Below are 57,078 nucleotides of genomic sequence, written 5' to 3' on the forward strand. Positions count from 1 at the left end.
GATAGCGCAGCCCCACCGGCGCCCACAGTTCGGGCAGCAGGCCCGGCGGCGGCACATTGACGCTGTCGAGGAACTGCGCGGTCACCGTCAGGACTTCGCCGTCATTCTCCCACAGATGCGCCACCAAAGTGCGAATCTGGTTGAGCACCAAGCTGGCGGCGGCAATCGCGCCAAAGATCAGCAGCGCGCGCAGCGGCACCCAGCCGAACACGCCCGAAGCGATCAGCAGCGTCGACCACGCCCATGCGCCACCTTCCTGCCACGCCCATTGACGGCGGAATTCGCCTTCGGGCGGGCGCCGGCGGAACATCGGATTGATGATCATCCCGGAATAACGCTCCATCACGATCCGGCGCAGCGGCGGAATCAGGAACGACAGCGGGGTCAGCACCGCATAGCGGAAGAGCAGCGCAAGCGGCGCAAACGCCGCAGCGACGACGAACAGCGGCACCGTCCACGGCTTCATCAGCGCGAGCGGCAGATATTCGGGATCGTCGACCGTGCCATATTTGGTGCGGTTATGGTGCAGGCTGTGGATGCCTTCATACATGAAGGACGGGATCAGCATCGGCACGCCGACGAGGATGTTCCACATCAGGCGGAAACCCGGCAGCGCATTTTTGCGGATATGGGTCAGTTCATGAATGAAGCTGCCCGCGCGATAGAGGGCCAGCACCGCGACGAATGCGGCGGCCAGCATCCATGCCGTCGAGGGCGCAACAATCGCCGCCGCGACCCCGGCATAGCCGAGGAAGGTCGAGGCGAGAAAATCGGTCCAATAGATACGCGCGCTGGGCGCGGTAAGGTCGCGCGTCAGTTCCGACGCGGCGCGGATCATCGCCATATCGTCGGCGATCGCGGATTTGGGCAGCGCCGCCCCGGACGGAGCCGACAGCCGGTCGACAAGGGTGTTCATCGCTAACATAGCTTCGCTCTTCATCATGATTTCGTGGCAGCAAAATGGCCAAAAGCGGGTCGCCACGGCGGCGGCGATGCCCTAATGCGTCGAGCCGAATATAGGACGCCCATTTCAGGAAACCAGCCATGACCGCGCATTCACAAGGCCCGATCACCATCCACCCTGTCAAAAACAAGGCGGATTTGCGCGAATTTGTCGAGCTGAGCTTCCGGCTCAACCGCGGCGACCCGGCGTGGGTACCGCCGCTGAAGGGCGAGGCTTTCGCCCTGCTCACCCCCGGAAAGAATCCCTGGTTCGAGCATGGCAAGGCGCAATATTTCCTCGCGCGCCGCGACGGCCGCACCGTCGGACGCATCTCGGCCCATATCGACGAACTCGCGCTCGCCCAGCCCGCCGAACAGGGCATGGGACCGGGCACTGGCAACTGGGGGCTGCTTGAGGCCGAGGATGGCGACACGGCGAAGGCGCTGCTGGCCGCCGCCGAAGACTGGCTGCGCACGCAGGGGATGCACCGCGCGCTGGGGCCGCTGTCAATTTCGATCTGGGACGAGCCCGGCCTGCTGATCGAGGGTTTCGACACGCCGCCGACGGTGATGCTCGGCCACAACAGCCCGCTCTATCGCGCCTGGATCGAGGATGCGGGCTATCAACCCGCCAAGCAGTTGCTGAATTATACGGTCGATATCGTCGACGGCTTTCCGCCGCTGATCGATCGCATCGTGGCTGCCGGTGAGAAGAACAGCCGGATCCGCATCCGCAAGGTCGACAAGAGCCGCTTTCATGACGAAGCGCGGCTGATCATGGGAATCCTCAACAACGCCTGGTCGGAAAATTGGGGCTTTGTCCCGCTGACCGACAGCGAGATCGCCCATGTCGGCAAAAAATTGAAAACATTGGTGTTCGAGGACCTGATTCGCGTTGCGGAGGTCGATGGCGAGCCGGTCGCCTTCATGATTGTGCTGCCCAACCTCAACGAGCAGCTCATCGACATGGACGGATCGCTCCTCCCCTTCAACTGGGCGCGCCTGCTGTGGTGGCTGCGCAAACCCCGCGCCATTACGATGCGCGTGCCGCTGATGGGCGTGGTCAAAAGCCTGCAGAACAGCCGCATGGCAAGCACGCTGGCGTTCATGATGATCGAATATATCCGCCGCGACGCGGTGCGCGATTATGGCGCGAAGCGCGGGGATATCGGCTGGGTGCTCGACGACAATCAGGGGATGAACGCGGTCGCGGGAGCGATCGAGGCGAAGGTCAACCGCGTCTATCAGATTTATGACAAGGCGCTGGATCCGGACGCCACCTGATGCTGAAGGTCATCGCAGAGGATTTCATCAAGCCCGAAGCGATCGAAATCGTCCTGCCGCTCTACCGCGAGCTGGTCGAAAAGACGCGGGCCGAGCCGCTGTGCATCGCCTATGACCTGTTTGCGGATCAAAAAGATCCCGGCCATTTCATCTTTATCGAGGAATGGCCCGACCGCGCGGCGCTCGACCATCACTGCCGGACCGGACATTTCACACGACTGGTTCCGCTGATCAACGCGCATCAACGGCAGGACGGCACCTTCATCCTGATGGATGCCGTCGCCTGATCGTCAACTGAGGACGGCCCAGGTCGGGGCGTGGTCGCTCGCCTTTTCGCGGCCGCGATGATCCTTGTCGACACCGGCGTCGACCAGCCGGTCGGCAAGCGCGGGGCTGAGCAGCAGATGATCGATTCGGAAGCCATGGTCGCGCTGCCAGCCGCCCGCCTGATAGTCCCAGAAGGTCCAGATGCCGCCCGCCGGATACCGGCTGCGGATCGCGTCGGTCCAGCCGTCGCCGAGCAGACGAAACCACGCGTCGCGCGATTCGGGCTGCATCAGCGCGTCGTTCGCCATGGGGCCGCGCGGGTCCCACACGTCATCGTCGTGCGGGATGACATTATAGTCGCCGGTCAGGATCGTCGGGATTTCGGACGCCAGCAGGGTTTTGGCGCGCTCGCGCAGCCGCGCCATCCAGCGCAGCTTGTAATCGAACTTCGGTCCCGGTTGCGGATTGCCGTTGGGCAGATAGATGGACGCAACGCGGATGCCGTGGACGTCGGCCTCCAGATAGCGCGACTGTTCGTCCTCATCCTCGCCCGCCAGCCCGCGCTGGGTCTCGACCGGGTGCGCGCCCTTCGCAAGGATTGCGACGCCGTTGAAGCCCTTTTGCCCATGATAGAGAAAGCCGTAACCCGCGGCCTCAATCTCTTTCGTCGGCATGGTTTCATCGCTCGACTTCAGTTCCTGAAGGCAAGCGATGTCGGGCTGGGTCTCTTCGAGCCATTCGACGAGCCGCGGCAAACGGGCCTTGATCCCGTTGATATTGAAGGTCGCGATTTTCATGCCGCACCTATGGCAGCAAGCACGCAGCTTAGAAAGGCGTCAGATCGAGAAGCTGGACCCGCAACCGCAGCCCGAGGCCGCGTTGGGGTTTTCGACCTTGAACGAAGATCCGCCGAGCGAATCGACGAAATCGACGATGCAGCCGCGAACCAGATCGATGCTGACCGAATCGACGACCAGCTTCACCCCGTCGGTTTCCGTGACGATATCGTCATCGTCGATGCTGTCGGCGAGGCCGAAGCGATAGGAAAAGCCCGAGCAGCCACCACCATCGACGGCCAGGCGCAGCATGGCGTCGCCCCCGCCCTTGCGTTCGGCGATCCAGCGGACGCGCGCCGCAGCGGCGGGCGACAGGGTGATTTCGGAAAGCTGCGTGGCCATGGCTGCAACATAGGGGCTTTGGCGCAAATAAAAAGGGCGCCCCGGCCTTTTGACCGGAAGGCGCCCCTCCCTCTCCGACCCAGGAAAGCTATATTATTCGGGACCGCCCATCGCGAGCTTGTTGCCCGTCAGTGCAGCGATCGCCATCTGGTCCGACCGGACGAAGGGCATCGGGTTGACCGGCGCGCCTTCGATGCGGACTTCATAATGGAGGTGGTTGCCCGTCGAGCGGCCGGTCGAACCGACATAGCCGACGATTTCGCCGCGCTTCACCTGTTGGCCAGGGCGGACGATATAGGAAGACATATGGCCGTAGCGCGTCTGGATCATGTTGCCATGTTCGATCTCGACATAATTGCCGTAACCGCCAAGACGCTGCGCGCGGCCAACGATACCGTCGGCGGTCGCGTAGATCGCGGTACCGTGCGGCGCGGGAATGTCGATGCCATTGTGACGCGCGACCTTGCCGGTGATCGGGTGGACGCGCATGCCATAGGATGAGGAAAGCGACATCGCGTCGATCGGGCGGCGCGAGGGCACCGCAACGCCGATTGAGGCGGTGAGCCCGGTGTCGAGACGCTTCCATGCCTGGAAGATCGCGCGGGCTTCGCTGTCTTCGCTGGCCGAAGGCACGCCAGCGGTGAAATTATCTTCATCGGGCTCGTCGGGAACGACGATAGCGGCCGCACTGCCGGCTTCGGCGGCGTGGACGGCTGGCGTGGCCAACCCGAAACATGCTGCCGCGCAAACTATTGCGGCTTGGTGCAACTTCTGCGCCAGAAGAGTGTTAATCAAAGCGACGACCCCGCATTTGCCATGTCGCCAAAGTCTCAAAGGGCCTTGGCGCCGGTGTTTTGTTGGTTTGGATGATTGCTCATCCCCCGCGGAGCCTGTTTGCTGTTCCAATCCTTACGAAGCAATAACGGCGTAGAATTCTTGCGTTAAACCGGCGTCGTGGCGCGCTGAGTCGTTGAACGGAGGTTTCAAAGCCCCCCGGAATCGCGATTTTACGAGGCTTTGCCAGGTTGCGGTCGGCTCGAATCCCCGTTGGTCGCACAGCCAGCCGAACCATGTTGTGCCCGCGCTCACATGCCGGATTTCGTCGGTATAGATGCGCTCCAATATCCGTGCCGACGCCTCGTCGCCGCCGCTGCGAAACCGCTCGATCGTCGCGGGAGTGACGTCGAGCCCGCGCGCCTCGAGCACCATCGGGACGATCGCGAGCCGCGCAAGCGCGTCATCGGCGGTCACTTGCGCCGCCTCCCATAATCCGGCGTGCGCGGGGAGCGCGCCATAATGGCTGCCGAGTGCGCGCAGGCGCCGGTCGAGCAACGCGAAATGCATCGCCTCGTCAGCGGCGACGCCGATCCATTCGTCGACGAAGGCGGGCGGAAACTCCCCGCCGAACCGGCCGATCAGATCGACGGCAAGATCGATCGCGACAAATTCGATATGTGCGAGCGCGTGGAGCAGCGCGATGCGGCCACGCTCGGAACCGCCCTTGCCGCGCTTGGGCATTTGATTCGGTGCGAGCAATTCGGGCGCGGCGGGCCATGCCGGCTGGTCGGGCATTGGGGCGTCGCAGCGGTGAGCGAGCGCCCCCTGTCGCCATGCGCGCGCGAAACGGCGCGCCGCTTTGCGCTTGCCCTGCGGATCGGAAGTCAAAAGGACCGCGCGCGCGGCTTCACCAAGAGTTGTCATTCAAGCCATGTCCAAATCAGAAACACCGTTCGCGTCGAGCCCTTCGACTGCCCGCAGGGCGGGCGCTCAGGATAAACTTCGACTTTTGGTCGAAGTCGAGACGCCGTGCAGGACTGATGGGCGTCTCGACTTCGCTCGACGCGAACGGATGAAGTTCACGGTAGCGTTTTAAAGCGCCTTTGCGGCCTCCAGCACCGCATCGGCATGGCCCTTCACGCGGACCTTGCGCCACTCTTTCGCCAGCTTGCCATCGGCGCCGAACAGGAAGGTCGAGCGTTCGATCCCCATATAGGTGCGGCCGTAATTCTGCTTTTCGACCCAGGTGCCAAAGGCTTCACAGACGGCGCCCTCCTCATCCGAAGCAAGGCGGATGGTCAGCCCGTATTTGTCGCGAAACTTGCAGAGCTTCGCGGGCGCATCGCGCGACACCGCCAGCACCTGCGCGTTCAGATGGGCGAATTCGGGTGCGAGGCGGGTGAAGTCCTGCGCCTCGGTCGTGCAGCCCGGGGTGTCGGCCTTGGGATAGAAATAGACGACCAGCGGCGCGCCCTTCATCGCGGCAAGTTCGATCGCCGCGCCGTCGGCATCGAGAAGTTTGACCACGGGAATCGCGTCTCCGATCGAAAGGCCGCTCATATTGCTGTCTCCTGCTGGGGGAATGCGGTGAGCCGAATCGATGCCCACCAGTTGGCGATCTCCTGCCGCGCCGCATCGTGCGCGGCAAGCAGTTGCAGCCAGCCGGGTTCGCCGCACGCGCTGGCGACAAGTTGCCGCGCCGCTGCCGTCGCGGGCTCACCCTCCGGCGCTGTCAGCCGCAGCATCACGAGCATCCGCGCGAGCAATCCATGGGCTTCACGCACCTCCACCGGGACAAGCCCCACCGCCTTCATGCACGCCAGCGCGGCGGCGATATTCGGATCATGACACCGGCCACTGGCAAGCTGGGTCACCTGCATCGCAAATTCCAAGTCGACGAGTCCGCCGGGACCGCCCTTGATGTCGAGCGCGCCATTGGCGGGCTTATGCGCGGCGATCTTGTCGCGCATCTCACCAGCATCGGCCGCGAGCTTCCCGGGATCGCGCGGGATCGCGAGCAGATCGGCGACGATCCGCTCGACCTCGGCGCGCGCGCCGTCCGATCCATAGACGGGCCGTGCGCGGAGCAGCGCCATATGCTCCCACGTCCAGGCCTCTTCGCGCTGATAGCGATCGAAGCTGTCGAGGGTGACGACGAGCGGCCCCTGCGCGCCCTGCGGGCGGAGCCGCGTATCGACGTCATAGAGCTTGCCCGCCGCAGTCGGCACCGACATCGCCGCGGTCACCCGCTGCGCGAGGCGGTTATAATAGGTCGTCGCGCCGAGCGGGCGCGGCCCGTCGGATTCGGCCAGATGATCGCCGGTGAACAGATAGATGAGATCAAGGTCCGACGCATGCGTCAGCGCGCGCCCACCGAGCCGACCGAGCGCCAGCACGACGAGTTCGCTGTCAGGGATCCGCCCGTGCGCCGCGACAAATTCGGCGATGGTCGCATCGGCAAGCACGCCCAGCGCGGCCTCGGCGAGTTCGGAATAGCCGCAGGCGATGACCAGCGGATCCGTAGCCCCTGCGATCAGCTGCACGCCATAGGCGAAGCGCCGCTCGCCAACCCGGTCGCGCACGCGGTCGAGCAGGCGCTCATAGTCGAGCCCGGCGAGCCCCGGCGCCCATTCGGCGCGCAATTGCTCCTTCGTCGCCGGGGCATCGAAGGCGCGCTGGTCGATCAGTCCCTCGATCAGCTCGACCCGCGCGCCGAGCGCGTCGGCAAGCGTCGGCGCGATCGACAATATGCGCGTCGCGATCTTCGCAAGCGCGGGCTGCGCGGCGAGCAGATGGAAGAAGTTGATCGCGCTGGGAAGCCCCGCGACCAGCTTGTCGAAACGCAGCAACGCGCCCTGCGGATCGGGCGCCGCACCGAGCGCCTTCACCAGTTCGGGCAGCGCGGTTTCGAGCGCATCGAGCGCCGCCGGACTCCGCAGTGCGCGCACTTTGCCGCCGCGCCATTCGGCGATGCTGCGCAGCGCGGTGTCGGGCGGGTCGAACCCCGCCGCGCCGAGCTGGACCGCCAGTTCGCCCTCGTCGCGCGGCAGGCCGGTCGTCGCCGCGCGCTCGACGACGAGCCGGTCGTAACAGGCGCCGACATCGGTAACGACGGGCAGGAGCGCCGCGAGCAGGCCGGCGCCGTCGGCGTGTCCGTCGAGCCGCGCGACGCAATCGAGCGCCGCGGGCTGGGTCGGCAGGCTGTGCGTCTGTTGATCCTCGATCATCTGCAGCCGGTGTTCGATCCGGCGCAGCGTCGCATAATGGCCCGTCAGCCGGTCGGCGACCTCGGCCTCGATACGCCCCGCAGCCGCAAGCGCCGCGAGCGCATCGACCGTCGCCGGCGGCCGCAGCGACGGGTCGCGGCCGCCGTAGATCAGCTGATGCACCTGCGCGAAAAATTCGATCTCGCGAATACCGCCACGCCCGCGTTTCAGGTCATAGCCGGGGCCGAAGGCCTGACCCTGCGCAAAATGGTCGCGGATGCGGTCGCTCATCGCGCCGATTTCCTTGAGCTGCCGGAAATCGAGGCTGCGGCGCCAGATGAAGGGTTGAATCGCCGACAGGAAACGCTCGCCCAACAGGCGGTCCCCCGCCGAGGCGCGCGACCGGATGAACGCCGCCTGCTCCCACGCGAGCGCTTCGGACTCATAATAGGAGATGGCGGCATTCACCGGCAGCACGATCGGCGTCACTTCGGGATGCGGGCGGAGGCGCAGATCGACGCGCAGCACATGGCCGTCGCCGGTGCGCGCCGACAGAATCTCGACCATCCGCCGCGCGATCCGCACCGCCGCCTCACCCGGATCGTCGCGCGAGCGGCGCGGCAATGTTTCGGGATCGAAGATCAAAATCGGGTCGATGTCGGACGAATAGTTGAGTTCGTGACTGCCGAGCTTGCCGAGCGCGATCACCGCCAGCCCCTGCGGCACTTCGCCCGGCACGCGTTCGGCGAAAGCCGCAGCCAGCGCCGCATCGCAGGCGGCATCCGCAAATACCGTCAAGTGGCGCGTCGTCGCCGCGACATCATGTTCGCCCGACAGGTCGCCGAGCGCGAGCAGCAACGCGATCCGTCCGCGCCAGCGGCGCAGGCGAGCCATGATGTCGTCATCGACCGGTGGCGGGGTCACCGCCGCAAGCGCGGCGTCGGCGCCCTCGGCCAGAAAGCGCGTCACATCGTCTGGGTTAAGCTCGGCCAGCCGCGCGAGGAAGGGCGCGTTGGCACAGAGCCGGTCGAGCGCCGACTGGCGGCTGGGAACATCCGGTGCGGTCATCACCCTGCCCTATCACCCGCGCTGCCGCGCGTGACAAGGGTCAGTGTGACCGGAAGGCGGATCAGGCGGGAACCGTCGATTCGTCGAAGAACAGAACCTGCGAAATCGCCGCGCGCAGCGTCGCGGGCTGATAGGGCTTGGTGAGCAGGAAGGCCGGTTCGGGCCGGTCGCCGGTCAGCAACCGCTCGGGGAAAGCGGTGATGAAGATGACGGGGACGGCGAGGTCGGTCAGGATTTCCTGCACCGCCTCGATCCCCGAGCTGTTGTCGGCGAGCTGGATGTCGGCGAGTACGAGCCCCGGCTTGTGGGTCTTTGCCTCGTCAACCGCCTCGCGGTGCGTGGTCGCGACGCCGACGACGTCATGGCCGAGGTCGCGGACGATCATTTCGATATCCATCGCGATGATCGGCTCGTCTTCGATGATCAGGATGCGCGCGCGCGTCTGACGGTCGATCTCGTCGGTGGCCTCGGCGATAAGGCCGCGCACGGCATCGGCATCGCGGCCGATGATGCGGCCGGTGTCTTCGGCGCTGAAACCCTCGACCGCGGTCAACAGCAGCGCCTGCCGCGCGAGCGACGGGATGCGGCGCAAGCGGGCATCGGCGATCGCGATGTCGGCGCCGCCGGGCTCGTCACCCGCCGCCTGTTCAGAGACGAGGCCGAAATTGTCATGGACCATACGATAGAGCTGGATTCGCAGGTCGTGACCAATGTCGACCGCGTCGGGATGCGCCACCAGCGTCTCGAGCAGGCGCGCAACCAGCGCATCACCGCTCTGCTGACTCCCCGAAATCGCCCGGCCATAACGACGCAGATAGGGAAGATGCGGCGCGATCGCCTGACCCAATGACATATAATTCCTCCTCAAACAGGACCAAGCCCGCCTCGAAACCCGCAGAAAAGCGGGACAATAGCGCGTGCACATCGCCCGCGCCCGACATAATTATGCCATAGCGGAACGATTTAGCCGCAAAATAGTTTCATACCGAACGAACGAAGGCGCATTGCAGTTTGGTGTATGCGCGGTTAGCAACAGGCCATATGTCCAACGGATGCTTTGATAATGTCGTCTGAATCTGGCCCGTCGCCCAAAAAGCCGGCCGGAAACGACGCGGAAAAGAAAATCCCCAGCAAGTCGCAGGACGTGAATAGCGCCCTGCGTCGCGCTTATGAGTCTGCGGTCGACGAAGTGATCCCGCAGTCGATGCTCGACCTGCTCAACAAACTCGACTGATTAGCGTCGAGACCAGTCAGCGCTTGTAACGCGCGTCGAAATCGCTCTGGAAAGCCGCGAAGCGCCCGGCGGCGATCGCATCGCGCATTCCCTGCATCAGATCCTGATAGAAATGCAGATTATGCTGCGTCATCAGCATCGCGCCGAGCATCTCCCCCGAGCGGACGAGATGATGGAGATAGGCGCGCGACCAGGTGGTGCACACCGGGCAGGCGCATGACGCGTCGAGCGGCCCCATATCTTCGGCATGCTTCGCGTTGCGGATGTTGAGCGGGCCGTCCCAGGTAAAGGCCTGGCCGTTGCGCCCCGACCGCGTCGGCAACACGCAATCGAACATATCGACCCCGCGCGCAACCGCGCCGACCAGATCGTCGGGCTTGCCGACCCCCATCAGATAGCGCGGCTTGTCGGCAGGAAGCTGCGCGGGTGCGAAATCGAGGACGCCGAACATGGCCTCTTGCCCCTCGCCCACCGCGAGCCCGCCTATCGCATAGCCGTCGAAGCCGATATCGGTCAGCGCCGCGGCCGAACGCGCGCGCAATGTCTCGTCGAGCGATCCCTGCTGAATTCCGAACAGCGCCGACCGCTCGGCATGCTCACCGCCGGCGTCGAAACCCGCACGGCTGCGCGCCGCCCAGCGCATCGAGCGATCCATGCTCGCCTCGGCGCGCTTGGCATCGACTCCGTTCGGCGGGCATTCGTCGAACGCCATCACAATGTCGCTGCCGAGCAGCCGCTGGATTTCCATCGAGCGTTCGGGCGTGAGCATGTGGCGCGAGCCGTCGAGGTGGCTTTTGAAAGCGACGCCTTCCTCGCTCTGTTTGGTCAGCGCCGACAGGCTCATCACCTGATAACCACCGCTGTCGGTCAGGATTGGCCGGTCCCAGCCCATGAAATTGTGCAGGCCGCCCAGCCGCGCCATCCGCTCGGCGGTCGGGCGCAACATCAGATGATAGGTGTTGCCAAGGATGATGTCTGCACCGGTCGCGCGAACCTCGGCGGGCCGCATCGCCTTCACCGTCGCCGCCGTGCCGACCGGCATGAAGGCCGGGGTCCGAATCTCGCCGCGCCTCATGGTGATGGTGCCGGTGCGCGCGGCGCCATCGGTCGCAGCGATCGAGAAAGCGAATCTGTCAGTCATGGCGCGCGCCTATGGCGAGGAAAGCGCCAAAAGTCGAGGTTCAGACCGATCCTCCCTGTGGCGCAGCCATGGGGAGGTGGCAGCGCGAAGCGCTGACGGAGGGGCTTTGGCGCTCGCGTCGCCGCCCCTCCACCACGCCCTCCGGGCGCGGTCCCCCTCCCCATCGCTGCGCGACAGGGAGGATTTAATAGCTATTCCTTCGCCTCCTCGCTCGACGGCTCCTCGGCAGCGGCCTTCGCTTTCTCCTTTGGCTTTGCCTTTTCAAAGATCACCGCGAGTTCCTTTTTCTTCGCGTCCGACAGGCCTTCCTCAGCCTCCGGGAACATCTCTTCCTCTTCTTCCTCGATATGGTGGAGATAGCGGTGCTTCATTGTGCGAAAGCGCGTCAGCCAGCCGGTCGAGGCGAAATCCATCTCGTAAAGCTCGGTCAGCAGGTCGTCGATTTCCTTATGCTCCGCGACGCTGTGCTGCGCCTCGTCGCGAAGGTCCGGCTTGCCAAGCATCGTCGCATAGAGCGACATTTCCTCCGACGCCGCGTGCGCGGTCACCTCGACGCGAAACGCCTCGAACAGCTTTTCGCGTTCGGGGCTGTCGCCCTGCGTGTCGTCGATCTGCCCCAGCAATTTGCGGTGGCGGTCATGATCGGCCTTCAGCCGCGCAAAGATTTTGGTCTCGGCCATGGGTCTTCTCCTCGGGGAAAAGAACGGCTGGCGGTGACGGGAGTTCCGCCGTGCGGCCTGTCAGCGGGCGATATGCGCGTCGAACCAGCCGAGCAGGTCGTCGAGTACCGCATCCTGTTCGGGCTCGTTGTAAATTTCGTGAAACAGGCCGGGATAGATTTTGAGCGTCTTGTCGGCCGACGACACATGCTCGAACAAATAGCGCGAACCGTCGGGCGCGGTCAGGCGGTCGGCCTCGCCATGCTGGATCAGAATCGGCAGCGTGATTGTGGGCGCTCCCGCCTGCGCCGCGGCCATGGCATCCATAAACTCTTTGCCAAGCCGCGCGCCGATCTTGCCCGGATAGACGAGCGGATCGGCTTGATAGGCGGCGACCACCGCGGGATCGCGGCTCACGCCGCTGGCGTCGAGCGCCAATACGCCAAGGCGCGGAAAGAAGCGCGAGAGGAAGCGGCTGATCCAGACGGTGAAGCGCGAGGGGGGAGCAGCGGGCAGGATCGCAGGGCCCGAGAGCGCGGCTGCGACAAACGCCTGCTGCCGCTCGATCAGGAACAGGGTCGCAATCAGCCCGCCCATGCTGTGCCCGAGCAGCAGGCGCGGCGTATCGGCATGATTGACTTCGACCAGCGTCAGCAGTTCCGCCATCCCGTCGATGAAGGCCGAAAAGCGCGGAACGAAACCCGGGGTGCCGTCCGATCGGCCATGCCCCCAATGGTCGATCGCATAGAGTGCATAGCCGGCGTCGGTCAGCCGCTTCGCGACATGGTCATAGCGCCCGGCATGTTCGGCATAGCCATGCGCGAGCAGGACAATGGCGCGCGGGCGACCTGCGGGCAGCCAGTGGGTGACGTGCAGCTTTGCGCCTGCGCCCGCCGATCCCGCCGGCAGGATCACCGCGCCCGCCGCCATGCTCAGCGCACCGCCTTTTGAAGCGCGGCGCTGCGGTGGCCGGGGCCGTCGTCGCCGGCCTTGTCGATCTTCGCCAAAATCCCCTCGAGCGCGCGACTGATCGCGGTCTGGGTGCGGACCATCTCGACCTTCGGCCACGCGGTTCGTTCACCGGTGTCGATCAACTCGTCAATGTCGTCTTGCGACAGATCGGAGAGGATCTTCGTGGGCGACCAGAATTTAGGCGGGCGGATGATGTTGATGTCGCCGGTATATTCCTGGTTGATCACCGATCGCGCCATATTGGCGAGGCTGTTGAGCGGCGGCACCCATCCCAACGGCTTCTGAAAGATCACCATATTCGCGTTGAGCCACGCTTTGAACGTCGTCATCGACGCATGCTGGATGGCCTCAATCGGCGCCATCTGCTTGCGCGTGTCGGTCGCGAAAGGCAGCGCGATCGGGTTCGCCTGGCTGACGATATGATGGTTCACACCGTAAAGGCGTTCGAGCCGCTTGGTCGGGATATCGTGGGTCACCGATCCGTCGACCCAGCGCCGGTCGGGCTGGTAGGGCACGCGCGCGCCGCTGTCGTCGCGCGCCATCAGCATGACCGGCGGGAACACGCCCGGCACCGCGCACGATGCCAGCACGGCTTCGCGGATCAGCACATTGGGGGCGGTGATCGCGTTGAGCAACCGGCCGTTCTGATGCTTTTCCGCCGGGGCGACCGACACGTTGAGGTGGCGGCCGCTGATTTCATAGGCTTCCTGAAAGGTCAGGTCGGGGATCAGGTCGGCGAGCCGCTCGCGCACTTCGTCGGGCACAAGCCGCCTTTGCTCGGGATCGCGGGCCGGGTTGGCGAGGCGCTCGCTTGCAAGGAAAGCGCCGATATCGGCATTCTTGCGTGTGCAGACCACCGCGGCGACGATCGACCCGCCGCTCGCCCCGGACATGATCGCGGGCAGGACGCCTTCTTCCCACAAAGCCTTCACCGCGCCGATATGGAAGAACAGGAAGCTGCCCGAACCGGAGAGCAACAGCGCCGAGCGGCCGTAGCAATGCTGCGCGCGGCGGAAAAAATCGCGTTTTTCGTCACGGCTGATGCTGCGCGCGGCGGCGATCTTGTCGAGCGATGCGACGACCTCGGCGATATAGTCCTCGATCAGTTTTTTCGTTCCGAAGCGGGCCTTTTGATACAGCCGCTCGTGCCCCATGCCGTCGATATTGCCGTGGATGCCTTCGTTGAGCACGAAGAGCAGCCCCTTGACGTCGCCCGCCGCCGACAGCTTGCGCAGCTTTTCGAGCCGCGCGCGGATCGCCTTATAATCGAAATGCTTGCTTTCGTCGGCATCGCGCCACGCCTGCAGCCCCGATTTCTTGTCATGTTCGCGCGCCGCCTTCGACCATGCGGCATAGTCGGTGGCGGTCACCAGATCGCGGTCGGCGCTGAGCGTCGGGGTGAAGAGCATTCGGTAATCCTGCGAGAGCATCGTTATTTTTTTCGAGTCTTGCCGGTTGCGTTCGCTTTAGCAACCGGTTTCACCCTGCTCTTTGTCGCAGTCCGGGCCGCGGGTTTCGGTTTGGTCGAAGGTTTGGGGGCCGGTTTCGGTGCCGCTTTCGGCTTTGCCGTAGCGGCCTTTGGCTTTTCGGGTTTCGGTGTCGCCGCCATCAAATCGGCGAAACTTTCGTCGATGCACTCGCGAAAGAAAGCGATGTCGGGCATGATTGACCGCTCGCAAACGATCGAGAAGGCGATGCGTCCGTTATAGCTCGGCGTCGCGACGAACAGCCCCATATTGTTCGCGAGCGGCGCCATCCCGTGCTGCTGCACCAGCTGCGCGCCCGTAAGATACAGCGGCACCTGCGCCCCCGGCACGTTCGAGATGAAAAGATTGGTCCCACGCACCGCGAATCTTTCGCTGGTGACCAGCCGCGCGACCGCCGCCATCGTTGCGCCCGGAATATGCTGCGACAGGTCGGTCATGATCCGCGCGCTGACCCCCGCCTTCGCTTCCTTCGCCTCGACCGTATAGTCGCGGACCGCGGCGAGCCGTTCGAGCGGATCGGCGATGTCGGTGCGGATCGGCACGCTCATCGCCGACACCTGATTGCCTGGCTTCGACGCTTTTCCGCCTTTGCCACGCAAATTGATCGGCGCGACCGCGACCAGGCTGTCCTTCGGCAATTCCTTATGCTTCGCCAGATATTTGCGCAGCGCCCCCCCGACGGTGGTCAGCACGACATCGTTGACCGTCGCGCCGGGGACCTTCTTGCGGATCTCCGCCACATCGGTCAACGCAACGGTCGTGGCGTCGAACATCTTATGCGGGCCGATGGGGGCGTTGAAGCGCGTTTCGGGGACACCAGCGGTCATCCCGCCTTCGGATATCGACTTGCGCGCCGAGGCGATGATCGCGGGCGACATTTTCATCAGCGCATTCATGAACTTGACGGGCGACTGCATCGACGCCGACCAGGCCCGTGACAATGTTTCAGTGCTCGACGGCGCCTTGCCGAGGTCTTCGACGGGCGGCGGTTCTGCAATCGCGGGCGTGCCCTTCGCATCGATGTCGCTCATCGCGATGAAAGCATGCGCGCCCGACGCACCATCGACCGCCGCGTGGTGGACGCGGTGGAGCATCGCGAAGCTGCCTTTCGGGATGCCGGGAATGCGGTCGAGTCCCTCGATGATATAAATGTCCCAGAGCGGGCGGTTCATATCCATCGGTTTCGAGAAATAGCGCGCGACCGCGATGCAGAATTGCCGCCAGTCGCCGGGTTCGGGCAGCCGCGCGTGGCTCATATGCGCCTCGATATCGAAATGTTCGTCCTCGACCCAATAGGGATGGTCCATGTCGAACGGCAGGCGGTGAAGCCTGCGCTTGAATAGCGGCGAGGTGTCGACGCGGTTTTCGACGTGGCGGATGATATCCTTGAAGCGCACAAAACCGCCCGGCGCGGTCGAGGGGTCGTAGATATAGACCCCCATGATATGGGTCAGATTGTTTGCCGTCTGGGTGTAGAGGAACTGGGCGTCCTGCGCGCTGAGTTGCTTAAGCATCTGATCCTCCTCGGGTCGGCAAACGATCTGCCAGCGCCAGCGTCGTGAGGCGCATCGATTCCATCACATTGGCGAGGCCGCGCAGTTCAACCAGCAACGCCCGGCGCGCGATCAGGCTGTCGGGCGTCGCGGTCTCGGCGAGCCCCATGTGGCGGATCAGCGACAGCCCGTTGGCGAACAGCAATTTCCCGATCGCCGCCTCGCTGCTGATCCGGCGGAGCAGCCAGGCCTGTTTGCCCTCGGTCAGCGCCGCGTCGAGCAGCGTCTTTTCGTCGATCTCGTCACCCGGCCGCGCGCGCGCCAATATTTCGGCGACGACCGAATAGGCCTCGGCGAAGGGCAGCAATATCGCGTGACCCACAAGCGGCTGACAGCGACGGATCAGCTGCGCGACGCCGCGGTCGCCGCTAGCGAGACGCCGATCCCACACGGGGTCGATGCGTTCGAGTTCGGCCTCCAGCGCCGCCCGATGCTCGTCGCGCGGCGGATAGAAAAATTCGAATTTGAACAGATCGCGCAGCCGGTCGATCTTGGCCCAGAAGACCGCGGTCGCGTCGCGGCTGTCGGCGTCGCGCAGTTCGCACAGCGCGAGTTCGATCATCGCGCGGTCGAGGAAATGATGCGCGATGATGTTGCGATAATAGCTCGCCATCGGATGCTTCGCGGGCTCGATCGAATAGACATTTTCGCTGCCCGCCTCATAGCGCGTGAGTAGCCCGCTCGCGACGAGCGTGTCGATCGTCGCGGATAGCGCCGCCTCGCCGCCGCTTTCGAGTTCGCGGCTGAGGCGGATGCCCCGCGCCCGCGCCCAGTCGGTCACCGCGCCGATGGTGGCGAGCAATTCGGCCGCCGTGACGCCGCGCGGCGCGGTGCCGAGCAGGATCAGGCACATCACCGACGTGACGGTGAGCGGGGTCACCCGGTTCGCCTCGACCGCCACGGCAAAGGCGATCTTCTCGAGCGCGCGCTTGTCGTCGGGACCGGGAGCCTCGTCGATCACCACGGGTTCGCCGATGTCGAGCCGGATGCGGCCCGACGGTTCCCTGAGGCTCTTCATATAGCCGAGGAACCAGCTCAGCGATTCGGGTTTCTTGCTCCGCCCCGTCTGCTCGGCGGCATATTCCTCGACATCGCGGATGAGGTCGAAGCTGGTGACGAAGGGGACGAAATGCACATCGCGCGTGCCGGTGGCGTGCGCGGCGTCGAGAACATATTTCATCAGCCCGTATTTGGGCGGCATCAATTTGCCGAGCCGCGAGCGCGTGCCTTCGAACGCCCATGACAGGGGGAAACGCTTGGCGAGCAACCACGCGATATAGTGGCGCAGCACCGCCTTATAGACCGGCTGATCCTGAAAACTGCGGCGGATGAAGATCATCCCCGACCGGCGGAAAAACTCGCCCATCACCGCAAAATCAAGATTGGCGCCGCCGAAGCTGTGGAGCATCGGCAAGTCATTCTCATAGGTCAGCCGGCTGGGGGTTGCGCCATCGATATAGGTTTTGTGGGTGAAGAGGATCGCCGTCGGATGCTCGCGCAAAATCGAGCGAAGCCGCGCGAGTTCGACAGCGTCAACTTCCATTTCCGGCGCGTAACCGCCGAACATCATGCGGTCGAGGCGGGCGCGGAGGTCGAGGAAGAGCGCCGAAGGCCGCGCGATGACCTCCTTCATCAGCGGCCGCGCCTCGCGGAAGAGGTCGGCGACCGGACGGCCGGTCGCTTCAGACAGCTCGGCGAGCGCGGCGCGGAATTTGGGGCTGGTCCGCAGGCCGTCGGCGACGAAGCGCGGCACCTTGTAGCGGGTGCCGCGGATGCCGCGTTCGGCGACATCGAGCGCAAGCCCCGCCTGCCGCGCGACAAAGCCCGCATATTCGGTGCCGTCTTCGTCGCAGCCGCCGCCGGTCTGGGCAAGAAAGCGGGTCTTGAGCGTCGCCCCGGTCGCCGCCTCCCCCACCAGTATCTGCGCGCGGCGGCGGTCGCGGAGCAGGATCAACCGCGCGCGCAGCGATCCCGGCTGGCGCGGATCGCCGAAAATCAGGTGACGGAGCTTGAGAGCACGGTCGCGCTCAAAATTGGGGATGCGCCACGCGACGCGCAGCGGCACGACCGGCCGTTCCGCCCCGTCGGCGAGGCGTTCCTGCAGCTGATCGAGGTCGAGCGCATGGTCACCGTCGGCGATCGACAGGCTGACCCACAACGGTTCCTGATCGCCCGAGGTCGCGTGGATCCAGTCGAGCAGGATCCGCCGCTCGATGCGGTTGCGGGCATCGATGATGTAGAGGCGATCGGTAGTGCCGACATCTATCGCGGAGGGGATGCGGGGCGTTCCGTCAGCCATGGCTCACACCCTCTCCGTCATTGCGAGCGAAGCGAAGCAATCCAGTGTTGAGCAAGCCGCTCTGGATTGCTTCGCTTCGCTCGCAATGACGAGATGATACATGCTTTAGGCTGTCCTTCCTCTGCCCGGGGAAGATTTCTTCGCAGGCGTTTTTTTCGTCGCCGCCACTTTCTTGACCGGGGCCTTTTTCGGCGCCGGCTTTTCAGCCTTCACCTCAGGCGCCGGCTCCTTCGCTACCGATTCCGCGACCGTCTCTTCTGCCTGTCCCAGCGTGCGCAGGAACATGTTGCGGACGTCGCGGACGTGCGCGTTGATCGTCCTCGGGCTCCATTCCGACGTATCGACGGGATCGAGCACGGTGACGCGCACCGTCGCGGGGCGCATGACGAACTCATTTTTGGGCGCGACGTCGGTCGCATTGTGAATCACGATCGGGACGATCGGCACCCCCGCCTGCATCGCCAGATGGAACGCGCCTTTCTTGAACGGTTCGAGCTTCGGCGTAAGGCTGCGCGTGCCTTCGGGCGAGATGCAGATCGATTTGCCTTCTTGCCGGATCGCCTCCACGAGCGGTTCCATCGCCTTGATCGCGCTCTTGCCGTCGGCGCGGTCGACGAAGACGGTGCCGCCCCATTCCATCAGCTTGCCGAGGATGGGGATATCCTTGATCTCTTTCTTGCCCACCCCGCCCATGTCACGGCGGATGAGCTTGGCGAGGATCATCACGTCCGCTTTGCTCTGGTGATTGAAGATAAACACGCACGGGCGCGCCGCCCACAGATTCTTCTCCCCCTCTACATCGAGTTCGACCCCGGTGATCGCGGTCGCGAAATCGCCGAACAGACCGATCGAAAAATTCGCCGCCTCGCGCTGCGAGCGCGTCAGCGCCCAGATCGGCAGCCCCGCAGCAAAAGCGCCGACGAGCGAGCCGGTGGCATAAATGGTGCGCGTATAATCGACCCAGCTCGGCGTCCCGCGGCTACCGAAACGCTGCACCGGCCAGCCATTTTCCTCGGCGATAGCTTTCAGTTTGAGGTTGGGATTGAGCGGGCGCGGCTTGCCAACGCGTTCGAGCAGTTCGAGATCGTCGTCGCTGTCCGAATAGAAAAAGCTCTGGTCGAGATCGAGGCCATATTCCTCGGCGAGTTCCTCGGCGGCAAGAACCTTGCCCTCACCGAAACAGAGCGGCCGGATGATCTCGCCGGTGAAGACGCCATCCTCGATTTCATAGGCCGAGCATTTGATGTCGGAGATGCCGAGGTCGCGCGCGGTCGGTTCGATCTGGTAGATCGTCGCCGACGAGATGATCGCGACGCGGTGCCCCTTTGCCTGATGCGCCTCGATGATCGCCCGGGTTTCGGGATAGATTTTGCGCGCGATATGCTTTTTGTAGAGTTCTTCGCCGAACGCGACGAAGCTTTCCTCGTCGACGCCCTTCATGAACTTCGCCGCACCCGACATCAGCCCTGAAAAGCCGATCGTGCCAAGGCTGTGCTGGGCAATCACCTGCGCGGTTTCGGCGATTTCCTCGACCGACATTTCGCGGCGCTGGAATTTTTCGCGGAGCATCGCGGTCGCCGAATAGCCCGATATGATCGTGCCGTCGAAATCGAAGAGTGCGGCGATATGCGGTCCGGGTTCGGACGCGAGAACTTCTTCCAGATGCGGCTCGGGTCTTGGCACGCAATTCTCCCCACCAACGGCTTGTCTGCCGCCTTATGCCTGCACGATGGCAGGTAAAATGGGGTTAATCAATGCACCCAATTCACAGAAAAAGACCGTCCCGGCATTCGCCGGGACAGTGATCAGGGACGAAGCGCAGCGGCTTCCTTCGCCAAGGCCTCGATCCGCGCGGGGTCGAGTGGACCTGACGGGACAACCCAGCTGCCGCCGACGCAAAGCACCGGATCCAGCGCAAGCCATTCGGGCGCATTCGCGGCGCTGATTCCACCGGTGGGGCAGAAGCGCGCCTGACCGAAGGGGCCAGCGAGCGCTTTCAGAGCCGGAATGCCGCCGCTGGTCGCCGCGGGGAAGAATTTGAAGCGTTCGAGCCCGAGGTCGAGCCCGCGCATGATGTCGCCGGCATTGGCGATGCCGGGGAGGAAGGGAATGCCGCTGGCGACCGCCGCCCTGCCGAGATTGTCGGTGAGGCCGGGCGAGACGATGAATTCGGAGCCCGCGTCAATGGCGGCACCGAGCATCGCCGGATTGAGCACCGTGCCCGCGCCAACGACGGCGCCCTTCACGGACTTCATCGCGGCGATGGCGTCGAGCGCGGCGGGGGTGCGCAGCGTGACTTCGAGTACCGTCAGGCCGCCCGCAACCAGCGCCTCGGCCATCGGCACGGCGTCCTCGACCCGGTCGATCACGATCACGGGGATGACGGGCGCGAGGCGCATAATCTGGTCGATGCTTTTGTCGGTCATTCTTCAAATCCTTCGTCGCCCCCGCGAAGACGGGGGCCGTTATCTATATTACGCAAAGTTGCCGGCCGCCGCGTGCAGAGTCACGTGCCCCTGCACCCCTTCGCGGGGGCGACGGGCTAGATCACTTGCTCCATCGCCGCGAGCATCGCCGAACCGCCCTTTTCGGCCTCGTCGGCGTGATGACGGAAGAGCGCGAACAATTCGCGGCCCACGCCAAGCGCGGGAGGCGGCGCGACCGCAGGACTCCGCGCGGCCCATATGGCGGGATCGACCAGCGCCAGCACCTCGCCCTTGCGCGCGCAGACGCGCACGATGTCGCCGTCGGCAAGGAAGGCGAGCGGGCCGCTAACCCCGTCGGCACCGGGCAGCGCCTCCGGCGACAAATGGATCACCGCGGGCACCTTGCCGCTGGCGCCCGACATGCGGCCGTCGGTGAGCAAAGCGACGCGAAAACCCTTGTCCTGCAGGACGCCCAATGCCGGGGTGAGCTTGTGAAGTTCGGGCATGCCGTTGGCGCGCGGGCCCTGGAAGCGGACGACAACGATCACATCGCGTTCGAGTTCGCCCGCCTTGAAAGCGGTCAGCACCGCATCCTGATTGTCGAAGATGCGCGCGGGAGCCTCGATCGTCCAGCGATCCTCGGCGACCGCGCTGGTCTTGATGATCGCGCGGCCAAGATTGCCCGCGAGGAGCCGCATCCCGCCATCGGGCGAGAAAGGCGCGGTCACGGGACGCAGCATTGCGTCGTCGCGGCTGGTCGCGGGCGCCGCCTGCCACTGCAGTTCGTCGTCGACGAGTGCCGGCTCCGACACATAATCCGCCATCGTGCCGCCGACGGTGAGTATATCGCCGTGGAGCAAACCCGCTCCGAGCAGTTCCTTGACGACATAGCCGATCCCGCCCGCGGCATGGAAATGGTTCACGTCGCCCGCGCCATTCGGATAGACGCGCGCGAGCAAGGGCACCGCGTGGCTGAGTTCGTCGAAATCCTGCCAGTCGATGATGATCCCCGCCGCGCGCGCAATCGCGGGCAGATGGATCGCATGGTTGGTCGAGCCGCCAGTGGCGAGCAGGCCGATCGCGGCGTTGACGATCGCCTTTTCATCGACGCAGCGCGCCAGCGGGCGGTAATCGTCGCCGTCCCAGCCGATCGCCGCGAGCCGGTGGGTCGCGGCGCGGGTCAGGGACTGACGGAGTTTGGTGCCCGGATTGACGAAGGCGCTGCCGGGGATGTGCAGCCCCATCAGTTCCATCATCATCTGGTTGCTGTTCGCGGTGCCGTAAAAGGTGCAGGTGCCCGCGCCATGATAGCTCGCCGCCTCGGCCTCGAGCAGTTCGTCGCGGCTCGCCTTGCCCTCGGCATAAAGCTGACGGACGCGCTGTTTTTCCTTGTTGGCGAGCCCCGAGGGCATCGGCCCCGCCGGGATTAATATTTGCGGCAGATGGCCGAAACGCAGCGCGCCGATGAGCAGGCCGGGGACGATCTTGTCGCAAATGCCGAGAAGCGCGACGCTTTCGAACATCGCATGGCTGAGTGCGATCGCGGTGCCCTGCGCAATATTGTCGCGGCTGAACAGCGACAGGTCCATCCCTGCCTGCCCCTGCGTCACGCCGTCGCACATCGCGGGCACGCCGCCCGCGACCTGCGCCGTCGCGCCGACTTCACGCGCGAAGATTTTGATCTGTTCGGGGTAGCGGCCATAGGGCTGATGCGCCGACAGCATGTCGTTGTAAGCGGTAACGATCCCGATATTCATCGCCGCGCCGGTGCGGATCGCGGGCTTGTCCTCGCCCGACGCGGCGAAGGCGTGCGCGAGATTGCCGCACGACAGATTGCCGCGATTGGTCCCCGCCTCGCGCTGGCGATCCATCAGGTCGAGATAGGCGGCGCGGCGCGGCGCGCTGCGCGCGACGATGCGTTCGGTGACGGCGGCGATTGTGGGGTGGAGGTTGGTCATATTACTTCCTCGTCGCCCCCGCGAAGGCGGGGGCCGCTATCGGCGTAGCGCAAGGTCGCCAGCGGCCCCTGCCTTCGCAGGGGCGACGTGCTTTCCTCAATCATGCCAGCTCGCTCCGTCGCGTTCGATCAGCGCGATCGCGCTCGAGGGTCCCCAGCTTCCCGCCGTGTAATTTTGCGGCGCCATGTCGACCGCTGCCCAAGCGTCGCGGATCGAATCGATCCATTGCCACTGTGCCTCGACCTCGTCGCGGCGCACGAACAAAGTCTGGTCGCCCTCGATGAAATCGAGCAGCAGGCGTTCATAGGCGATACGGCGGCGTTCCCCGGCAAAGCTGTGCGACAGCGAGACGTCCATCGTCACTTCGCGCAGCTTCACCCCGTCGCGGTCGAGCCCGGGTTGCTTCGACATCACCTTGACCCGGATATTCTCCTCGGGCTGCAGGTTGATGATCATCATATTGGCATTGAGCTGCCCGCCACCGACGCCGGCAAAAATATTGTGCGGCACCGGCTTGAACTGGATCAGCACTTCGGATTTGCGCTCGGGCATTCTTTTGCCGGTGCGCAGGTAAAAGGGCACGCCCTTCCAGCGCCAATTGTCGATATAGGCCTTTAGCGCGACGAAGGTTTCGGTGTTCGACGGCTGCCCAAGCTCATCGGCATAGCCCGCGACCGGGGCGCCATTGACCGCGCCGCTGCCATACTGGCCTTTGACGCTATGCGCCTTCACATCCGCCGCGGTCATCTTGCGCAGACTGCGGAGAAGCTTGACCTTTTCGTCACGCACCGCGGTCGATGTGACGCTGGCGGGGGGTTCCATCGCGATGATCGCGAGCAGCTGGAGCATATGGTTTTGCACCATATCCTTGAGCGCCCCGACGCCGTCATAATAGGACACGCGCCCTTCAAGCCCGACGGTTTCGGCGACAGTGATCTGCACATGATCGATCGCCTGCGCGTTCCAGAGCGGTTCGAACAGCATGTTGGCAAAGCGCAGCGCGAGCAGATTCTGCACCGTTTCCTTGCCGAGATAATGATCGATGCGGAACACCCGGTCCTCGGCAAAGGCGCTGCCGACCTGCGCATTGACCTCACGCGAGGAGGCAAGGTCATGGCCGATCGGCTTTTCCATCGCGATGCGGCAGTCGGCGCAAGCGATGCCGGCGGCGGCGAGGCCCTGTGCGATCGGACCGAACATCGACGGCGGGGTCGAAAGATAGACGCCGACGGGCCGCGCACGGCGATCGCCGAGCAGCGCGGCGAGATCGTCAAAGCCGGTGCCCGCACCCGCATCGACCGGGCAATAGTCGATCCGTTCGGCGAAGGTCGAAATCGCGGCTTCATCGAGCCGGTCCTCGGGCAGATGCTCGGTCAGCGCGGCGCGGACCTGATCGTGAAAGGCCGCGCGGTCCATTTGCGAACGCCCCGACCCGATGATGGTGAGCGCGTCGGCGAGCAATCCGTCGAGATGCAGATTGTACAAGGAGGGAAAGAGCATGCGCTGCGCAAGGTCGCCCGTTGCGCCGAACAAAACCAGAGTTTCGACTTTCACGCTCACAAAAATCCCCTTGCTATCCCGATGAAGAAGTGGCGGATGCGCCGCGCGATTGCAACGCGCATACGTAGGCCGCATACGATGTCTCTCCTTGGCAAAAGCGTCGCACTTGGCCTAGGAACCGGGTCAATGAACGACGCCCCGCAACCCTATGATGTCATTGTCGTCGGCGGCGGGGTGAACGGCGCCGGGGTCGCGCGCGATGCCGCGGGGCGCGGGGCGCGCGTTCTTCTGCTCGAAGCCGGAGACCTCGCGCAGGGCACCTCGTCGGCATCGACCAAGCTGATCCACGGCGGGCTGCGCTATCTCGAGCATTATGAATTCGGCCTCGTGCGCGAGGCATTGAAGGAACGCGAAATCCTGTGGGGCATCGCCCCGCACATCATCTGGCCGCTGCGCTTCGTGCTGCCCTATCGCACCGGATTGCGCCCGCGCTGGCTGCTGCGGCTCGGCCTGTTTCTTTACGACCATATCGGCGGGCGCAGAAAATTGCCCGCCACCCGATCGATCGACCTCAAACGCCATGTTGCGGGGGCGCCGTTGCAGCCGCAATATGTGCGCGGCTTTGAATATTCGGACGGCTGGGTCGATGATGCGCGGCTGGTGGTCCTCAACGCCCGCGATGCTGCACGGCATGGCGCGAAAATCCGCACGCGCACCCGCGCCGACATGCTGCGCTGCGAAGACGGACTGTGGGTGATCGATGCGGCGGACGATCGCGGCCACAGCTATCGCTTCACCAGCCATAGCGTCGTCAATGCGGCGGGACCTGCTGTGCTCGAGCTGCTCAAGCGGGCCGATGCCGAGCCCGACCACCAGATGCGGCTGGTGCGCGGGTCGCATATCGTCGTGCGGCGGATATTCGAGCATGACCATGCCTATTTCTTCCAGCTTCCCGACGGGCGCATCTTTTTCGCCATCCCCTATGAACGCGACTTCACGCTGATCGGCACGACCGATCAGGACCATGACGGCCCCGCGAGCGAGGCACGCGCAAGCGCCGAGGAAATCGCCTATTTGTGCGAGGGCGCGAGCGAATATTTCCGCGAACCCGTCACCCCCGCCGATGTCGTCTGGACCTATTCAGGGGTCCGGCCGCTGATCGAGGACGGGTCGGGGCGGCCCGAGGCGGCGACGCGCGGTTATCGCATCGATCTCGACATGGACGAGGGCGCGCCCCTGCTCACCATCTATGGTGGCAAGATCACCAGTTACCGCCATGTCGCCGAGGCTGCGGTCGATATACTCGCCGGGCATGTGCCCGCATTGTCGGGAAAGGTCTGGACTGGCAGGGCGCCGCTCCCCGGCGGCGACTTCCCGACGAACGGGGCGGCGTCGCTGAAGGCGGAATATAAGCTCGCACATCCCTTTCTGGCGGCCGCGACGGTCGACCGGATCGTCAAAGCCTATGGCACCGATGCCCGCCAATGGCTGGGCGATGCCGACGGCTGGGGCGCGCTGGGCGGCGAAATCGGCCATGGCCTCTCCGTCGCCGAAGCCAACTGGCTCGTCGAACAGGAATGGGCGCGGACGACCGACGACATATTGTGGCGGCGAAGCAAGCTGGGACTGCACTTCACCGCTGAAGATGTGGCCCGGCTCGCGGCATGGCTGGAGACGCGGCCGGGTTAGGCTGCCGCGATACGGCCTAGGCTACGCCAAATTGCTCGGCCAGCCTGGCGCGGCGCACTTTCCAGGTTTCGGCCAGAACCGGCACCCGTTCCAGTGCGCGAAGATCGTCGTGGCGGCTTTTCGCCTCACCGCCGATCAGGAGCGCAAATAATGAGGACAGCGGCCATTCGGGATAGGGCCGATCGACGAGGGTGAGCGCGTCGCCCGCCTGCACCTGCCCCGGTTCGAGGACGCGGTAGTACCAGCCCGAGCGCCGCGTCGTGACGACGCGCGCCATCACGCCCTTCGCCTGAAAGCGGTGGTCGAGCTTCCAGCACGGCTGGCGTGCCTGACTGACCTCGACCAGTGCCGTACCGAGGCGGAAGCGGTCGCCGAGGAACACGCTGTCTTCGTCGAGATCCGAGGTCGAGATATTCTCGCCAAACGCGCCGGGTCCGCCGAGCAATGGCACCTCGCCAAGCTCGCCGCGCCAATAGGGATAGTGATCGGCCGGATAATGATGGATCGCCTTGTCGATCCCGCCATGATGAACGCGGTCGGCCTGTTCGTCGCCCGCGAGCCCGAGCGCGTCGATCGCGACGGCCCCGGCAACGGGCAACTTGCCGATCGCGCTCGGTTCGTCGTCACCGCGAAAAGCGCGGACCTTTCCGGTCAGGACTGCAAGGATTTCGGTCTTCATGGCGATCACGGCATAAGGTGCGTGGGCGCCTGTGTCGCGCCATTTTCGCCATCGGCCATTTTTGGACCGCCCGCACCCACCCTTCGTCAATCAGCTATGACGTCGATCTCGCGCTGTTGACGAATGTCCGCCGACGACGATCCGGCCATGATGCGGTAGCGGCCCGGCACGACGCGCCACTGACCGCGTTCGGCATCATATTGCGAAAAGGCCCGGGGATCGAGCGTGACCGTCACCGTCCGCCGCGCGCCGGGCGCGAGGTCGAGCTTGGCAAAGCCGCGCAACGCGATCGGCGGGTCGCCCGCCGCGGGTGCGAGGGGCGCAACATAGAGTTGCACCACTTCCTTGCCCGCGCGCTTGCCGTCGTTGCGGAGCGTGAGCTTTACCGAAAGCGCTTCGCCGCCCTTGGTGCGCGCCGGTGCCGAAAGCGCCGAATAGGCGAAGCTGGTATAGCTGAGCCCATGGCCGAAAGCGAAGAGCGGTTTCACATCGCGGGCGACATAGCTGCGATAACCGACCAGCAATCCTTCCGAATAGGGCGTCTTGGCGCCCTTGAGGTTGATGTTGTCGTCCTCGGTCCGCGCGGGAAAGGTCACGGGCAGCTTGCCCGACGGATTGACCTTGCCGGTCAGCACATTCGCGAGCGCCGCAGCGCCCCCCTCGCCCGGCAACCACATGTCGACGATCGCGGGCGCCTTGTCGGCCCAGGGCATCGTCATCGCCGCACCGGCGTTAACGATGATTGCGGTTTTCGGGTTGGCGGCGATGACCGCCTCGACCAGCCTGTTCTGATCGCCCGGCATGTCGAGCGAAGCCCGGTCATAGCCCTCGCCCTCGGTCGTCGAGGATGAGCCCACGAACACCACCGCAGCGTCGGCACCGCGCGCCGCCGCAACGGCTTCGTCGAACGACGGCAGCGGCTCGCGAATGCCGAAGCTCAGATATTCGTAGGGCGTCTGCCCGTTCACATAGTCGACACGGATCGGGTAGCCCCGCCCCGCTTCGAGTGCGACCGCCACGGTACGGCGGGGGATGGGAAAGCCGAGAACGTCGCGGTTATCGGGCTTCGATCCGCTTTCCTTCGACAGCACGACCTTGCCGTCGAGGGTAATCGTCGCATTGCCCGTGCCGCGGGTGCTGAATTCATAGGTGCCGCTTTTCTCGGGCCAGAACTGTCCTTCCCAACGGAAGGCGGCATAGCCCGTGACCTGCGGCCCGGCGATATTCCCGCTGATCCGCTTTAAAAAGCTCGTCGCGGTTTCGCGTTTCACGGGCTCGCCGCTCATGTCGGCGTTGGCGTAATAGGTGGCCGCGAGGCCCGTGACGCTGCGGTCTGGGCCGGGGCTGAACAGTTTCGGATTGGCGGCCGGCGGCGTTTCCTCATTGTCGACGCCGCGGGCATGGACAATCTGCACGCCGGGCAGCGCCGCCCTGATCGCGGCAAGCGGCGTACTCGTTTCGAAGGGCACCACGGCCGAACTGCCGCCCCCTTGAATGCGCACGACATCGGCATTGGGGCCGATGACGGCAAGCGACCTGATCGATGCCGGGAGCGGCAACACGCCGTTGTTTCTGAGCAGCACAATCGCTTCCTCGGCGGCGCTCTGCGCAAGCGCTGCATTGCGCGGCGTCTGTTCGGCGATCGGGCGCGCAGCGCCGCGTTCGATCGCGCCGCTACGCACGATCAGCCGCACCATGCGGCGGGCATTATCGTCGATCTGTGCGGTCGTGACCTTGCCCTCGTCGACGGCTTTCCTGAGCTTCGGCCCGAAATGATTGGGCGGCCCCGGCATTTCGAGGTCCATACCGGCGTTGACGGTTGTGGCGGTCGAATGGACCGCGCCCCAGTCGGACACGACAAAGCCTTTATAGCCCCACTGGGTCTTGAGCAGGTCGGTCAGCAGCCAGCGGTTCTCGGCCGCGTGCGTCCCGTTGATCTTGTTGTACGACGCCATCACCGACCAGGGATCGCCCTGTTTGATCACCGTCTCGAACGCCGGGAGATAGATTTCGTGCAGCGTGCGCGGATCGACGACCGAGTCGACGATGAAGCGGTTGGTTTCCTGATTGTTCGCGGCAAAATGCTTGAGCGACACGCCAATGCCCGCGCCCTGCGCACCTTTCACATAACCAAGCCCGATCTGCCCCGCGAGATACGGGTCTTCGGAATAGGTTTCGAAATTGCGGCCCCAGCGCGGGGTGCGGACGATGTTGACCGTCGGCGCGAGCAGCACGTCGGCGCCGTGCGCGAGGGTTTCCTTGCCGATCGCCGCGCCGACCTTTGCGGTCAGGTCGGGGTTCCACGTCGCGGCCATCGCAACGCCGACGGGAAAGACCGTCGCAGGCTTGCCGTCGGGCGAGCGCACGCCGGTCGGTCCGTCGGTCATGCGGATCGAGGGGATGCCGAGCCGTTCGATCGGGTTCAGCGTCATCGAGCTTTCGCCCGCAAGCAGCAGGATTTTTTCGTCGAGCGTCAACCGCCCCATCAGGTCATCGACGCGCGCTTCGAGCGGCGCCGATTTGTCCTTGTAGATCATCTCCTGCGCCTGTGCGCCGGACAGCGCCACTGTCGAAGACAGCAAAGTCGCCGCCAGATAGGCTGTCCGGCTTTTCATCACTTGATCTCCGCCAGATCCTTGGCCGTGGCGGCCAGCATCTCGTCGGTGATCTTGCCGTTCGAATAGGGCTGAAGCTGCGTCAGACTGATCGCCTTGAACATTTCATATTCGGGAAGCGCGATCATGCCGGGGAAATGCTTTTCAATCACCGCCTTGCCCTTTTCGTCGGCGACGATGTCCTGCAGCGGGGTGTCGAGATTATACTTGGCATCGCTCGCGGGCACGGCATCGGCGGCCGGAGCCGGCGCTGCGGGAGTGGGCGTCGGCGCGGCAGCATCCTGGGCAAAAGCGGGAGCGGCGGCCATCAGCGCCGCAACAAATATGGCAGTTTTCATTTCACATCTTCCTTTTCGAGATCTGCGACCATCGCTTCTCTAATAAGATATTTCTGAACCTTCCCCGTCACCGTGGTGGGGAATTCATCGACGATACGCACGTAGCGCGGGACTTTATAGTGGGCGATCTGGCCGCGGCAGAATGAGCGTATCGCTTCGGCATCGACGCTGGCATCGGGCTTTAACCGCACCCACGCGCACAGTTCCTCGCCCATGCGCTCGTCGGGGATGCCGACCACCGCGACATCCTCGACCGCGGGGTGGCGATAGAGATAATCCTCGACCTCGCGCGGGTAGATATTCTCGCCGCCGCGGATCACCATATCCTTGAGGCGGCCGACGATATTGCCGTAGCCCCCGGCATCGATCGTTGCGAGGTCGCCCGAATGCATCCAGCCGTCCTCGTCGATTGATTCCGCCGTACGCTGGGGCTCGTCCCAATAGCCGATCATCACCGAATAGCCGCGTGTGCACAGCTCGCCGGGTTCGCCCGATGCGACGATATGGCCGCCCTCATCGACAATCTTGCATTCGAGATGCGGCTGGACGCGACCGATCGAGCCGACACGGCGTTCGAAGGGGTCGTCGGGCGCGGTCTGGAAACTGACCGGGCTGGTTTCGGTCATGCCATAAGCGATCGTCACGTCGCGCATGTTGAGCCGCTCGACCACCTGACGCATCAGCGGCTCGGGGCAGATCGCGCCCGCCATGCAGCCGGTACGCAGCGACGATACATCGAAATCGTCGAAGCGCGGATGCGCCAGCACCGCGATGAACATCGTCGGGACGCCATAGAGCGCCGTGCAGCGTTCGGCCTCGACCGCGCGCAGCACGGCTTCGGGGTCGAAACCTTCGGACGGATAGACCATCGCCGCGCCATGTGTGATCGCAGCAAGATTGCCCATCACCATGCCGAAGCAATGATAGAGGGGCACGGGGATGCAGATACGGTCGCCCTCGGTCAGTCCCTGCGTCCGCCCGACGAAATAGCCGTTGTTGAGAATGTTGCGGTGGCTGAGTGTCGCGCCCTTCGGCAAGCCGGTGGTGCCGCTGGTGAACTGGACGTTGATCGCGTCGTTCGGGTCGAGCGTCGGGCCGATATCGGCGAGACGCTGGCGGTCGGCGTCGGTTGCGCGTCCGGCGGTGTCGTCGAACCGCAGCCAGCCGGCACGCGCATCCGCACCGATCAGGATCAGCGAGCGTAGCGTCGGCAGGCGTTTGGCACGAAGATCGCCCGGCGCACTGGCAGCGATTTCGGGCGCGAGTTCCTCGATCATCGCGGGATAATCGCTGGTCTTGAAGCTGGTCGCGGCGACGAGCGCCGAAAGCCCGACCTTGTTGACCGTATATTCGACCTCGGACAGGCGATAGGCGGGGTTGATCGTGACAAGGATCAGCCCCGCGCGCGCCGCGGCGAACTGGGTCAGCGTCCATTCGACGCAGTTGGGCGCCCAGATGCCGATCCGGTCGCCCGGGGTCAGTCCGAGCGCGAGCAGCCCGGCCGCGAAGGCATCGGATCGTTCGAGCAGTTCGGCAAAATTCCAGCGGATGCCCTGTCCGACCGAAACCAGCGCGTCGCGTTCACCCCAGCGATCGGCAGCGAGCGCGAGCGCGTCGCCGATGCTATGTTCGATCAGCGGCGGTTCGGTCGCGCCCTTGACGTGGCTCGTCATTTTCCGGGCGCCTCGCACGCGAAGCTCGCAGCCTCGTCGGTCGAGCCCTTGCCGTCCCACTTTGCGACCTTGGGGAAGGCACAGAGCGGACGCGTCCGTCCGGCCTTGGCGGGCAAGCCGATATAGGCGAACAGATCATTATCATATTTGGTCGCGATGATACGTTCGGGCGCAGGCCCGCCCTGCCGCCAGCCATCGAGCGCCGCCAGCGGATCGAAGTTGTTCGGGCCGGGTCCCGCAAGGCAATGTGACATGCCGGGCACCATGAACAGGCGCACCGAGGTCGATGCCGCCTTCGGGTTCGCCGCGACCAGACGCTCGTAATAATCGAGCGTGTTCTGCGCCGGGATCCCGGCGTCATTCCAGCCGTGATAGAGGATCAGCTTGCCACCGCGCTTGTAGAAGGCGCCAAGATCGGTGCGGTCGGCATCGAGGTCGCCGCCAACGCGCTGCTTCGCCAGCGCATAGTCGCGCTCGAGGTTGAAGTCCGCGAGCTGCCAGTCGGGGTTGGCATGCACGAAATTGCGGAAGAATTGCGTGCCGAACTTCACATGCTGCGAACCGCTGCCGGTCAGCCACTGCGACCAGGTGCCCGCCTCCGCCTCGGCGCCCGGCGCGAAACCGGGATAGAAGTTTTTGCCGTCAGCGGTCTTTGCGCCTTCGTAAAACAGCTTAGCGGTCGCCACTTCGCTGGGCGTCAGGCAGTCGGCGCCTTCACCGCTCTTGCACGCGAGCTTGGCGGGGTCGAAATGACAGGCGCGCGGATCGTCGATCACGCCGTCCTTGACGCCGTCGAGCGCGTCACATGCCCCAAGCGACGCCGACTGGAGCAGCTTGAGCTTCGCCATCGACAAATCGCCGCCGGGTTTGTTCGCAGCGATGGCATTGTTGGCAAAGGCGCTGGCCATGCGCGTCCACGGCATGGCGGGGGCGCCCGCGATGATCGCGTCATAATCGGCGGGATAGCGCTGCGCGAGGGTCAGCGCCTGCCGCCCGCCATCCGAACAGCCGTGGAAATAGCTCGCGGCGAGCGGATTTTCATAAAAGGCGGCGATCACCTGCTTGGCGGTCTCGGCGCCGACATGATTGGCGCGCCAGCCATAGTCGCGAATCTTTTCGGGTGCGTTCAGCGCCCAGCTTGCGTCGACGTCGCTTTCGCCGACATGCCCCATGTCGGTGCCGACCGCAGCATATCCCTTTTGCACAGCGCCGCGCATCAACAGCGACGGCAGCAGCATGTTCGCGCCGAAGCCGCCATTGCCCGCGCCGAGCAGCTTGCCGTTCCAGCCCGCGCGTTCGGGCAGCCACACCTCGACCTTGATCGACGATCCCGGCACCGGCGACAGCGTCGCCTGAACGCGGCAGAAGGCGGCGGGCGCGGGAAGGCCGGGCTTGCCCGCTTCGAGGTTGACCATCGCACCGCCCGCGAGCGACGTCGCAGCGTCGATCTTGCCGTCTTTCAGCGCCATGCCGGTCAAGGCTTCGCAGCTGCCGGCTTTTTGCGCGACCGGGGTGGGCGCCGGTGCGGGCTCATTCGCCGTGCAGGCGGCAAGCAGCGAGGTTCCGGCGCACAGGAGGAGCGATGCGGTCCTCATTTGCCGACCAGTCCCTGACCGCGCATCCAGTCCGCCATCGCACCGGTCCAGGCGTCGCTCGCTTTGCCGCTCTTTTTCATGCCGAAACCATGGCCTCCATTTTCATAGGTGACGATCGTGCTGCTTGCCCCGCCAGTCTTCCACGCCGCGGCAAGGCGGACGCTGTCGGCATAGGCAAGCTTGTCGTCCATCGCCGCAGCGACGAACAGCGGCGGCGCCTTTTCCGGCACGGCAATCGTATCGGGCAGCAGGCCCGGATAAATGGCAATCGCGAAGTCGGGGCGGCTTTTCGGCTTGTTCGCTGCCAGCGTCCACACCGTCACCACACCGCCCGCCGAAAAGCCCATCAGGCCGACGCGATTGGGGTTGATGCCATAGCGGCGGGCATTTTTCCGTACCCACGCAACCGCTTGCTCGCCATCGGCGGTCGCGAGCGGGCGCAGCGGTTCGACCGCAGTGCGCAAGCTGCCGAGATTGCTCATATAGCGCATCATCTGCAGCGGAAAGTCTGCGCCGGTTTCGAGGAGGCGATATTTGAGGACGAAGGCCGTCACGCCGAGGCCGTTCAGCCATTTGGCGACAGCCTCGCCCTCATTCTCGATCGACAGCATATGAAAGGCGCCGCCAGGCGCGACGATCACCGCAGTGCCGTTCGCCTTGCCCTGTTCGGGCGCATAAGCGGTCAGCGTCGCATCGGACACATTGCGCACGATCGTCCCGAAAGCCCCGGTCTCGCGCACTTCCTTCGACGTCGCGGGCACGGGGTCCGACGACAGGCGGATCGCCTCCCACGCACAGGCGGGAACCGCGACGATGGCGAGCGCGCCGGCGACGAGGGTTACAAGACGCATCGACATATCCTTCATTATTTTTCGGCGCGCGCAGCGGCGATCGCGGTCAGCGCGGGGGTGCCGGCGGCCGCCATCGCGGTCACGGCGATGCCGATCGACAGCAGTTGCGGCGCGGCGGGATCAAGCCGCGACCACAGCGGCAGCCCACCACCGTTCGGATCGCCGGCTTTCGCGAAATTGGTCCAGTAATCGCCGATCAGCTTCGCCGCGGCGCGATCGGCGGCGGCCGCATCAGGTGCGAGGTTGCCGAACTGGAAAGCGACGTCCGAGGCGTGAACCGCGCCGACGTCGGGCTTGCGCTGGGCTTCGGCGACATAGCCGAAACGATAGAGGAAGGTCGGTGCCCCCGCGCCGGCCTGCGACAGGCCGAACGCCAGCGCGGGTTCGGCGAAGATCACATCGCCGCCCATCCGCCGGTTCGCTTCATCCTCGCTGGCATAGGCCGCTTTCACGGTTGCGGCGGCGGCACCCAGCCCCTTTTCGACCGGACCGTTGATCATGGCGCGGAAGGGCGCGGGGATGAAGCCGAGTTCATCGTCGTTGCTGCCGATGATATAGGGGACGCGCGCCTGCTGACCCGCCGCGAAAATCGCGTCGGCGCCCGCCGGAACGATCGTTCCATCGGTGATCGGCCCCGAATAGCGATCCTCCTCCTTGCTCATCAGGGCGATGGTGCCCAGCACCTTGTCGGCGGGGAGGGCGCGCAGCGCTGCGGCATCGGCGGCATTGGCACGGGTGCCGAACGCCTGCCCCTTCGCCTGTGCATCGGCAAGCGTCGGCCAGTCATCGCGGCCGCCGCCCGACGCGACGATGGCGCGGGCGAACAGCCCCTTCGTCAGCGGCGAAGCCATCAGGCGCGACACCGATTCGCCGCCCGCACTTTCACCGAAGATGGTGACCTTCGCCGGATCGCCGCCAAAGGCCCCGATATTGCGCTGCAACCATTTGAGCGCCGCGATCTGATCCATCAGGCCCCAGTTGCCGTCCTTCCCCAGCGCGGGATGCGCGAAGAAGCCGAAGCGGCCAAGCCGGTAATTGAAGCTGACGATCACGACATCGCGCTTTGCGAGCAGGGTGCCATCGGTTTCGGGCAGCGTGCCCGATCCGCCGACAAAGCCGCCGCCGTGGATCCAGACCATCACCGGCAGCTTCGCGCCTTTCGCGGGCTTCGGCGTCCAGACGTTGAGGGTCAGGCAGTCCTCGCTCATCGGCCGCGATCCGGCCTGGATGCCGGGCAGCGGGTTCTGCATGCAGTCGGGGCCGTAAGCGGTCGCATCCCGCGGTGCGGTCCATGGTGCCACCGGCGCCGGAGCGCTCCAGCGCCCCGCGCCGACCGGAGGTGCGGCAAAGGGGATGCCCTTGAACGACGAGATCCCGTCAGCGGTCGCGCCCGTCACGGCGCCGCTGTCGGTCGCCACCTGCTGTGCGGCCACGGGCGCCGCCGTCATGGCAGCCAAAAGGAATATGGTGCGGATCATGGTACGCCTCCGGTGTTGAAGATGAAGCGCCCCGGTCCGGTGCGATAGACGGTATAGCCCGCCTCCGTCCGCATGACTTTTGCACCCGATGGCGCGGCAATCCCGCCGAAGCGCGTCGGCACCCAGATTTCGCCGGTGGTGTTCGGCGGCACCTCGGCGGTGAGCGTCAACTTGCTGCGTGCGCCGACCTGCCAGCCCGAAAAGGCACGGCCGTGGACGGTGTCCATCGCCGCCTCGGCGCTCGCGAGACCAGCGGGGATCGCGGGCTTGACCTGCACGACCTTATACCCGGGCGCACCGGGACGCAGGCCCGCAAGCCGCTGGCGCATCCAGTCGGAGATCGAGGCGAAATAATGATGGTCGCGCGAACGGCTGTTCAGGCTCCACGTCTCGAACATCGTCTTGTGGCCGTTGGCGATCCACCAGCCCCAGCTCGGCTCGTCGGTGCGCGTCGCGACGCGATAGGCGAGGTCGGCGTAGCCATAGTCGCTCAGGATTTCGAGCAGGTAGCGCGCACCATAGACGCCGGTACGCAGTCCCTGTTGCTCGACATCATTTGCGATGGCCCTCGCCACATCCTTCTCGCGGCCTTCCGGCACCATCCCGAACGCCAGCGGCAGGATATTCTGCACCTGCGTCGGCCGGCCGACCGCGCCCTTGCTGTCGATGGTACGATACCAGCCCATCGCGCCGTTCCAGTAGCGCGCATTATAGGCGGCACGGATATCAGCAGCGAGCTTCGCGTAGCGCGCCGCATCGTCGCCCTTGCCGATGATCGCCGATGATTTCGCCAGCAGGTCGGCCTGGTGAAAGAAATAGGCCGTCGTCACCGCGTCGATGCCGCCGCCGCGCGCATTGCTATAGTCCATCCCGCCCGCCGACGCCCATTCGGACAGGCCGGCCGAACGGTAATAATCGGGCGCCTTGATGAAGGTCGCGGTATAATCGACCAGCCGCCGCTGCATGTCGTGGTTATCGGCAAGGACGCGCGTGTCGCCATAGGTCGCGTAAAGTTCCCACGGCAGGATCATCGCGGCGGCATCCCACGGTGTCGTCGGACCCCAGATCACATTCCAGCCGGGGGTATTTTCATAGCCATAGAAAGGCGTCGTCGGCGCGATTTCGGGTACCTCGCCCTTGTCCGACTGAGCATCGCGGAAATCGGCGAGCCATTTGGCCCAGACGCGCGCAACGTCGAGACTGCGCGCGGCGGCACCCGCCGAAGCCTGTGCATCACCGCTCCAGCCGTTCTTCTCGTAAGTCGGCGTGTCGGTGACGAAACCGTGCAGATTGTTGAGGATCGTCGCAATCCCCGCCTCGTCGATCTGATTGAGCAACGGGTTCGCGCTCGTGAAGGTGCCGGTACGCGCGACGGCGGAATGAACGATGCGCGCGGTAAGGGTTTCCTCGCCCGGTGTGCCGGGAAAGCCCTGAACCTCGACATAGCGGAAACCGCGATAGCCGAAACGCGGCTCCCACTGCTCATCACCCTTACCCGCCAGCGTGTAGCGATCGGTTTGCAGCTGCGCGTCGATCAACCCCGCGGCGGGCGCGACGCGGCCGTCATCGGTAACGCGCTCGCTCGCGACCATCGACACGGTGGTACCGGCTGGGCCGCGAAGCTTCAGCACCGGCCAGCCGGCAATGATCCGGCCGAAGTCATAGACAAAAACGCCCGGTGCAATCTCTTTCATCGCGACAGGCGCGATATCTTCGACCGGCTCGATCGCTTCGGAATTGGCGGCCGACAATTGTCCGGCCGGCCCGGCGACCACCGGAGCGATCTGCCACCTGCGATCGCGAAAGCCCGCGCGATCCCAGCCCGCGGGCACCAGCCGCGCGTCATAGCGCTCGCCCCGATGCACCGAATCGCCCAGCGTCGGCCCCGAAACGGTACGCCAGCGGCCATCGGTGGCGATCGTCTCGCGCGTCCCGTCGGTATAGGTGACTTCAAGCTGCGCCTTCAGCGCCGGCTCGCCATGCCAAGGGGCGGCGTGGAAATACCATTCATTGGGGTCGGTCAGCCCGTACCAGCCGCGCCCCAATTCGGCGCCGATCACATTTTCGCCGCGGCGCAGCAGGCCAGTCACATCCTGCGCATAGGTGAGAACACGCTTGTCATAGGCTGTGTAGCCCGCCCCCAGCGACGAGCCGACGATAGTGCCGTTGACGAGAAGCCGGGGCATGCCCGCACCCGCATAATAGAGACGGGCGCTGGCAACCGGCTTGCCAAGGCGAAAGGCGCGGCGCACGAGCGGGGCCGGTGCTTCGATGGGCAGAACCATATCGACGCCCGGAACCCCGCTCGCGATGATCAGCCCGTCCTTCGACACATTGCCGCCGGTGAAGGGATTGTCGCCACCCGCAAAATCATAGGCGACAGCGGGGCTGCCGCTGCCCGAGACGTGGACCGAATGAACCGTTGCCGCCGCAGCTTCCTTGCCCGCAAAACCGATCGTGCCGTGCGTGTGTGCATCATTGTCGACCGTCGCGACGACCGCCCCGTCGATGCGCGTGACGATCCGGCCGCCCTCTGCACGAATGGACAATTTGATGCGGCGTCCCTTGATCGGCGCCGACAGCTTGACCTGTCCCAGCCGCTCCATCTTGATCGCCGAACTGGTGCCGCCGGGATAGCGACGAACCGTCTGGATCAGTTCGGGTCCATTTTTGTCGTCGGCCAGCGTCCAGACATAGGCATCGCCGTAAGTCTTGCCGTTCGGGAGCGCGCGGAACAAGATTTCCACGCTTTTTCCGGTCAATGTCAGTTCGGCATCAAGCGTCAGATCGCTCCAGTCATGGTCGCGCCGCTCCGGCCCCGAAATCCACTGCGCCTGCCAGTCGGCATCGGCGAGCAGCCCGGTTTCCCACCATGCGGGAGCGCTCCATCCGGTCGCATTGCCCGCAGCATCCCATACCTGCACCTGCCACCAGTAACGCTGGCGGGACTGCAGCGAAGGCCCTGCATATTCGACCTGGACATTGTTCGGGGATTCAACCCGCCCACTGTCCCATATCAGATCGCCGTCCGCCAGCGCCTCACGCGATCGCGCGACGCGGACCCGATAGGCCCGCTGCGCCGCCACGGGCGAATGCCAGGCCAGCCTGGGACGCGCGTCGTCCAGACCGAGCGGCTCGGTGGCATATTCCACCTTGAGCGCCCCCGGTCCGGCGGTGTCCGTCGGCTGCCCGGCGGCCGGAGCCGCAAGCAGCGCCATCATGGGCAACAGGATATGCGCAAACTTCATCGGGCCGCCGTCATGTCATGGCAGGAAATCGGAAACCGCCGGATATTCATCCATCAAAATTTCTTGCGGATGCCAAAGCTGACCAACCGCCCCAAGGTGGAGCCATTGGTATAGCTGCCCAACGTATCGATAAAGGGCGGATCCTGATCGAACACATTGTCGATATTCAGCGTCAGCATCGTGTCCTTCAACACACCCTCGTCGGCCAGCGAATAGCCGAAGAAGAGATCGACGGTCTGGAAGCTGTCGACCTTGGTCTGTTTCGGAAGGCCGAGGATCGGATAGCCGTCGCGATAGTTCAGCTTTGCCAGCGCGGTGAAATCCCCCACGCTGCCGCCAAGCGTCGCCACCAGCGCCACGCGGCCCGTACCGTTTTTGAGATCATTGCCATAGGGATTGCCCGCGATCGGCTGAGTCTTCCGGCTCAGCGTATAGGTGCCGGCAATGCTCGCATTGATCGAGCCGAAACCCGTCTGCCGTGCATAGGCAACATTGAAATCGATCCCGTCGGTCTTGATCGAGCCCAGATTGGTGCGCCGCGCGTCGATCAGAATATAGGGCGAGTTGCCGGCATAGAGCGACTGGATGCTCGGTGCGCCGTTCAACTGCAGATTTCCGACCGCCGCCAGCGCTTCGGCCAGAGTGGGGTTGGTATTGTAGAAGCTGCTGTAGCCCGCATCCGAGAACAGGACCGGCGAAAGGAAGGGCGGCACCGCAATCGCGTCGGTGAACTTCACATTATAATAGGTCGCGCTGACCACCAGACCCGGGGCCATATTGGGCTTCCAGTCGAAGCCCAGCGACCATGTCTTGGCCTTTTCGGGTTTGAGATCGGGATTGCCGCCCGCCAATATGATGGTCGGCCGGGCGGAATTCAGCTGATCGACCTGCGCGGGGGTCAGGCCGGGAATGGGTTCGGGCGGACCGCGGAACGGGCTGAACAACAGGATTTGCGCTCGCGAATCCGACGTGCTGGTGGTGTCGGCAAGGCTGGGCGCATGGAACGACGTGCCATAGTTGCCGCGGATGGTGAAATCGTCGAACGGCTTGTAGATGAAGCCGATCTTGGGATTGGTCGTGCCGCCGATGTCGTTGTAATCGTCGTAACGGATCGAGCCCGAGATGCTGAGCGCGCGAATTCCGGGGGCGCCATTGCCCTCCCCGAAAATCGGGATCAGCAGTTCGCCAAAGGCCGATTTCACATTGCGCGACGTATAGGAATTGATCGCGTTGGTGAACACGCCGCGGCGATCGAGATTGATCAGCGAATCCAGATTTTCATAATGATATTCGCCGCCGACGGCGAGACGCACGTCGCCGCCGGGAAGCGTAGCCAACGCGCCGTCTGCAATCACACGCAGTTCGGCAAGTTCCTGCACCGCGCGTCCGTAATTCTGGAAATCCTTGATCGCGGCGAGAACGGCCGGAGCGCTCGCTTTGGGATCATAGGGGTTCAACGCGGTCGCGAGCGTGGTGCCGGCCAGCGCAGCAGAAGCCGCAGCGGTATTGATCGTGTCGTCGAGAACCAGATTATAGCTTCGGCCCACATTGGCTTCGGCGCGGACCTGCCAGCCGCCGCCGGCATTGAATTTGAAACCGGGCGTGATGCCATAGGATTCAAAACGCGCCTTGCTGGTCACCGTATGGCCGAACACATCGTCAAATGCCATCGACACCGACTGGGCAGGCGAAAAGCTGAGCGGCCGGAAATAGGGATTGGCCGCCGTTACAAAGCCCGAGAATCCGGGCTGCTGGGTCAAGGTCGTCGTGTCGCGACGCGACCAATAGGCGGTGGCCGAAAATTCGAGATCGGCCGACAATTGCTGGGTCAGCGAAGCGAAAACGCTATGCCGCTCTTCCCGGGGATAGAGGTCGGTATACAGCGCGCCCTCGCACAAATTGGTGGTATTGCGCGTCATGCCGGGCAAGGCATAGGGGACGTTACCGGGCAGGAAGGGCACCAAAGGCAGTCCCGTCAACGGATTGGTGGGATTGTCGATGATGTTGCCCGGCGAACAGAGCTGGGTCCTGAAATCGCTGCCCCCGCGCGCGGTGTGATCCGCCCTTGTATAATCGCGGTCGATGTTCTGGATATTGTCGTGCCACGCATAGGAATAGGTGGCGAGAATCGAACCGCTGCCCCAGTCCTTTCCGACCGTGATGTTGCCGTCGGCAGTCTGATAATTGTCCGCGAAACCATAGCGGGCGTTGACCGCGACGCCGTCGAAGCGCTTCCGGGTGATGAAATTGATCACGCCGCCGATCGCATCCGATCCATAGACCGCCGAGCCGCCATCGGGCACGACTTCGACGCGGTCGATGATTTCGGGCGGGAAGATCGACGGATCGACGCTCGTCTGCAAAACGCCAGCCCCGACAAGGCGATGGCCGTTGAGCAGGACCAGCGTGGTCGTTCCGCCCGAGGCACCTAGGTTGCGGATATTGGGGCGAACAATCGGCAGCGCAAAACTGCCCGAACCCGAGGGCACGGTGGCGAAATTGCCGACCTGCGGAATCGAGGCAAGCAAATCATTCGCCGAGGCCGCGCCGGTGGCCACAATATCTTCGCGATCAATAGCGACGACATTGGTTCCCACCGGGGCAACGCCACGCAGCAGCGTGCCGGTCACGACAATATCGGCGTCGCTCGGGGCGTCGGAATCGGCTTCCTGTGCATAGGCGCCGCTCGCACCCAGCAGCGCACCCGCGCATGCCAGCACCGAGATACCCCGCCGCCACGCGCCCTGCCGCGCAGCAAAATCCAGACCTGTCGCCATCGCCTTCATCGCTTCCTCCCATACCCGCCTTGGCGGGTTATCCCTTTTGGCGGAGGCGCCGCGTGCGGCCATATCCATCCTCCGATGCAACACCTCGCAAGAGCGTTTTCGCATCACTGCTCATTATTTGTCTTTAACAATCACGTCAATGATCAAATTCAATCATATTGACCTGCACAGGAGGCGGTTCTGCGGCCTTCTTACAAAGATTTACGGATATTTCAGGCGATGACGACGCGGATGCTGGCGGCTTCCATCATCGCGACATGGCGCGGCTCGATCGCGGAGTCGGTGACGACGACGTCAATCTCGTCCAGCGAGCAGACGACATTACCCGACGGACCCGAAAATTTGGAACTGTCGACCAGCACGATGATCTCGTCGGCGCGCTCGATCAGGCGGCGCTCGGACGCAACGAGGATTATGTCGGCTTGCATCAGCCCGGCCGGCCCCATCGAGGCCGCGCCCATGAACAGTTTCGGCGCATGAAAGCGCGGCATCGCGTCGTCGCCCGCCGCCGACAGCACGATATTCTGCTCGCGAAACACCTGTCCCGCCGGCAACAATATGCGCGTCGTCGGCTGCGGCAGCAGCGCGCTGACGATATGCAGCGAATTGGTCAGCACCTGAAGCTCGAGGCCTTCAAGGTGCGGGCACATTTGCAGCGTCGTCGACCCGCCGTCGATCATCACGCCCTCGCCCGCGACGCACAGTTGCGCCGCCGCACGGCCGATCGCCTCCTTGGCGGCGCGGTTGCGGCCGATATTCTCGTGGAACGGAACGCCCGAAAGCCCCTCTTCGGAGGCCGGCGTCGCAGCACTGCCAGCACCCACGCGCTTGGCACCCCCGCGAACGCGGGTGATCACGCCCGCTTCTTCGAGGCGGTCGAGATCGCGGCGAATGGTCGCGGGCGACGCCGCAACGCGGCCCTCAAGGTCGCGGAACGAAACGAACCCGCTTTCGCCCAAGCTATCGAGGATCATTTTTTCGCGTTCGGCTGCGTGCATGGTGGCCCCTGTCTGGTTGCGCCTATTTGACGGGAGCTGCGCCGAGTTGCAATCGAATGATTAGACTATACCCGCAGTAGTCCCCGCCGCCTTTCGCTCCTGCGCCTTGCGCTCGCGCCAGCCGCTCGCGCGATAGGCGGCGATCGCATCGATCGCCCCGCCCGCTTCGGCGCGTGCCGCGGCAAGGATCGGTGTCACGTCGGTGCGATAGGCAGCACGCAGCGCCTGGAACGCCATCATCGTGTCATTGCCTTCCTGCGCTGCGAGCAGCGCCTCGCGGTCGACGAGCAACGCCTTCGCATAGGCCGCGACGATCGCCTCTGCCGACGAGAGCATCGATTCGATCGGGTCGGTCACATTGTGCGACTGGTCGATCATATAGGCAGGGCGGAAATCGCCGCGCGGGTTCATCTCGGCCTCGATCAGTTCGTTGAAGACGAGGAACAGCTGATGAGGGTTGATCGAGCCCGAATCGAGATCGTCGTCGCCATATTTGCTGTCGTTGAAGTGGAAACCGCCCAGCTTTCCAAAGCGATGCATCCGCGCGACGATCTGTTCGATGTTCACATTCGGCGCATGATGGCCAAGGTCGACGAGGCATTTCGCCTGATCGCCCAGTTCCTGCGCGACGAGGATCGAGCTGCCCCAGTCCGAAATGACGGTCGAGTAGAAAGCGGGCTCGAACATCTTGTGCTCGATCAGCATCCGCCAGTCGCCGGGCAGCGCCGCATAAACCTGTGCCGCCGCATCCATATAGCGGTCGAGCGAGCGGGCGAGATCCTGCTGCCCCGGAAAATTGGTGCCGTCGCCGACCCACACCGTCAGGTCGGTGACGCCAAGCTGCCGGCCGATTTCGATACATTCGATGTTATGCGCGATCGCCTGCTCGCGCACGTCGGCGCGGGTCGAGGAAAGCGAGCCGGTGGCATAGCTGACCGCCTGCCCGGGCTGGTCCTGAAACGTGTTGCTGTTGACGGCGTCGAAGCCGAGGCCGAGCGCGGCAGCCTCTTCGCGCAATGCGCGATAGTCGCTGACCTTGTCCCACGGGAAGTGCGGGCTGACGCGCGGGGTGGCGCGGCCGAGCTGCTGGATGACCGCGCAATCCGCCAGCTTTTCGTGAATATTGGTCGGCTCGCCGGGAATCGGGAACTTCGCGAAGCGCGTGCCGCCGCGCCCCGCGCCCCAGCTGGGCACTGCGACTGAAAAGCCCGCAACCTTCGCCTTCACGGCATCGATATCGATATCGCGCCGGCCGAGCTGGCGGCTGAGGCTGTCATAATCGTCAGCGAGCGCTTCAACGAGGCCCGCATTCAGACGCTCGATATCTTCCTGCGCGAGCGGCAAATCGCCGGCCATAATATTCTCCTGACCCGATATTATCGTGTAAAGGCCTGCGCGTTGCCCGCGTCGACGTTGATCATGTTGCCGGTCGACTTTGCCGACATATCGCCGCTGAGGAAATAGACGGCTTCGGCCACATCTTCCGGCAGCACGTCGCGCTTGAGCATCGAGCGGTTGCGATAATGATCCTCGAGCTCGCGCCCCGCGTCGATGCCGTGCGCGCCCGCGCGCTCGCGGCGCCAGTCGCCGTCCCAGATGCGCGATCCCTTGATCACCGCGTCGGGATTGACGGTGTTGACGCGAATGCCGAACGGCGCGCCTTCGAGCGCGAGGCAGCGCGCGAGGTGCAGCGCCGCCGCCTTCGCCGACGCATAAGCCGACGCATTGGTCGCGGCGGCAATGCCATTCTTCGACCCGATGAAGACGATCGATCCGCCATCCTGCGCCTTCATCAGCGGGAAAGCGGCGCGTGCGGTGAGGAAATAGCCCTGCGCGAGCACGTCGTAATTGCGCTGCCACAGCTCGAGCGTCGTATCCTCGATCGGTGCCGATGAGGCGATACCCGCGTTGGCGACAAGAATGTCGAGCCCTCCGAATTCGCGCGCGCACGCGGCGAAGGCGGCGGCGACCTGCGCCTCGTCGGTCACGTCGCACACCACTGAACGGATCCGGTCCCGGCCGAAGCGGCCTTCGAGTTCGTGTGCCGCCTTGGTCAGCGCATCGGCGTCGCGGTCGACGAGCATGACGCATGCATCGTCGGCCGCCAACCGCTCGGCGGTCGCGGCACCAATGCCGCCCGCGCCGCCGGTAACGAGCGCGACGCGCCCCGCGAGCAGCTTGGGCTTTGGCATGCGCTGGAGCTTCGCTTCCTCGAGCAGCCAATATTCGATGTCGAACGCTTCCTGTTCGTCGAGCCCGACATAGGAACCGATCGCCTCGGCACCGCGCATCACGTTGATCGCATTGGCATAGAATTCGCCGGCCAGCCGCGCCGTGGTTTTGTCGCCTGCAAAGGTCATGCGGCCGATGCCCGGAACAAGCACGACAACCGGATTGGGATCGCGCATCGCAGGCGAAGTTGGCCGCGCGCAACGCTGATAATAGGCGGCGTAATCCTGACGATAGGCGTCGATCCGTTCGCCGAGATAGGCGCTGTCGTCGATCCGCGCCGGATCGAGAACGAGCGGCGCGATCTTGGTGCGGAGAAAATGGTCGGGGCACGAGGTGCCGATCGCGGCGAGCCTCGCGAAGTCGCGGCTACCGGTGAATTCGAGCGTTTCGGCGTCGTCGGCGAAATGGCCGACGCGGCGCCCACCCATCAATCCGCGCAGCAACGGCATCAACTTCGCCGCGACGGCGAGACGTTCAGCAGAAGGACGCGGCACGACGATCTCGCCCCCGAACGCCGGCCCATCGGCAAGCTTCGCGTTCAGATAGGCGGCAGCGTCGGCGATCAGGGCGATCGTGTTGTCATAACAGGCCCTGGCGCTGTCGCCCCAGCAGATGATCCCATGCCCCGCGAGCATTACTCCGCGGAGGCCCGGGTGGGCGGCAACATGATCGCGCAGCGTCAACCCGAGGTCGAAGCCCGGACGCTGCCAGGGAAGCCAGCCGACCGCCCCGCCCCAGATCGCCTGCGTCGCGGCTTCACCCTCGCTCGATGCGGCGAGCGCGATGATCGCGTCGGGATGGACATGGTCGATATGCGCGAAAGGCAAATATCCGTGGAGCGGCGTGTCGATCGACGCGGCGCGCGGGTTTAGCGCGAAGGTGCAATGCGGCAGATAGCCGACCATCTCATCTTCAAATTCAAGGCCGCGATACAGGGTTTCGAGCCCCAGCAATTTGTCCAGATAAAGCGTCGAAAAACCGTCAAGCTTCATCGATCCGATGTCGCCGCCCGACCCCTTCACCCACAGCACGGAAAGGTTTGCCCCTGTCAGCGGATCGTGCCCCGCGATCTTCGCCGAGGTGTTGCCGCCGCCGAAATTGGTCACCGTCAGGTCGGAACCGAGCAGGTTCGAACGATAGAGCAGCAATTCCTCCGGGGTCATGCCCGCCGCTTCGGCATCCGACCAACGATTCGGCGGAACCGCGAAGCAAAGCGCAGCATGAGATTTCGGCGTGGCATTCAAAAGATCGGGCATGAAGGAAACTCGTTGTTTCGTTATTTGGCGGCTTGTATCGAAATCGCTGGCATGCTGCAATCAGTTTCGATAAAGTTCGATCAACTTCGGTCGAAACGAAGCAAAGGGAGAGGGATGAAGGCGCGCGCAACGATAATTCTCGATGTCGGAAAAACCTTGGCAAAGCTCAGCCTGTGGTCGCCCGACGGCGTGTTGATCGAACGCCGCGTGCGCGCCAATGCACGCGTCGCCACCAAAGCCTATCTCGCACTGGACGCTGCGGGCATCGAAGCCTGGGCGGCCGAAACATTGCGCGACTTTGCGAAGCTCGCCGATGTCGGCGCAATCATCCCGGTTGGACATGGCGCCGCAGCGGCGATCATCCGCGGCGACCGCCTCGCCTGCCCACCACTCGATTATGAAGAGACGATTCCCGCAAATCTCCGCGCGCAATACGACGCCGGGCGCGGCGCTTTTCGCGACACGGGTTCGCCGCGGCTACCGGACGGATTGAACCTCGGCGCGCAGATATTCCGGCACGAGGCGCTCGCTCCCGACCTAGCACGCGGCACGCAAATCCTGCCGTGGGCACAATATTGGAGCTGGCTGCTAAGTGGCGTTGCAGCATCGGAAGTAACAAGCCTCGGCTGTCACACCGATCTCTGGCATCCGTTGGCAGGCCGCGCATCCGACCTTGCCGAGCGGCAAGGCTGGGCGGCAAGGCTGGCGCCGCTGCGCGGTGCGGGCGAGGTGCTGGGCACGCTGACGCCGGCATGGGTGGCACGGACCGGCCTGCCCACCGATACCGAAGTTCATTGCGGCCTGCATGATTCCAATGCGGCCCTGCTCGCGGCGCGCGGCTTTGCCGAAATCGCCGACGAGGAATCGACCGTGCTGTCGACCGGTACCTGGTTCGTCGCGATGCGGTCGCCGAGGGACGCGGCGTCGATGGACATCAGCCACCTCGACGAAGCCCGCGATTGCCTGATCAACGTCGACGCGTATGGCAAACCCATTCCATCGGCCCGTTTCATGGGCGGGCGGGAGATCGAGACGCTGATCGGACTCGACACGCGGCAGATCGACATTGCACACGACCAGCCCGCGCTGCTCGCCGCGCTCCCGGACGTGCTCGCAAACGGCGCTATGGTGCTGCCGAGCTTTGCGCCGGGGTTTGGTCCCTTCCCGCACGCTTGCGGCCGATGGATCGCAAAGCCCGACGACCATAGCGCGCGCCGCGCCGCTGTGTCGCTCTATGCCGCGTTCGTCGCCGCCGCGTCGCTCGACCTGATCGGCACAAAGGAACGGCTGCTGATCGAGGGGCGCTTCGCCGAGGGCCAGGTCTTCGTGCGTGCACTGGCGGCGCTGCGTCCGGACCTTCGCGTCTATACCGGCAAGGCGCACAACGACGTCTCTTATGGCGCGCTGCGCCTGCTCGACGCCGCACTTCCCACAACCGAACCACTTGAACTGGTGACGCCGCTCGACGTCGACCTCGCGCCGTATCGCGACCGGTGGCAGCAAGAAATCGAGCGAATGGACGTGACGGCGTGAAACCGGCATCGATCGGCGATTATCGCGAAGCCGCGCGGCGTCGCCTGCCCCATTTCCTCTTCGAATATTTCGACGGCGGCTCCTACGCCGAGCGCACGCTGCGCGCCAATATCGAGGATCTGCAGGATATTTCGCTGCGCCAGCGGGTGCTGAACGATGTCTCGGCGATCGACCTGTCGACCAGATTATTCGGCCAGCAACTCGCCATGCCGGTCGCACTCGGCCCGATCGGGCTCGCCGGCATGGCGGCGCGGCGCGGTGAGGTGCAGGCTGCGCGCGCGGCCGCCGCGAAAGGCGTGCCCTTCACGCTCTCGACCGTCTCGGCCTGCTCGCTTGCCGAAGTCGCGCGGGGCTCACCGGCGCCCTTCTGGTTCCAGCTCTATATGGTACGCGACCGCGGCTTCATGCGGTCGCTGCTGGACGAAGCAAGCGCGGCGCACTGCCCGGTTCTGGTTTTCACGGTCGACATGCCGGTGCCGGGCGCGCGCTACCGCGACGTCCGCTCGGGGCTTTCGGGCGCGGCGGGCTTGAGCGGTCAGGCTCGCCGCGTCGGACAAGCGATACGGCGCCCCGGCTGGGCCTGGGATGTCGGGGTCCACGGCCGGCCGCACCAGTTGGGCAATGTTGCCCCGCTGCTCGGCCCGAAATCCGGTCTCGAGGATTTTCTGGGCTGGATGAAGGATAATTTCGACCCCGGCGTGACGTGGGCCGACCTCGATTTCGTGCGCACGCACTGGAAGGGTCCGATCGTCATCAAGGGCATTTTGGACACTGACGACGCGCGGCGCGCCGTCGAAGCCGGCGCCGATGGCATCATCGTGTCGAACCATGGCGGACGGCAGCTCGATGGCGTGCCCTCGGTGGCGCGCGCGCTGCCGCAGATCGCCGATGCGGTCGGCGACCGGCTGACTGTCCTGGCCGATGGCGGCGTGCGATCCGGGCTCGACGTCATGCGCATGCTCGCGCTCGGCGCAAAGGGCGTCATGCTCGGCCGCGCATGGGCTTTTGCGCTTGCCGCCGCAGGCGAAGACGGGGTGCGCCATATACTCGACCTGATCGAAGCCGAAATGCGCGTCGCCATGGCGCTTACCGGATTGACTATAGTGGATAAAATCGGCCCGGAGACACTGGCCGCCTGACGATGACGACATTTGGGGACGAGGGGAGAATATTATGGATGCGAACCCGCTGCTTGGCGTATTTTTTCATTGGCTGGGCGGGCTGTCGTCGGCGAGCTTTTATGTGCCGTACAAGCGCATCCGCGCCTGGTCGTGGGAGATTTTCTGGATCACCGGCGGCATCTTTTCGTGGTTGATCGCGCCGTGGCTGTTCGCGTCGCTCCAGACCCACGACCTGATCGGCGTGCTCAGCCGGACACCCGGCGACATCTGGTTCTGGTGCTGGTTCTGGGGCGCGATGTGGGGCCTTGGCGGGCTCACCTTCGGGCTTACCATGCGTTATCTCGGGCTATCGCTGGGCATGGCGGTCGCGCTCGGGCTGACGACCGTCATCGGGACGATGGGGCCGCCAATCTTTCGCGGCACATTGGGCGAGCTTGTCGACACGACGAGCGGACAAGCCGTTTTTCTCGGCATCGCGATCACCCTGATCGGAATCATCATCGTGGCGCAGGCCGGGCGACGCAAGGAGCGCGAGATGACGGACAAGGTCGCGGACCCCGACGCGTCGGAGTTCAACTTGCGCAAGGGGCTGGCCATCGCGACCTTCTCGGGCATCATGTCGGGCTGTTTCGCCTGGGGCCTCGACGCCGGCCAGCCGATCCGCACGGCGACGCTCGCCGCCGGGACCGACCCGCTGTGGCAGGGGCTGCCTGTACTCTGCGTCGTCCTGCTCGGCGGGCTCACGACGAACCTTATCTGGTGCAGCATCTTGATCGCGCGCAACCGCAGCGCGCGCCAGTTCGTCGGCGCAGCCGCGCCCGGCGCGGCCGAAAAGCCGCCGCTCGCGCTCAACTATGGCCTCGCCGCGCTCGGCGGCACGCTGTGGTATTTTCAGTTCTTCTTTTACACGATGGGCGAAAGCCAGATGGGCCGCTTCGGATTTTCAAGCTGGACGCTCCACATGGCGAGCATCATCCTGTTTTCGACGCTGTGGGGCTTTGCGCTCAAGGAATGGGCGCCGGCAGGCAAGCGGACCCGGTCTCTCGTCTGGTTCGGTATCGCGGTTCTCATGCTGTCGACGGTCGTTATCGGCTACGCCAATAGCCTGTCCTGAAGCAGAGCATCGTACCGGAACGCCAACGGGCGTATCGACAGAAATGAAATGGCGCGCCCGGCAGGATTCGAACCTGCGACCACCCGCTTAGAAGGCGGGTGCTCTATCCAGCTGAGCTACGGGCGCGCGGCACGGCTGTGTGCGTCGCGGCGAATAGCGCGGTTTGCGCTGGCCGCAAAGCGGGTTAAGCAACCATTGATGTCCGAATCCTCCCAGCCTCCCGGCCAGCCCACCGTCGTCAACGCCGCAAACATCCGGCATTTTCGCTATTACGACCTTGTGATGGCGGCTTTCGTGGCCATTTTGCTGCTGTCGAATATCATCGGCGCGTCGAAACCGAGCTATATCCCGATGCCCGACGGCACCCAGTGGGCCTTTGGCGCCGGCGTGATGTTTTTCCCGATCAGCTACATTATCGGCGATGTGCTGACAGAGGTTTATGGCTATGCCCGCGCGCGGCGGGTCATCTGGACCGGTTTCGCCGCCCTGGCCTTCATGGCTTTCATGGCGTGGGTCGTCGTCTCGCTGCCACCCGCCGATGGCTGGCCCGGCCAGGCATCTTATGAATTTGTATTCGGCAACAGCTGGCGCATCGTGATCGCGTCTATGTGCGCCTTCTGGGCGGGCGAATTTGCCAACTCCTATGTGCTGGCACGGATGAAGCTGTGGACCGGCGGCCGCTTCCTGTGGATGCGCACGATCGGATCGACGATCGTCGGACAGGGGCTGGACAGCCTGATTTTCTACCCGCTCGCCTTTTACGGGCTTGCCGGCTGGCCGCCCGAGCAGTTGATGCAAGTGGTGCTGTCACAGTGGCTGATCAAGACTTTATGGGAGGCGGCGCTGACACCTGTCACCTATCTGGTCGTAGGCACGCTGAAACGGCGCGAAGGGGTCGATGTGTTCGACGACGGCACCGACTTCAACCCCTTCGGCGCCAAGGTCTGACTTCATGACAATGATCGAGCTCGCCGCGTTGTTCGAGGAACGCAAATCCTGGCTCGTCACCACCATCGACCTCAGCAAAGACGCGCTGCACATCTATTTCGGGCTGACGCTGTTCCTGCTCGTGCGGCTAGCCTGGCGCTGGCGCGGCGGGTGGTTCGCCGCCTGGTTCGCAGTGCTCGTCATGGCGTGCGGCGGCGAGTCTCTCGACATGGCGGCCGAAGTCAGCCGGGCCGCGATCCAACCCGACGCGGCGCATTGGCACGATATCTGGAACACCATGTTCTGGCCGACAGCGCTGCTGCTCGTCGGTCGCTGGCTGCAACCGGCGGCGCGAGCGGAAACACCCGCGCCGACGCTGCTATCAGGCGAGAACGCCGAGCGCCGCCTCGAACAGGCGTAGCCCGTCGGTGCCGCCATGCGCGCGATCGATCGCGCGTTCGGGATGCGGCATCATGCCCAGCACATTGCCTGCATCGTTGAGCACGCCCGCAATGTCGCGTGCTGACCCGTTGACGCTGTCGGCGTAGCGGAACGCAACGCGCCCCTCCCCCTCGATGCGGTCGAGCGTGTCCTTGTCGGCGAAATAATTGCCGTCATGATGCGCGACCGGGATGTTGAGCATCTCGTCGGCGGCATAGGATGCCGTGAACATCGACTGGCTGTTGGCGACGGTCAGCGGCACGGTGCGGCAGACGAAATTCAGCCCCGCGTTGCGCATCAATGCGCCGGGCAGCAACTGCGCTTCAGTCAGTACCTGAAAGCCGTTGCACACGCCGAGCAAGGGCACGCCGCGCGCTGCGGCATCGGCGACCGCACGCAGGATCGGAGACCGCGCCGCCATGGCGCCCGAACGGAGGTAATCACCATAGGAGAAGCCGCCCGGCAGCGCGATGAAGTCGGTGCCATCGGGCAATTCGGTGTCGCGATGCCACACCATCGCGGGGGCACGGCCGGTGACGGTTTCGAGCGCGACCGCCATGTCGCGGTCGCAGTTGGAGCCGGGAAAGACGATGACCGCGGTCTTCATGAATATGCTCCTTCGCGCCTCAGGCGCGTTCGATCCGGTAATTTTCGATGACGGTGTTGGCGAGCAGCTTCGCACACATCGCGTCGAGATCGGCATCGCTGACGCTGTCGGCAACTTCGAGTTCGATGAAGCGGCCGGCGCGGACGTCATCGACCCCGGCAAAGCCCAGACCTTCCAATGCATGATGGATCGCCTTGCCCTGCGGGTCGAGCACGCCGGGCTTGAGCGTCACATAGACCTGAACTTTCATGGGGCGAACCTTTGCGGATGGGGGCTGTTGAGGATGGGCGCGCCTATGCCCGCGAATCACGCCGGGGGCAAGGGGGCGGGCAAGGTCAAGCGACGGCAAATTGGCCTCTCAGGACTGCGAACCAATCGCAACTTTCCTGTTGCGAATCCCTCGCACTATCCCTACATCGGTCTTGTTGAGAAGGATTCGCATATGGTCGTCTGTGTCTGCAACGCAATAAAGGAAAGCCAACTGCGCGATGTCGCGCGGAGCGGGCAATTGCGGTGCGCCAAGGCTGCGTATGCGCAATTGGGTCGCAAACCCAAGTGCGGACAATGCCTGTCATTCGCTCGCAATATCATCAGCGACGTCGCCGCGACCGCCTGATTTTTCTTGAAAATCCGCCATTTTTGACCTTGGCCTGCATGGGTTCGGGGACGTATAATGCCGCCATTCCAATTCCCCAAGAATGAATGGCAGGACGAAAATGAAGGGCGACGAAAAAGTCATCGATTTCCTGAACGAGGCGCTCAAGAATGAGCTGACCGCGATCAACCAATATTGGCTGCATTATCGCATGCTCGACAATTGGGGCGTCGCACGGCTCGCCAAGTTCGAGCGCGAAGAATCGATCGACGAGATGAAGCATGCCGATCAGCTGGCCGATCGCATCCTATTCCTGGGTGGCCTGCCCAATTTCCAGATGCTCGGACGCCTGCGCGTCGGCGAGACCGTCGAGGAAGTGCTGAAAGCCGACCTCGCACTGGAGGAAGAAGCGATTCCGCTGCTGCGCGACGCGATGGCGCATTGCGAAAGCGTGCGCGACTATGTCAGCCGCGACCTCTTCGGGCACATCCTGGAGAGCGAAGAACATCATGTCGATGAACTGGAAAAGCAGTTCGAGATGATCGAACGCATGGGAATCGAAAATTATATCCAGCTCCAGTCGAAGCCCGCCGGCGACGATTGAGGGTTTTGATCGGCGCGGCTGGTGCCGGGATAAGCCGCCAATATCTGGTCCGGCCGACGCTGGCGAACCGATGAGGATATCGCGCCGCGGCTTGCCTTGCCATATGGGCCATGCCGCCGGGATCGAAAATATGTGCAGGGCGGCGGGTGTATTCATGCACCGCCGCCCTGCACGCATTCGAGGCCCGAGCTCTCGCCGACCCATCCGGTTAACAGCATCACAATATTTGCGGGTCATGACGCACCGATGCTTCGGGGTTTCACTCAGCCAATCTGGATGGCAGCATTGCTGCTGCTCGCACTGCTCGCACTGCTCGCGCCCGCGCGTGCGGCCGCTGCCGACATGCCGGTCCCGGGCGAAATCCGGAGCGACTGCTGGGCCGCTCAAACGCGTTCGGAAGGCGAGCCCGTCGTGCCCCGGTCAGCCCGCCACTGGCGCTGCGCCGACCCGAATTATTCGCTCGACGGCGAACGGATTTTTCTTCGCTTCGACATAGGGACAAGGGCGGCTGACGACGCGCGCCCCCGCTATTTTCTTTCGAGGAGCGCCGCGCTTCAGGCCGTCCATCTGCTCGCGGTCGATTCGGATGGCTCGGTTCGCCGCGCCTCCTTCCCTGCGGCAGCCCTGCTCAACGCCCGGTCCGGCGGATATTTCAAGGCCCCCTTGCCCGAAGTCAAACCCACCACCCGCCAGATCATCGTGGCAATCGACCAACCAAGCCATCAAATGACGCTGGAACACGCGCGCCTTTCGTCCTCCGACAAAGCCGAAAAGCCGCCGCACGTCCGTGTCCTGATTCTGCTGGCGATGCTCTGCGGCATGGTCGCCATGCCAATTATCTTCAACGCGGCCTTTTATCGCATTTTGCGCGAATCCTTCGTCCTCTGGCATTCCGCGCTGGCCTTTTCGCTGGTCATGACCATCATGCTGTCATCGGGCATGGCAGCAGAGCTGTTCGACCTGCCGGCCATGACGCTGAGCTGGATGGCGACGGCGGTTTTCGGGCTGACGATCGCATCGGGCATGATGTTCACATACAGCTTTATCGAAGTGGACCGCCTGCACCCGCTGCTACGCCGCGCCCTGCCCTGGTGCGCGGCTTGGGCCATCATATCCAGCCTGCTTCATGCCGCATTTCCGTTCGTTGCCCGTCCGGTACAATCGAGCATCTATACGGCGGCCTTCGCACCGGTGATCGCGATTTTCATCTGGGCGATGATCGACGCGTTACAACGTGGAAGCCGCGCCGCCAAATTTCAGGCCATCGGATATGCGCCGATGATCCTCGTCGGGCTGATCCGCCTGGCCACCGGCATTCTGCCGTCCCTTCAAAGCAATGACGCGATGCTCCTCTTCTATCTCGGCTGCGCCTGGGAGGTATTGTTCACAACGATGGGGGTTGCCGATCGCTTCATGGCGATCAAGCATCAGCGCGACCGGGCGCGAACCGAAGCCGAATGGCTGGAGCGCCTGGCGGAAACCGACACGCTCACCGGATTGTTCAACCGGCGAGCGATCGAAAGGCATTTTGATCGTTACCGGTCCGAAGGCTTCGACACGCTGGCCGTGCTCGACCTCGACCATTTCAAAAGGATCAACGATGCCTGCGGCCACGCCGTCGGCGATGCGGTATTAAGGGCGGCGGCCGACGCGCTTCGGCATGACCGGAACATGCGCGCCTTTCGAATCGGCGGCGAGGAGTTCCTGCTCCTGCTGCGCGGCGGCGACGCTTTTGTTCGCGCCGAACACGCGCGGCGAGGGATTTCGGCAATCGTCGCGCATGCCGTTCCGGGCCTTGCCGGCCCCGTTACCGCCAGCATGGGCGTCACCCGCTTTTGGATAAACGATGCGGCCGATGATGCGTTCACGGCATTCTACGATCGCGCCGACAAGCTGCTGTACGAAGCCAAGCTTGCAGGCCGCAACCGCACAAAGACAGACATCGGACAGGAACAAGCTCCGAACCAGTCGGCTCCGGGCCAGTTCCATGCGGAGCCGGAATTTCAGCGGCAAGGGCAATTGGCACAGCGCTGACCGCGCAGCCCCCCATCGCCTCCCTTCCGATCCCCTCCGGCGGGTCGCCCCATCGCGCCGGTATTTCCAACAACGTAGAGCCGATAGCGCGGCAGAAAACAGGCTGTTTTCTCCCGCGTTGTCACGCACCTCATTTTTCGCTTGCACTTGCGAATAATTCTCAATAGCACAGTCGAGCAGTCCCCTCCTGCCGGCTGCTGCCCCGTGCGGCAGCCGGCATCTTTTTCCCAAAGCGGGCGCGGGATTGCCGCAAACCAGACCGATCCGAATCCGGGACAGAGGGGATAGATGATGCAGAGCAGCGAGTTGATCCGCCAGTTCACCGAGCAGCCGCTGATCCGCGACCTGTCGGCCGATGCAGCGCAGGCCGTCCTCGCGCTGCGTTACTGCATCCTGTGTCGCCGCAACGAGCGCGACCCGATGCCCGAGCTCGAACGGCGCTGGGGAAATATCCTCGCCGCACGGCGATATCGCCTGGTGGTCGAGGCGATCGGCCATGTCTGGCCCGATCCCTTTGCCGTCGCCCCGCCCTGCTGCCCTCGCGTCAGCTTCGACGAAGCCTTGCTCGCCGCAATGGTCGGCGCCTCAGCGCAGCGCAACCGCGCGCATTTCGACTGGCTGACCGCCGAAATGCTGGATGGCGACGCGCGCGAGATGCTGTTCGTCGCGCTGGGAAATTTCATCCGGGCGCGGGCACCGGGCCGCGTTTGAAGACATCCTCACCCAACCTTCCCCCAAAGGGAGAGGGTTTATACGTCCACCCGTTCCAGCCACAGCGACAGCCCCGGTGGTAGATCGATCGGCGGCGCCTCTGCGATATGGCGCACCGCATCGGCGCGTGCGCGGTCGAGGATTGCGGCGGGCATATCCGCCGGGTGGAAAAGATGATCGGCCTCGCCCAGCAAGCGTGCGGCGCGTAGCGTGAGGTCGTCGGGGTCAAGGCTGGTGAGGCGGATGATTTCGAGGCGCGATGGCGCAGCGTCCGTCTTGGCCGCCAGCCACATATCGACCTTGTCCGCCGCGTCGCCATCGAGCGGGTCGAGCGCACCGCCGCTCGCTAGAGCCGCATCGATCGCGCGGCGGCGGTCGGCAGCCGTCGGCCAATGCGCCTTCATCGCGGCGCGCGCCGCATAGAGCGCCGACGCGAGCGCACCGAGGCGCGCGGGCAGCAAGGCCTCGATCCGCTGGCGCACCGCTTTCGCGAGCCCCGCCGACGCGCCCCCCGTACCGATCGCGATCGTCACCGGCGCGCGGTCGACGATTGCGGGGGTGGTAAAATCACAGAGGTTCGGACGATCGACGACATTGACGAGCAGGCCCCGCGCGCGGAGCAATCCCGCGGCCGCGCGCGCCTCCTCGTCATCGGCAAGCGCGACAAAGGCGATGGTCGCGCCTTCCTCCCACGCACCGACGATATGCCCGCCCGCACGCATGATCAGCCGCGCCTTGGCGTCGGCAGCCTCCCCCTCCCCGACCAGCACGACCGTGCGGCCGCGAAGGTTGAGGAAGATAGGAAGCTGCTCCATCGTCAGTCGATCCAGTCGGGAACGCGCTCGGCGGCCATGATCGTGCCCGCCGCGATGCGGTCAGCAACGACGATATAGCGATCGCCATCGACCAGAACCTCGGGAACGAGGCTGCGGCTGTTATAGGTCGATGCCATCGTAGCGCCATAGGCGCCCGCGGTACGGAATACCGCGAGGTCGCCCGCCTCCACCTTGTCGGTCGTACGATCGCGCGCGAAGGTGTCGCCGGTTTCGCACACCGGACCGACGATCGACGCGGTCATCGTCTCGCCGTTCGGTGTCACCGCGACAAAGTCGTGATACGCATCGTACAGTGCCGGGCGCGCGAGGTCGTTCATTGCGGCGTCGACGATCACGAACGGGGTGGTCGCGCCGGGCTTGACCCAGAGCACTTCGGTCAGGAGCACACCGGTGTTGCCCGCGATGACGCGGCCGGGTTCGAACATCAAAGTGACGTCCCAATCCTTCGTCACGCGCGCAACCATCGCGCCATATTCGGCGGGACTCGGCGGGTTGTCGTCGGGCTTGTACGGCACGCCCAGCCCGCCGCCCAGATCGACATGGGTAATACTGTGTCCGGCGGCGCGCAGTTCGGCGATGAGCCGGCCGACGCGGGTGAAGGCCGCCTCGAGCGGATCGAGGCTGGTCAGCTGGCTGCCGATATGCAGCGCGATCCCGCGCAGCTGAAGCCCCGGCAACGCCGCGAGGCGGTCGAAGATTGCGGGCGCGCTGTCGATGCCGACGCCGAACTTGTTATCGGCCTTGCCGGTCGAAATCTTGGCGTGGGTGCCCGCATCGACGTCGGGATTGACGCGCAGCACCGCACGCGCGGTCATTTCCTTGCGCACCGCGATCTCTGCCAGAGCGACGCCTTCGGGTTCATGTTCGATGTTGAACTGGCCGATGCCGCGGTCGAGCCCCTGCGCCAGTTCGGCGCGCGTCTTGCCAACGCCCGAAAAGACGATGTCCTCGGGCGCCATACCCGCCGCCAGCGCACGCTCCAGTTCGCCGCCCGACACGACGTCGGCGCCATAGCCCAGCCGCGCCAGAACGCGCAGCACGCCAAGGTTCGGGTTGCACTTAATCGCAAAGGCGATGTGCTTCTTCGGTATATCCTTCAGCGCGTCGCGAAACACCTCTGCATGGCGTTCGAGCGTGGCGCGCGAATAGACATAAACGGGGGTGCC

The 57,078-nt window shown here is 64.4% G+C and carries 47 protein-coding genes and 1 tRNA gene (2 of these 48 running past the window's edge); 13 read left to right on the forward strand and 35 right to left on the reverse strand.

What is annotated here, in order from left to right:
* On the reverse strand, positions 1-916 hold the 5' portion of the coding sequence (locus ACSYDV_RS19725; protein ID WP_438326001.1) for a fatty acid desaturase family protein. The gene continues 176 nt to the left of window position 1, outside the view; the window shows 916 of its 1,092 coding nt (coding positions 1-916); its start codon is at positions 914-916; the stop codon falls past the left edge of the window.
* Between the two features lie 128 nt (positions 917-1,044).
* On the opposite strand from ACSYDV_RS19725, the gene ACSYDV_RS19730 reads away from it, so the two are divergent.
* Together ACSYDV_RS19730 and ACSYDV_RS19735 are read left to right on the forward strand one after the other, a co-directional pair.
* Positions 1,045-2,226 (forward strand): GNAT family protein, encoded by a 1,182-nt coding sequence (locus ACSYDV_RS19730; RefSeq protein ID WP_438325662.1) that lies wholly within the window; start codon positions 1,045-1,047, stop codon positions 2,224-2,226.
* Complete coding sequence (locus ACSYDV_RS19735; RefSeq protein ID WP_438325664.1) at positions 2,226-2,513, forward strand: putative quinol monooxygenase; 288 nt, start codon at positions 2,226-2,228, stop codon at positions 2,511-2,513. The genes ACSYDV_RS19730 and ACSYDV_RS19735 overlap by 1 nt, the downstream gene beginning before the upstream one ends.
* 3 nt (positions 2,514-2,516) lie before the next feature.
* Here ACSYDV_RS19735 and xth read toward each other — a convergent pair whose 3' ends face one another.
* The 7 genes from xth to ACSYDV_RS19770 form a co-directional block, all read right to left on the reverse strand.
* The gene (gene xth / locus ACSYDV_RS19740) at positions 2,517-3,290 is read right to left on the reverse strand and encodes an exodeoxyribonuclease III (protein WP_438325666.1); all 774 of its coding nucleotides are present in this window, start codon (positions 3,288-3,290) and stop codon (positions 2,517-2,519) included.
* Between the two features lie 39 nt (positions 3,291-3,329).
* Complete coding sequence (erpA, locus tag ACSYDV_RS19745) at positions 3,330-3,671, reverse strand: iron-sulfur cluster insertion protein ErpA (protein ID WP_438325667.1); 342 nt, start codon at positions 3,669-3,671, stop codon at positions 3,330-3,332.
* A gap of 93 nt (positions 3,672-3,764) precedes the next feature.
* Complete coding sequence (locus ACSYDV_RS19750) at positions 3,765-4,397, reverse strand: M23 family metallopeptidase (protein ID WP_438325668.1); 633 nt, start codon at positions 4,395-4,397, stop codon at positions 3,765-3,767.
* 183 nt (positions 4,398-4,580) lie between these two features.
* Complete coding sequence (locus tag ACSYDV_RS19755) at positions 4,581-5,372, reverse strand: ferritin-like domain-containing protein (RefSeq protein ID WP_438325669.1); 792 nt, start codon at positions 5,370-5,372, stop codon at positions 4,581-4,583.
* Between the two features lie 168 nt (positions 5,373-5,540).
* On the reverse strand, positions 5,541-6,008 hold the full coding sequence (locus ACSYDV_RS19760) for a peroxiredoxin (protein WP_438325671.1): 468 nt from the start codon (positions 6,006-6,008) through the stop codon (positions 5,541-5,543).
* The gene (locus ACSYDV_RS19765; protein ID WP_438325672.1) at positions 6,005-8,722 is read right to left on the reverse strand and encodes a bifunctional [glutamine synthetase] adenylyltransferase/[glutamine synthetase]-adenylyl-L-tyrosine phosphorylase; all 2,718 of its coding nucleotides are present in this window, start codon (positions 8,720-8,722) and stop codon (positions 6,005-6,007) included. The genes ACSYDV_RS19760 and ACSYDV_RS19765 overlap by 4 nt, the downstream gene beginning before the upstream one ends.
* Positions 8,723-8,783: 61 nt before the next feature.
* Positions 8,784-9,575 carry a response regulator gene (locus ACSYDV_RS19770; RefSeq protein ID WP_438325673.1) on the reverse strand — a complete coding sequence of 264 codons (792 nt, stop codon included), beginning with the start codon at positions 9,573-9,575 and terminating at the stop codon, positions 8,784-8,786.
* A 210-nt stretch (positions 9,576-9,785) separates the two neighbouring features.
* On the opposite strand from ACSYDV_RS19770, the gene ACSYDV_RS19775 reads away from it, so the two are divergent.
* Entirely contained in the window at positions 9,786-9,956 is a 171-nt protein-coding gene (locus ACSYDV_RS19775) for a NepR family anti-sigma factor (protein ID WP_438325674.1), read from the forward strand.
* A 16-nt stretch (positions 9,957-9,972) separates the two neighbouring features.
* Here ACSYDV_RS19775 and tgt read toward each other — a convergent pair whose 3' ends face one another.
* The 10 genes from tgt to zwf form a co-directional block, all read right to left on the reverse strand.
* Positions 9,973-11,097 carry a tRNA guanosine(34) transglycosylase Tgt gene (gene tgt / locus ACSYDV_RS19780; protein ID WP_438325675.1) on the reverse strand — a complete coding sequence of 375 codons (1,125 nt, stop codon included), beginning with the start codon at positions 11,095-11,097 and terminating at the stop codon, positions 9,973-9,975.
* Between the two features lie 191 nt (positions 11,098-11,288).
* Entirely contained in the window at positions 11,289-11,777 is a 489-nt protein-coding gene (locus tag ACSYDV_RS19785) for a hemerythrin domain-containing protein (RefSeq protein ID WP_438325676.1), read from the reverse strand.
* 60 nt (positions 11,778-11,837) lie between these two features.
* A complete protein-coding gene (locus tag ACSYDV_RS19790) occupies positions 11,838-12,686 on the reverse strand; it encodes an alpha/beta hydrolase (protein WP_438325677.1) in 849 nt (282 codons plus the stop codon).
* Positions 12,687-12,688: 2 nt separating this feature from the next.
* A complete protein-coding gene (locus ACSYDV_RS19795) occupies positions 12,689-14,137 on the reverse strand; it encodes a DUF3336 domain-containing protein (protein WP_438325678.1) in 1,449 nt (482 codons plus the stop codon).
* Between the two features lie 23 nt (positions 14,138-14,160).
* Entirely contained in the window at positions 14,161-15,729 is a 1,569-nt protein-coding gene (locus ACSYDV_RS19800; protein WP_438325679.1) for a wax ester/triacylglycerol synthase family O-acyltransferase, read from the reverse strand.
* Positions 15,722-18,067, reverse strand: coding sequence for a glycerol-3-phosphate 1-O-acyltransferase (locus ACSYDV_RS19805; protein ID WP_438325680.1), 2,346 nt, complete (start codon positions 18,065-18,067; stop codon positions 15,722-15,724). The genes ACSYDV_RS19800 and ACSYDV_RS19805 overlap by 8 nt, the downstream gene beginning before the upstream one ends.
* A gap of 105 nt (positions 18,068-18,172) precedes the next feature.
* Complete coding sequence (locus ACSYDV_RS19810) at positions 18,173-19,750, reverse strand: HAD-IB family hydrolase (protein ID WP_438325681.1); 1,578 nt, start codon at positions 19,748-19,750, stop codon at positions 18,173-18,175.
* Positions 19,751-19,872: 122 nt separating this feature from the next.
* A complete protein-coding gene (eda, locus tag ACSYDV_RS19815) occupies positions 19,873-20,493 on the reverse strand; it encodes a bifunctional 4-hydroxy-2-oxoglutarate aldolase/2-dehydro-3-deoxy-phosphogluconate aldolase (RefSeq protein ID WP_438325683.1) in 621 nt (206 codons plus the stop codon).
* Positions 20,494-20,609: 116 nt separating this feature from the next.
* Positions 20,610-22,451: a phosphogluconate dehydratase gene (edd, locus tag ACSYDV_RS19820; RefSeq protein ID WP_438325684.1), complete on the reverse strand. Its 1,842-nt coding sequence runs from the start codon at positions 22,449-22,451 to the stop codon at positions 20,610-20,612.
* A gap of 96 nt (positions 22,452-22,547) precedes the next feature.
* Positions 22,548-24,011, reverse strand: coding sequence for a glucose-6-phosphate dehydrogenase (gene zwf, locus ACSYDV_RS19825; protein ID WP_438325685.1), 1,464 nt, complete (start codon positions 24,009-24,011; stop codon positions 22,548-22,550).
* A 126-nt stretch (positions 24,012-24,137) separates the two neighbouring features.
* On the opposite strand from zwf, the gene glpD reads away from it, so the two are divergent.
* Positions 24,138-25,640 carry a glycerol-3-phosphate dehydrogenase gene (gene glpD / locus ACSYDV_RS19830; protein WP_438325686.1) on the forward strand — a complete coding sequence of 501 codons (1,503 nt, stop codon included), beginning with the start codon at positions 24,138-24,140 and terminating at the stop codon, positions 25,638-25,640.
* Positions 25,641-25,656: 16 nt separating this feature from the next.
* Here the strand turns inward: glpD and ACSYDV_RS19835 are convergent, their stop codons facing one another.
* The 12 genes from ACSYDV_RS19835 to ACSYDV_RS19890 form a co-directional block, all read right to left on the reverse strand.
* The gene (locus tag ACSYDV_RS19835; protein ID WP_438325687.1) at positions 25,657-26,319 is read right to left on the reverse strand and encodes an MOSC domain-containing protein; all 663 of its coding nucleotides are present in this window, start codon (positions 26,317-26,319) and stop codon (positions 25,657-25,659) included.
* Positions 26,320-26,405: 86 nt separating this feature from the next.
* Complete coding sequence (locus ACSYDV_RS19840; protein WP_438325689.1) at positions 26,406-28,934, reverse strand: beta-glucosidase; 2,529 nt, start codon at positions 28,932-28,934, stop codon at positions 26,406-26,408.
* Complete coding sequence (locus ACSYDV_RS19845; RefSeq protein ID WP_438325690.1) at positions 28,934-29,272, reverse strand: hypothetical protein; 339 nt, start codon at positions 29,270-29,272, stop codon at positions 28,934-28,936. Before ACSYDV_RS19845 ends, ACSYDV_RS19840 begins: the two co-directional genes overlap by 1 nt.
* Positions 29,269-30,945: an AMP-binding protein gene (locus ACSYDV_RS19850; RefSeq protein ID WP_438325691.1), complete on the reverse strand. Its 1,677-nt coding sequence runs from the start codon at positions 30,943-30,945 to the stop codon at positions 29,269-29,271. Before ACSYDV_RS19850 ends, ACSYDV_RS19845 begins: the two co-directional genes overlap by 4 nt.
* Positions 30,942-32,540 (reverse strand): tannase/feruloyl esterase family alpha/beta hydrolase, encoded by a 1,599-nt coding sequence (locus tag ACSYDV_RS19855; RefSeq protein WP_438325692.1) that lies wholly within the window; start codon positions 32,538-32,540, stop codon positions 30,942-30,944. Before ACSYDV_RS19855 ends, ACSYDV_RS19850 begins: the two co-directional genes overlap by 4 nt.
* Positions 32,537-33,391 carry an alpha/beta hydrolase gene (locus ACSYDV_RS19860; RefSeq protein WP_438325693.1) on the reverse strand — a complete coding sequence of 285 codons (855 nt, stop codon included), beginning with the start codon at positions 33,389-33,391 and terminating at the stop codon, positions 32,537-32,539. The genes ACSYDV_RS19855 and ACSYDV_RS19860 overlap by 4 nt, the downstream gene beginning before the upstream one ends.
* A gap of 14 nt (positions 33,392-33,405) precedes the next feature.
* Positions 33,406-34,869 (reverse strand): carboxylesterase/lipase family protein, encoded by a 1,464-nt coding sequence (locus ACSYDV_RS19865; protein WP_438325694.1) that lies wholly within the window; start codon positions 34,867-34,869, stop codon positions 33,406-33,408.
* Positions 34,866-38,117, reverse strand: coding sequence for a family 78 glycoside hydrolase catalytic domain (locus ACSYDV_RS19870; protein WP_438325696.1), 3,252 nt, complete (start codon positions 38,115-38,117; stop codon positions 34,866-34,868). The genes ACSYDV_RS19865 and ACSYDV_RS19870 overlap by 4 nt, the downstream gene beginning before the upstream one ends.
* Before the next feature lie 53 nt (positions 38,118-38,170).
* Entirely contained in the window at positions 38,171-40,894 is a 2,724-nt protein-coding gene (locus tag ACSYDV_RS19875) for a TonB-dependent receptor domain-containing protein (protein WP_438325697.1), read from the reverse strand.
* A 221-nt stretch (positions 40,895-41,115) separates the two neighbouring features.
* Positions 41,116-41,901 carry a DeoR/GlpR family DNA-binding transcription regulator gene (locus tag ACSYDV_RS19880; protein ID WP_438325698.1) on the reverse strand — a complete coding sequence of 262 codons (786 nt, stop codon included), beginning with the start codon at positions 41,899-41,901 and terminating at the stop codon, positions 41,116-41,118.
* 60 nt (positions 41,902-41,961) lie between these two features.
* Positions 41,962-43,257: an L-rhamnose catabolism isomerase gene (rhaI, locus tag ACSYDV_RS19885; RefSeq protein WP_438325699.1), complete on the reverse strand. Its 1,296-nt coding sequence runs from the start codon at positions 43,255-43,257 to the stop codon at positions 41,962-41,964.
* Positions 43,258-43,277: 20 nt separating this feature from the next.
* Positions 43,278-45,389 (reverse strand): bifunctional rhamnulose-1-phosphate aldolase/short-chain dehydrogenase, encoded by a 2,112-nt coding sequence (locus ACSYDV_RS19890; RefSeq protein WP_438325701.1) that lies wholly within the window; start codon positions 45,387-45,389, stop codon positions 43,278-43,280.
* A 114-nt stretch (positions 45,390-45,503) separates the two neighbouring features.
* On the opposite strand from ACSYDV_RS19890, the gene ACSYDV_RS19895 reads away from it, so the two are divergent.
* The 3 genes from ACSYDV_RS19895 to rhaT are packed head-to-tail and all read left to right on the forward strand — an operon-like array spanning position 45,504 to position 49,157.
* Positions 45,504-46,922: an FGGY-family carbohydrate kinase gene (locus ACSYDV_RS19895; RefSeq protein WP_438325702.1), complete on the forward strand. Its 1,419-nt coding sequence runs from the start codon at positions 45,504-45,506 to the stop codon at positions 46,920-46,922.
* On the forward strand, positions 46,919-48,061 hold the full coding sequence (gene lldD, locus ACSYDV_RS19900; RefSeq protein ID WP_438325704.1) for an FMN-dependent L-lactate dehydrogenase LldD: 1,143 nt from the start codon (positions 46,919-46,921) through the stop codon (positions 48,059-48,061). The genes ACSYDV_RS19895 and lldD overlap by 4 nt, the downstream gene beginning before the upstream one ends.
* Positions 48,062-48,095: 34 nt before the next feature.
* Entirely contained in the window at positions 48,096-49,157 is a 1,062-nt protein-coding gene (gene rhaT / locus ACSYDV_RS19905; protein WP_438325705.1) for an L-rhamnose/proton symporter RhaT, read from the forward strand.
* 49 nt (positions 49,158-49,206) lie between these two features.
* On the opposite strand, the gene ACSYDV_RS19910 is transcribed toward rhaT, so the two are convergent.
* Positions 49,207-49,283 (reverse strand) — tRNA-Arg (locus ACSYDV_RS19910).
* A 72-nt stretch (positions 49,284-49,355) separates the two neighbouring features.
* Here ACSYDV_RS19910 and ACSYDV_RS19915 point away from each other — a divergent pair.
* Both ACSYDV_RS19915 and ACSYDV_RS19920 read left to right on the forward strand, forming a co-directional pair.
* Positions 49,356-50,105 (forward strand): queuosine precursor transporter, encoded by a 750-nt coding sequence (locus tag ACSYDV_RS19915; protein WP_438325706.1) that lies wholly within the window; start codon positions 49,356-49,358, stop codon positions 50,103-50,105.
* A gap of 4 nt (positions 50,106-50,109) precedes the next feature.
* Positions 50,110-50,505, forward strand: coding sequence for a hypothetical protein (locus ACSYDV_RS19920; RefSeq protein WP_438325707.1), 396 nt, complete (start codon positions 50,110-50,112; stop codon positions 50,503-50,505).
* Here the strand turns inward: ACSYDV_RS19920 and purQ are convergent.
* Positions 50,467-51,132, reverse strand: coding sequence for a phosphoribosylformylglycinamidine synthase subunit PurQ (purQ, locus tag ACSYDV_RS19925; RefSeq protein WP_438325708.1), 666 nt, complete (start codon positions 51,130-51,132; stop codon positions 50,467-50,469). The genes ACSYDV_RS19920 and purQ overlap by 39 nt on opposite strands.
* 19 nt (positions 51,133-51,151) lie before the next feature.
* Positions 51,152-51,382, reverse strand: coding sequence for a phosphoribosylformylglycinamidine synthase subunit PurS (gene purS, locus ACSYDV_RS19930; protein ID WP_088474530.1), 231 nt, complete (start codon positions 51,380-51,382; stop codon positions 51,152-51,154).
* A 192-nt stretch (positions 51,383-51,574) separates the two neighbouring features.
* Between purS and ACSYDV_RS19935 the strand changes: the two genes are divergently transcribed.
* The 4 genes from ACSYDV_RS19935 to ACSYDV_RS19950 all read left to right on the forward strand — a co-directional run bounded on the left by ACSYDV_RS19935 (position 51,575) and on the right by ACSYDV_RS19950 (position 55,076).
* A complete protein-coding gene (locus ACSYDV_RS19935; protein ID WP_293643429.1) occupies positions 51,575-51,748 on the forward strand; it encodes a (2Fe-2S)-binding protein in 174 nt (57 codons plus the stop codon).
* 100 nt (positions 51,749-51,848) lie between these two features.
* The gene (bfr, locus tag ACSYDV_RS19940) at positions 51,849-52,331 is read left to right on the forward strand and encodes a bacterioferritin (RefSeq protein WP_438325710.1); all 483 of its coding nucleotides are present in this window, start codon (positions 51,849-51,851) and stop codon (positions 52,329-52,331) included.
* A gap of 276 nt (positions 52,332-52,607) precedes the next feature.
* Entirely contained in the window at positions 52,608-54,365 is a 1,758-nt protein-coding gene (locus ACSYDV_RS19945) for a sensor domain-containing diguanylate cyclase (RefSeq protein ID WP_438325712.1), read from the forward strand.
* Positions 54,366-54,653: 288 nt separating this feature from the next.
* A complete protein-coding gene (locus ACSYDV_RS19950) occupies positions 54,654-55,076 on the forward strand; it encodes an addiction module antidote protein (protein ID WP_438325713.1) in 423 nt (140 codons plus the stop codon).
* 38 nt (positions 55,077-55,114) lie between these two features.
* Here ACSYDV_RS19950 and ACSYDV_RS19955 read toward each other — a convergent pair whose 3' ends face one another.
* Positions 55,115-55,891 (reverse strand): precorrin-2 dehydrogenase/sirohydrochlorin ferrochelatase family protein, encoded by a 777-nt coding sequence (locus ACSYDV_RS19955; RefSeq protein ID WP_438325715.1) that lies wholly within the window; start codon positions 55,889-55,891, stop codon positions 55,115-55,117.
* Positions 55,892-55,893: 2 nt separating this feature from the next.
* Positions 55,894-57,078 carry the 3' portion of a diaminopimelate decarboxylase gene (lysA, locus tag ACSYDV_RS19960; protein WP_438325716.1) on the reverse strand. 75 nt of this gene lie beyond the right edge of the window, so 1,185 of the gene's 1,260 nt are visible here — the last part of the coding sequence; the start codon falls outside the window, past its right edge; it ends in the stop codon at positions 55,894-55,896.

Source organism: Sphingopyxis selenitireducens (assembly GCF_051550705.1).
In the GTDB taxonomy this organism is placed as follows: domain Bacteria; phylum Pseudomonadota; class Alphaproteobacteria; order Sphingomonadales; family Sphingomonadaceae; genus Sphingopyxis.

What these genes read in the sequence shown, in the direction of transcription:
- ACSYDV_RS19730 (WP_438325662.1), top strand. Translation starts at nt 1,045, where the DNA reads ATGACCGCGCATTCACAAGGCCCGATCACCATCCACCCTGTCAAAAAC.
- ACSYDV_RS19735 (WP_438325664.1), top strand. Translation starts at nt 2,226, where the DNA reads ATGCTGAAGGTCATCGCAGAGGATTTCATCAAGCCCGAAGCGATCGAA.
- xth (WP_438325666.1), bottom strand. Translation starts at nt 3,290, where the DNA reads ATGAAAATCGCGACCTTCAATATCAACGGGATCAAGGCCCGTTTGCCG.
- erpA (WP_438325667.1), bottom strand. Translation starts at nt 3,671, where the DNA reads ATGGCCACGCAGCTTTCCGAAATCACCCTGTCGCCCGCCGCTGCGGCG.
- ACSYDV_RS19755 (WP_438325669.1), bottom strand. Translation starts at nt 5,372, where the DNA reads ATGACAACTCTTGGTGAAGCCGCGCGCGCGGTCCTTTTGACTTCCGAT.
- ACSYDV_RS19760 (WP_438325671.1), bottom strand. Translation starts at nt 6,008, where the DNA reads ATGAGCGGCCTTTCGATCGGAGACGCGATTCCCGTGGTCAAACTTCTC.
- ACSYDV_RS19765 (WP_438325672.1), bottom strand. Translation starts at nt 8,722, where the DNA reads ATGACCGCACCGGATGTTCCCAGCCGCCAGTCGGCGCTCGACCGGCTC.
- ACSYDV_RS19770 (WP_438325673.1), bottom strand. Translation starts at nt 9,575, where the DNA reads ATGTCATTGGGTCAGGCGATCGCGCCGCATCTTCCCTATCTGCGTCGT.
- ACSYDV_RS19775 (WP_438325674.1), top strand. Translation starts at nt 9,786, where the DNA reads ATGTCGTCTGAATCTGGCCCGTCGCCCAAAAAGCCGGCCGGAAACGAC.
- tgt (WP_438325675.1), bottom strand. Translation starts at nt 11,097, where the DNA reads ATGACTGACAGATTCGCTTTCTCGATCGCTGCGACCGATGGCGCCGCG.
- ACSYDV_RS19785 (WP_438325676.1), bottom strand. Translation starts at nt 11,777, where the DNA reads ATGGCCGAGACCAAAATCTTTGCGCGGCTGAAGGCCGATCATGACCGC.
- ACSYDV_RS19790 (WP_438325677.1), bottom strand. Translation starts at nt 12,686, where the DNA reads ATGGCGGCGGGCGCGGTGATCCTGCCGGCGGGATCGGCGGGCGCAGGC.
- ACSYDV_RS19795 (WP_438325678.1), bottom strand. Translation starts at nt 14,137, where the DNA reads ATGCTCTTCACCCCGACGCTCAGCGCCGACCGCGATCTGGTGACCGCC.
- ACSYDV_RS19800 (WP_438325679.1), bottom strand. Translation starts at nt 15,729, where the DNA reads ATGCTTAAGCAACTCAGCGCGCAGGACGCCCAGTTCCTCTACACCCAG.
- ACSYDV_RS19805 (WP_438325680.1), bottom strand. Translation starts at nt 18,067, where the DNA reads ATGGCTGACGGAACGCCCCGCATCCCCTCCGCGATAGATGTCGGCACT.
- eda (WP_438325683.1), bottom strand. Translation starts at nt 20,493, where the DNA reads ATGACCGACAAAAGCATCGACCAGATTATGCGCCTCGCGCCCGTCATC.
- edd (WP_438325684.1), bottom strand. Translation starts at nt 22,451, where the DNA reads ATGACCAACCTCCACCCCACAATCGCCGCCGTCACCGAACGCATCGTC.
- glpD (WP_438325686.1), top strand. Translation starts at nt 24,138, where the DNA reads ATGAACGACGCCCCGCAACCCTATGATGTCATTGTCGTCGGCGGCGGG.
- ACSYDV_RS19835 (WP_438325687.1), bottom strand. Translation starts at nt 26,319, where the DNA reads ATGAAGACCGAAATCCTTGCAGTCCTGACCGGAAAGGTCCGCGCTTTT.
- ACSYDV_RS19840 (WP_438325689.1), bottom strand. Translation starts at nt 28,934, where the DNA reads ATGAAAAGCCGGACAGCCTATCTGGCGGCGACTTTGCTGTCTTCGACA.
- ACSYDV_RS19845 (WP_438325690.1), bottom strand. Translation starts at nt 29,272, where the DNA reads ATGAAAACTGCCATATTTGTTGCGGCGCTGATGGCCGCCGCTCCCGCT.
- ACSYDV_RS19850 (WP_438325691.1), bottom strand. Translation starts at nt 30,945, where the DNA reads ATGACGAGCCACGTCAAGGGCGCGACCGAACCGCCGCTGATCGAACAT.
- ACSYDV_RS19855 (WP_438325692.1), bottom strand. Translation starts at nt 32,540, where the DNA reads ATGAGGACCGCATCGCTCCTCCTGTGCGCCGGAACCTCGCTGCTTGCC.
- ACSYDV_RS19860 (WP_438325693.1), bottom strand. Translation starts at nt 33,391, where the DNA reads ATGCGTCTTGTAACCCTCGTCGCCGGCGCGCTCGCCATCGTCGCGGTT.
- ACSYDV_RS19865 (WP_438325694.1), bottom strand. Translation starts at nt 34,869, where the DNA reads ATGATCCGCACCATATTCCTTTTGGCTGCCATGACGGCGGCGCCCGTG.
- ACSYDV_RS19870 (WP_438325696.1), bottom strand. Translation starts at nt 38,117, where the DNA reads ATGAAGTTTGCGCATATCCTGTTGCCCATGATGGCGCTGCTTGCGGCT.
- ACSYDV_RS19875 (WP_438325697.1), bottom strand. Translation starts at nt 40,894, where the DNA reads ATGGCGACAGGTCTGGATTTTGCTGCGCGGCAGGGCGCGTGGCGGCGG.
- ACSYDV_RS19880 (WP_438325698.1), bottom strand. Translation starts at nt 41,901, where the DNA reads ATGCACGCAGCCGAACGCGAAAAAATGATCCTCGATAGCTTGGGCGAA.
- rhaI (WP_438325699.1), bottom strand. Translation starts at nt 43,257, where the DNA reads ATGGCCGGCGATTTGCCGCTCGCGCAGGAAGATATCGAGCGTCTGAAT.
- ACSYDV_RS19890 (WP_438325701.1), bottom strand. Translation starts at nt 45,389, where the DNA reads ATGCCCGATCTTTTGAATGCCACGCCGAAATCTCATGCTGCGCTTTGC.
- ACSYDV_RS19895 (WP_438325702.1), top strand. Translation starts at nt 45,504, where the DNA reads ATGAAGGCGCGCGCAACGATAATTCTCGATGTCGGAAAAACCTTGGCA.
- rhaT (WP_438325705.1), top strand. Translation starts at nt 48,096, where the DNA reads ATGGATGCGAACCCGCTGCTTGGCGTATTTTTTCATTGGCTGGGCGGG.
- ACSYDV_RS19915 (WP_438325706.1), top strand. Translation starts at nt 49,356, where the DNA reads ATGTCCGAATCCTCCCAGCCTCCCGGCCAGCCCACCGTCGTCAACGCC.
- ACSYDV_RS19920 (WP_438325707.1), top strand. Translation starts at nt 50,110, where the DNA reads ATGACAATGATCGAGCTCGCCGCGTTGTTCGAGGAACGCAAATCCTGG.
- purQ (WP_438325708.1), bottom strand. Translation starts at nt 51,132, where the DNA reads ATGAAGACCGCGGTCATCGTCTTTCCCGGCTCCAACTGCGACCGCGAC.
- purS (WP_088474530.1), bottom strand. Translation starts at nt 51,382, where the DNA reads ATGAAAGTTCAGGTCTATGTGACGCTCAAGCCCGGCGTGCTCGACCCG.
- ACSYDV_RS19935 (WP_293643429.1), top strand. Translation starts at nt 51,575, where the DNA reads ATGGTCGTCTGTGTCTGCAACGCAATAAAGGAAAGCCAACTGCGCGAT.
- bfr (WP_438325710.1), top strand. Translation starts at nt 51,849, where the DNA reads ATGAAGGGCGACGAAAAAGTCATCGATTTCCTGAACGAGGCGCTCAAG.
- ACSYDV_RS19945 (WP_438325712.1), top strand. Translation starts at nt 52,608, where the DNA reads ATGGCAGCATTGCTGCTGCTCGCACTGCTCGCACTGCTCGCGCCCGCG.
- ACSYDV_RS19950 (WP_438325713.1), top strand. Translation starts at nt 54,654, where the DNA reads ATGATGCAGAGCAGCGAGTTGATCCGCCAGTTCACCGAGCAGCCGCTG.
- ACSYDV_RS19955 (WP_438325715.1), bottom strand. Translation starts at nt 55,891, where the DNA reads ATGGAGCAGCTTCCTATCTTCCTCAACCTTCGCGGCCGCACGGTCGTG.